The following is a 57671-nucleotide window of genomic DNA, read 5'->3' on the forward strand; positions in this document are numbered from 1 at the left end:
GCTACGACAAACGAGCCCGCCACTACAAAGCCCTGGTCACCCTCGCCTGCCTACGACTCTGGCTCCCCAACTGACATTGCGGACACGCCCTAGGGCGTGTCCGCGAAGTGGGGTCGCTGTCGCGGGCCGGGTCGGTGTCGCGGGCAGTGTCTTCCGGATCACGCCACCCCCGCTCCGTCGCTCCTCGATAGGATTCCGCCCAGGACCTGGCCGCCGGTTGGCCGGTCAACATGCCTTGTCCTGGGCGGAGTTACGTACGGTCACACCGGCGGGCGCCAGCGCGCGCGACGGTGACCGGGACACATCGAGTGACCGAGTGAGCGAGCGAGGAAAGGCGAGTCATGCGTGGAGGCAGCGTCGCCGTGGTCGGCGGCAGCATAGCGGGGTGTGCCGCGGCCTTGGCCGCGTCCCGCGGCGGGGCCGGGAGGGTCACCGTCTTCGAGCGGGCCGACGACCGGCTCCGTGACCGGGGCGTGGGCATCGGGCTGCACAACGACCGGTACGAGGAACTGCGGAACGCCGGTTATCTGACCCCCGAGATCCCCTGGGCGCCGCTGAGCACGCGGGTGTGGAGCACACGCGACGGCGAGGCGGACCACGGCCGGGTCGTCGGGGAGCAGCCGTTCCCCTTCCGCGCGTACAACTGGGGTTCCCTGTGGCGCGAGTTGCGCCGCCGGGTCCCCGACGACGTGTCGTACCGGACGGGTGTGACGGTCACCGGGGTCGAGCCGGACGCGGACGGGATGACGTTACGGCTCGCGGACGGCCACGAGGAGCACTTCGACGTGGTGATCGGCGCCGACGGGTACCGCTCGGTGATCCGCGAGGCCATGTTCCCCGGCGTTGGCGCCGCGTACGCCGGTTACATCGGCTGGCGCGGTACGTCTCCGGATGTCGCCGGCCTCCCCTCGGACGGGCACAGCGCGCACAACATCGTCTTCCCCGGCGGCCACTGCATGGCCTACCGGATCCCGGACGGCACCGGCGGCCACCGGCTCAACTGGATCCTCTACACCACGCCCCCGCCGGCCGACGGCGTCACCCCGGACCCGTCCACCGCGGACCGCGCCGCCCCCGGTTCCGTACCGCCGGGCGGGCTGAGCCCGGAACTGACCGCGCATCTGCGCGCCCTGGTGACCGAGCACTTCCCGCCGTACTGGGCGGACAAGCTGCTCCGTACCCCCGCGGAATCCACCTTCATCCAGCCCATCTACGACGTGGAGGTGCCCCGCTACACCTCCGGCCGGATGGCGCTCGTCGGGGACGCCGCCACCGTCACCCGGCCGCACATCGGCGCCGGCAGTGTGAAGGCGCTCCAGGACGCGAACGCGCTGGAGGCCGCCTGGGCGGCCGGGAGCAGCTGGACAGAGGTCCTGGAGAGGTACGACGCCGAGCGCGGCCCGGTCGGGTCGGCGATGGTGGCCCTCGCGCGCGGGATGGGCGCCGCGCAGGTCGAGAACACACCCGACTGGTCCGCGATGGGGCAGCCGGAGTTCGACGCGTGGTGGCAGGGCCAGAACAAGGGCTCCGACCGGCGCAGCGGCTTCGGCGGCCACAGCATCAAGCCCCGGTAGCGATACGCCCTGAGCGCGCCGGGGGCGGTGATCCCGCCCCCGGCGCGCTCCGTGCGTGTCGCGGAGTCTCCCGGAGTGTGTGCCGGGGTGTGCCGGAGGGTGTGCCGGAGTGTGTCAGCGCGCCGTCGGCGCGAGTTCGAGCGCCGCGTTCAGGGCCGTGGCGTCGGCCCGGGCGTCCGCCCCGTCCACGCGCAGCGTCGTCCGTCCCGAGGTGAGGACCGTGAGCGTACGGGCGCACTCGGCCGCCTGCGCCGGGCTGGGGGACACCAGCAGGACGGCGAGGCCCTCGTCCGCGAGCGTGGCGATCAACGCGTGCACCTGCCCGACGAGTTGGGGCGCGAGGCCCTCCGTCGGCTCGTCGAGCAGCAGCACACTGGGCGAGCCGAGGAGGGCGCGGGCCAGGGCGAGCATCTGCTGCTCGCCGCCGGACAGGTCCGCCCCCCGGTTGCCCCGGCGCTCGCCCAGCCGGGGCAGGAGTTCCAGGACGCGCGCGGGGGTCCACACGCTGGGGCGGGCGGTGTCGCCCCGGCGCGGCGGCCGGTAGGACAGCCGCAGGTGCTCGGCGACGGTGAGCCCGGCGAACACCCGGCGGCCCTGCGGTACGAGACCGATCCCTGCGCGGGCCATCCGGTGCGCCGGCTGCCCCGTCCTGTCCCGGCCGTCGAGCCGTACGGTTCCCGCGCTGGGCCGCATCAGCCCGGCGACGGTGTGGACGAGGGTGGTCTTGCCCGCGCCGTTGTGGCCGACGACGGCGTGGACCGTGCCGGCGGGCACGGACAGGTCGAGGCCGTGCAGGACGGTGCCGCCGTGGTAGCCGGCGGTCAGGCCGGTGAGTTCGAGCATCGGTGGTCCGTCATCCTTTCGCGCCGGTGCTGTGGTACGCCTCGCGGACCTCGGGGTGCGCGAGCGCCTCCTGGACCGGACCGGTGACGAGCACCCGCCCGGCCGCCAGGACCGTGACGGTCGTGGCGAGTTGGGCGACGACCTCCACATGGTGCTCGACCAGGATGATCGCGACGCTCTCCGGCAGTCCCCCGAGGACGCCGAGCAGCCGCCCGATGTCGCCGTCCGTCAGCCCGGCCGCCGGCTCGTCCAGGAGCAGCAGGCGCGGGTCGCCCGCCAGCGCGGCCGCGAGGTCGAGCAGGCGGCGCTGTCCGTGGGAGAGGACGGAGGCCGGTTGGTGGGCGAGGTCCGCGAGGCCCACGGCCTCCAGATGGCGGGCCGCCGACTCGGTGTGCCGCCGGAGGCGGGACGGGCTGCGCCAGGCGCCCCGGCGCGCGGGGTGGTGGGACCAGCCCGCCAGTACGACGTTGTCCAGGACGGTCACCTCGGCCATCACCGAGGGCTGTTGGAAGCTGCGGGCGACACCGAGACGGCTGCGTCTGGCGGTGGCGGTACGGGTGATGTCCGCGCCGTCCAGGACGATGGTGCCCCGGTCGGGCCGGTCCGTACCCGCGATGAGGTTGAGCAGGGTGGTCTTGCCCGCGCCGTTGGGGCCGATGACGGCGTGCCGGGCGCCGGCGGGCAGCCGCAGGGTGACGTCGTCGACGGCGGTGAGGCTGCCGTACCTGCGGGTGAGACCGGTGAGGTCCAGCAGCGCGGATGCCGGTGCGGAGGTCGGCGTGGGTGGCGTCATGGGGCGGCCTTCCCGGCGAGGGGCGGGGTGGGCGTGGCGGTGGCGGGCGACGGCTCGTCGGGGCCCGGCCGGCCGGGCCCGCGCCACGTTCCGCCGGATCCGCCGAACAGGCCGGCCAGACCGCGCGGCAGCAGGTACACGGCGGCGACGAACAGGACGCCGAGCAGCAGCGGCCCGTGCCCGGGCCACGAACTGGCCACCAGGTCACGGGTGAGGACGATGAGCCCGGCGCCCGCCAGAGCGCCGATCACCGACGTACCACCGCCGATGACGGCGGCCAGCAGGGCGAACGCGGCGATCTCGAACCCGGCGTCGGCGGGCGAGAGGTACTGCTGCACGGTGACCATCAGCGAGCCGCCGACGCCGGCCAGCGCGCCGGCGCAGATGTACGCGACCAGCAGGTAGCGCCCCACCGGGTGTCCGGAGGCGCGCATCCTGGCTTCGGCGCCCCGGGTGCCGGTCAGCAGCTTCCCGGCCGGGGAGCGCAGCACGAGCAGGGTGGCGGCGACGGCGACGGCGGCGACGACCAGCGCGTAGCGGTAGACGTCGCTCTCGCCGGTCATTCCCTCCCCGCCCCACAGCGCCTGGGTGGCGGGGAAGCCGACGAGGCCGTCGGCGCCGCCGGTGACGGACTTGAACTGGTTGACGACCGCGCCGGTCAGCTCGCCGATGGCGAGCGTGATCATCAGCACGGTGGTGCCGCGGGCCCGGACCACGGCGGGTCCCGTCACCGCGGAGAACACCGCCGCCGCGAGCGCGGAGACGACGATCTGCACCGGGCCCACGGTCCATCCGGCGAGCGCGAGGTTCGCGGTGGTGTAGGCGCCGACGGCGAAGGGCGCGGTCTGCCCGAGGGTGGGCAGACCGGCGAAGCCGGTGAGGACGGTGACACTGACGGCGAGCAGCCCCAGGGCCAGCGCGGAACCGGCGAGCGAGATGCTGTACGGGTCCAGGATCCCCGGCAGCGCGAACAGCACCCCGAGCAGGGCGAGCGGCGGGACGGCGCGCCGCCAGGCGGGGCCGCGTGTGAGCCGTCCGAGCGGTGTGACCGTGCCGCCACTCTTGCCGGGCGGGGCCGCCGGTCCGGCCGAACGGGCGGACGTCGTAACGGACATGGAGTCGTCCGGCCTGTCCAGCCCCTCCGGTCCGGGGCCGGGCTCCGGAACGGCCGGAACCGCCCCCGCCGGCGCCCCCCCGCGCGGCCGCAGCCGCGCCGCGAGGTGGCGGCGGAGCCGGGCCACCGGGTCCGCCGGCGGGCCCTGCGGGCCGTGTGCGGTGGCGGGCTCCGTGAAGCGGGAGCGGGAGCGGAGCACCAGGACCGCCGCCATCGCGGCGAAGAGCAGATACGGCGCCAGGTCCGGCGCCACCGAGACGCCCAGCGTCTGCACCTCCCCCACCGCGACGGCCGCGAAGAACGTCGCCCACAGCGACCGCAGCCCCCCGAGCACGACCACCACCAGGGACAGCATCAGCACGTTCTCGGACGTGCCGGGCCCCGGGCCGATGATCGGCGCCCCGAGGACGCCCGCCGCCCCGGCCAGCGCACCCGCCGCCGCGAGGACGCCGGTGTGCACCGCCCGGGGGTTGTGGCCGGTGGCCGCGAGCATCTGCGGGTCGTCGGCGGCGGCCCGTACCGCCGCGCCCACCCGGGTCCGGGTCAGGACCCACGTACCGAGCGCGGCGAGCAGGACGGCCATCGCGATGAAGCAGAGCCGGTACGCGGGGTACCGGTGGCCCAGCAGGGTCACCGAGGAGTCGAGCGCCTCGGGGACCCGTACCGGAAGCTCGTCCGCCCCGAAGAGCTGGATGAGCAGGTCGCCGCCGATCAGGGCGAGCCCGAACGTCAGCAGTGCTTGTGCGAGATGCCCACGCCGGGCGAGCGGAGCCGTCGCGGCGGACAGCCCGGCCCCGGCGGCGCACGCCGCGGCGGTGCCGGCCGCGAGACCGAGGGCGAGTCCGCCCCAGGTCCCGTCGCTCAACTCGGCCCCCGTGTAGGCGCCGATCGCGTACAGCGTGCCGTGGGACAGGTTCAGCACGCCCGCGGTACCGAAGGCGAGGCTCAGGCCGGCGGCGACCACGAACAGCAGCAGCCCGTAGGCCACGCCGTCCACCGCCGGGATGAGGTGGGCATCGAGCAGTTCCATGTCAGCCGCCGAGCGTGGCCAGGTCCTGGACCATGACGTTCGCCAGCTGGTTGCCGTCCGGCCGTACCTGGCGCAGGTACCAGGTCTGCACCGGCGCGTGCGCCTTGTCGCTGAACTCCCAGGCGCCGCGCGGGCTGTCGATCTGGCCCAGGGCCGCGATGGCCTTGTTGATGGTCCCCGGCGTCACGTCACCGGCCTTCGCGGCGTCGGCGATCGCCTTGTCCAGCACGGCCGCCGCGTCGTAGGACGCCATCGCGTACGTGGTGGGCTGCGTGTCGTGCTCGGCCGTCCAGTCGGCGGCGAACTTCCGGTTGGCCGCGTTGTCGAGGTCGGGCGCGTAGTTCAGGACGGAGTAGATGTCCTTCGCCGCGTCGCCCTGGGCCTGGAGCACACTGCCCTCGGTGACGAAGGCCGTGTAGAGGGGGAGGTCGGCGATGTCGGACTGCGCGTACTGCTTGGCGAAGTCGATCGCGGCCTTGCCCGCGTAGAAGCAGTAGACCGCCTTGGCGTCCGTCTTGGCGATCTCCGCGAAGTACGGCATGAAGTTGGTGGTCTTCGGGAACGGCGTCCAGGCCGTCTTGCCGTCGGGGTTGGCGAGTTCACCCTTGACGCGCTTGAACTCCTCGGTGAAGCCACGGAGTTCGTCGTAACCGCCCTGGTAGTCGGGGCCGATCGCGTAGACCGGGCCGTCGACCTTCTCCTTGACGTACGGGGCGATGGCCTTGCCCGGCTCGTCGGAGAGGAAGCTCGTCGTCCACACATACTCGAGGTTCTTGACGGGCGGCCGGCCGTTCGACCCGAGGAACGGGATCTTGGCCTGGTCGATCAGGGGCAGCACCGCGTTGACCGAGCCACCGCTGACGAGGCCCGTCAGCGCGTCGACCTTGTCCTTCTTGACCAGCTTGGTGGCCGCGGGGACGGCGGTCGGCGGGCCGTCGCCCTCGTCCGCCACGATGAGCTCGACCTTCCGTCCGCCCAGCTTGCCGTCGTGGGTGTTCAGGTACAGCTCGAAGCCGGCGCGCAGGTCGGTGCCGACCGCCTTGTACGTACCGGACAGCGAGGCCACCAGGCCGACCTTCACGGTGGTGTCACCGGCGCCGCTGTCGCTGCTGCACCCGGTGACGGCCGCCAGGCCGAGGGCGAGGGCGGCGGCACCCGCCGGCCGGAGTCTGCGGCGGCGCGAGGGGGACAGGTCGAAGAACATAAGGACTCTCACTCATTAGAACGGGCAGGACGGTCGGGAGGAATGGGGCGGCCGGGGGATCACGGCGGTCGGGAGGACCGGTGAGGACGCGACGGCCGGGCGGTCAGCGCGAAAGCTCCGGGTTCGCGTCGCGGACCTGGGGGGACAGCGAGTCGCCCACCTGGTTGATCAGCTCGGACATCATGTAGCTGACCTCGCCGATGTCCGCGTCCCTGGTCGTGGTGACGAGCAGCGAGGCGCCGCTGGAGACGGCCATCGAGAACATGTAGCCGCCCTCCATGGCCGTGAGGCTGTGCTCGACGGGATAGGTGTTCGTCAACTCGGCCGCCGCGGACAGCAGGTTGACCACTCCGGAGGCGATGGCGGCCAGCCGGTCGGCGTCGTCCCGGTCCACACCGGTGTACGCCAGTGCCAGTCCGTCCACGGACACGGCTATCACCTGGGTGACCTCCGGGATCCGTCCGGCGAAACTGCTGAGGATCCAGCTCAGGTCGGCCGGTGAGGTCATTTCTTGCTCCGTTCGGTGGTGTCGTCGGCGGTGGAACGCGCGCGCTGGTTGGTGCTCCTGTTGATCCCCTGGGCGTAGGCCGCGAGGACGTCGGAGACGTGCCGGGAGTCTCGGCGGCGGGGCGCGGGCCGGGGAGTCGTGCCACCGGGACGCTGGTCGGCGCCGTCCCGTTTGCCCAGGGTGGGCCACTGCTGGGGGGTGTTGCGCTGCCGCAGGGGCAGTCCGGAGGGGCTGACCCCGGCGATGCGCGACACCGGCTCGTCCCGTACGGAGGTCCGGGGCGGTGCGGTGACGGGCTCGCGGACGCCGGTGGAGGCGCCGCCGCGGCCCCCGTTGGCCGGGGCCGCGGGCCGGGCGGCCGGCGGCTCGTGCCGTACCCCGTTGGTACGGCCGCCGTTGGTACGGCCTGCGTTGGTACGGCCTGCGTCGGTACGGTCCGCGCCGGGCGTGCTCCCCGGCTGCGGGACGGTCTTCCGGGGGGCCGGGGCCAGTACGGTGACGGGGAGGGCGACCTCGGCGATGGTGCCGGGACCGGACGAGTCGCACAGCTCCACGACGATGCCGTGGCGCGCGGCGAGCCGTGCCACCACGTGCAGCCCCATGGACCGTACGTCCCCGATGCCCGTACGCGGCTCGCGCAGCGCGGCGTTGTAGCGCGCGCGGCGCTCGGCGGTGATGCCCACTCCCTCGTCCACGATCTGGACGACGGCCCGGTCCCACAGCCGCCACACGGCGACCCCGACCGGCTTGTCGGGCGGCGAGAACCGGGTGGCGTTGTCGAGGAGTTCGGCCAGGATGTGCGCCACGTCGTGCACGGCGCGGGCGGCGATGCCGATCTCCGCGTCCACCACTCCGAGCGACACCCGGTCGAAGCGCTCGATCTGCTGGGCGGCCGCCATGATGACACTGGAGCAGTCGATGTCCTGCGAGCGCACCCGGGCGTGCCCGTAACCACCCAGCACCAGAAGGCTGTTGGTGTTGCGCTCCATGCGGATGGCGAGGTGGTCGAGGGCGAAGAGGACCTTCATCCGCTCGGGATCGGCCTCGTCGCGCTGCACCGTGTCCAGCTCGGACACCATGACGGTGGTCAACTGCGCGCCCCTCCGGGCGACACCGACCAGCGTCTCGGCGAACTGCTCGTGGATGTGCGCCTGTTGGGCCGCCAGACGGACCGCTTCGTGGTGCACGGCGTTGAACGCCTCACCGACCTCGCCGATCTCGTCCGCGCCCGTGGTCCGCACCGGGTTGCCGCTCCGCAGGGCCACCTCCTCGGGGGTCGCGCCGCTCAGCGCGCCGGGCAGGGACAGTTCGGCCATGACGGCGGGCAGCCCGGTGTGGGCGACCTCGTGCGCGGCGTTCCGCAGATCGCTGAGCCGCCGGATCATGACGCGGCCCAGGCGGACGGCCAGGAAGACGGCGCCGACGAGGGTCAGCAGCACCAGGGCGATCTCGGCGGCGGCGGTCCTGACGAGCGTGGTGCGCGCGTCGGAGACCGTCGCGAGGACGGACCCGTCGATCCGCTTCTCCACCGAACGCAGCAGTGTCAGACGGTCGTTGGAGGCCTTCTGCCACTCGGCCGGCGTGACCGCGATGGCCTTGCTGGTTCCCGTACGGCCGATCTCGTCCTCGAGGCGGCGGGCCTCGAACGCCTTGGCGCCGGAGAGGGTGCGCTCCAGCCAGGTCCGCCACTGGCCGGGGCCGAGGTCGAAGAGCACACCGATCGACTCGGTGTAGCCGAGCCCGCCGGCTTCGAAGGTCCGCTGCGAGGCGGTGGTGAAACCGCCCGCCGCCTGTGCCCTCATCACCGTGACCTGCCGCTGGGCCGAGTACTCGGCCGCCTCGGACAGGGCGGCGGCGGCGCGGATCCGGTCCGCGATGTCGGCGTCGACCCCGTCCGCCTGCGCGATGCCGTCGCGGTAGTTGTTGAGGTCGGCGATCACGGTCCGGTAGCCGAAGGCGAGGGCGGAGATGGTGCTGCCGCCGGAGCGCACCTGGGCGCGCAGCGAGGGAAGGTCGTCGGTGAAGCGGGTGATCCGGTCCAGCGCGGCCTGGGCGCTGCCCGGCACCGCGGACAGGCGGTCGGTCTGCTCGCGGAACGCGGCGACACTCCTGTCGGTCGCCTCGGAACTCTTCTGGAACGCTTCCGCGTCTCCCTGTGCGGAGACCAGAGCGGTCGCTGCCGCCCGCTCACGCTGCAACTGGTGGGTCAAGTCCCCCGCGTCGGCGGCCACTTCGACCATCTCGGTCAACCGGTCGGCCTGGAGCGCCTGGTTGGCCGCAGGCGCGAGGGCCAGTCCCGAGAAGGCGACGGCCACGGTGAGGGGCGCGGTGACGAGCAGGGCGAGACGACGGTTGATTTTCACTGGACGGCTCCGTCGCCGGAACCGGTGCTGAGTATCAATAACATGCAGATACCTGTTTAACGGGTGGTGGCGGGGGGTCGGTGAGGACGCTGGTCCGTCGTTACGGATGAGGCGGAGGGGGCCAGCGGCGCGGCCTGATCCTAGGCCGTAGCCCGTGGCAACGAACGCGTGCGCGACCGAAAAACGCGCGTCCGACCCGTGGCGCGCACGGCGAAACCCGGTCGCGGAGACCCGGAGGACGGCGGTCCCGGAGGCTAATCGGAATGACCGGAGCCGCCCACCCGAGAGCACACTTGCCCAGCACAGCGGCGCTTTGGGACGTGGCTGCCGACACTTCCCGGAATGTCTACGGGCCGTCCCGCACGCTGTGTTGACGGAACGTCAGCCGCGCGTAGCTTCGTTGCGGAATGGTTAGATCAGTTTCGTCGGCGACGGCCGGATCGAGTGGGTCTCCGGTCACTCTTGAGCGCCGGAAGCCTCCGGGTGCGAGTCTCCGCCGTGCCCTCCGTCGCGCCCTCCGCCGCGCAGCCGGCCGCGCAGCGGGGCCTTGAGCACCTTGCCGATGGAGTTGCGCGGCAGGGCCGTGACGAGTTCCAGGCGGCTGGGCTGGTACCACTCGGTCATGCCCCGGTCCGTCAGGAACTCCCGCAGGTCCCCCAGGGTCGGCGCCGGCGACTTCGGGACCACGACCGCGCAGGCCAGCTCGCCGCCCTCGCCGTCCGGGTAGCCGATCAGGGCCACCTCGGCCACGTCCGGGTGGTCCAGCAGCTCGGTCTCGACGTCGTTCACCGGGATCATGAACGTACCGCCGATACGGTCCGCCTCACGGCTGATGACGCGCAGTCCGCCCCGGCCGTCGGGGATGGCCAGGTCCCCGGTGTCGTACCAGCCGTCGTCGTGCTCGGCCACGACCCGGAGCCGTCCGCTGTCACGGCCCAGTGTGGCGAGCGCGACCCCACCGCCCCGTACGAACAGCCGGGCGGGCTGCTCGGCGCTCCACACTCCGTCCGGCGCCCCCACGTCCGCCGCGTCCGCAGCCCCGGACCCGGGCCCCTCCTCGGGAGCATGCCGTCTGAAGTCCATTTCGAGCCCCGGCCCCGGGCTGCCGTCACTGTGCGCGCCCCAGAGCGGCGGGTCGTCCCCGCGTGTCCAGGTGTGACCCGGTACTTCCGTCATCCCCCACAGCGTCCGCAGCGGGACACCCCAGATCCGCGGCACCGCCGACACGAGCTGGCCCGGGACGCTCGTCGCCCCGCTGAACACGAGCCGGAGCGGGGCCTTCTCGCGCGCGTTCTCGGTCTCGGTGACCAGCGCGGCCAGATACGACGGCGCTCCGGCGAAGACCGTGGCCTCGCTGTCGATGAGCATCTCGGGGATGTCGTGCGGCCGCCACACGTCGGACACGACGGAGGTCCCGCCCGCCAGCAGCGGGATGAGCACCCCGTAGATCATCCCGAAGACGTGCGGCTGCGCCTGCGGGGTGAAGATCCGGTCGTGCGAGTCGAGCCCCTCCGCCTCGACCACGGGGAAGGCGCCCGCGTGGAGGGTGTTGAAGCTGTGCAGCACCCCTTTGGGCTCGCCGGAGTTGCCGGAGGTGAAGAGGACGACGGCGCCCCGGTCGGGGTCCTCGTTCGACTCGCTCACCACCATGGGGTGGCGGCGCTCCCACGGTGTCTCCTCGAAGTGGCGGACGAAGTCCACCTCGCTGCCCGGGGCGCTGTCGCCCAGCACCACGCGGTGCCGCAGGCCCGGCAGGCGGGAGGCCATCTTCGACAGCGCCTCCGCGTGCTCGGTCCCCGCCCAGCGGTCGGCGGTCACACAGACGCTCGCGCCGACCCGGGCGAGGGTCCGCTCCAGCTCGCGCGCGCCGATGGTCGGCATGACCGGCGCCACGACGGCGCCGACGCGGACGCAGGCCAGCATCAGCGCGCTCAGCTGCCACCAGTTGGGCAGCTGGATCGCAACCACGTGCCCCGGCCGCACGCCCAGTTCGTGCAGCGCGCCGGCGAAGCGCTCCACGTACCGCGCGTACTCGCTGTACGTGAGCCTGCGCATCCCCGCGCCCGAGCGGTAGGCGATCACGGCGGGCGCGTCGGGGATCAGCTCCCGCCAGCGGCGCAGGTCGTCCAGCGGGCCGACGTCACGCCAGACGCCGTCCGCCCGGTACTTCCGTACCAGCTCATCGGCGGGTCGCAGGCCGAAGATCGCCGGTCCGTGGATCGCGTCGCTCACGACTGGTTTGGCCATACAGAGATAAACGTGGAGAACACACCCGATAGATCACATTTCATACGTGATATAAGTCACATTCACCCCACAAGCGTATCAACCGGTGGTGAGACCGGAGGCCGCCCGGACCAGGGAATCCAGTACGGGACGGATCAGGGGATGGTCCTCGGCCCCCCGCCGGACCGCGGCGAAGACCCGGCGCGTCGCGGCGGGACCCGCGACCGGGCGGACGACCGTCCCCTTCAGGTCCATGCCGCGCAGCGCGGACCTCGGCACCAGCGCGACCCCGGCGCCGGCGCCGGCCAGCGCGACGACGGCGTGGAAGTCGTCCGAGGAGTGCACGAGGCGCGGCTGGAACCCGGCCAGCTCGCAGGCCAGCTGCATCACGTCGTGACACGGGTTGCCCGGGTACGGGCCGATCCAGTCGCTGTCGGCCAGCTCGGCGAGCACCACGCGCGCGCCGAGGGCGAGGGGATGCGCGGCGGGCAGGACGGCGTCGAACGGCTCCGCGTACAGCGGTACGCGGGACAGCCGCAGGTCGTCCTCGCGGGGGGCGCCCCGGTACTCGACGGCGACCGCGAGATCCGCCTGGCCGTCGAGCACCATCGGCAGGCTCTCGTCGCCCTCGGCGTCCCGTACCCGTACCCGTATGTCCGGGTGCAGTCCCGCCAGCTCCCGGAGCGCCGGCGCCAGCACCTCGGCGATCCCGGTCGCGAACGCGGCGACGGTCACCTCCCCGGCGGCCCCGCCCGCGTACGCCGCGAGCTCGGCCTCGGCGCGCTCCAGCTGGGCGAGGACGGCGTGCGCGTGCGTGAGCAGGATCTCGCCCGCGGCGGTCAGCCGCACGCCCCGGCCACTGCGGGTCAGGAGCGTGTGCCCGGTCTCCTGCTCCAGGGCGGCGAGCTGCTGCGAGACGGCGGAGGGGGTGAGGTACAGGGCGGCGCCCGCGGCGGTCACCGTGCGGTGGTCCGCCACGGCGCGCAGTATCCGTAGCCGGCGGGGGTCGATCACGGCACCCAGGTTACGGCGCCGGGGTCGCGCCCCCTACTTGTCCTCACGCCGGACGGGCGTCTGCGCCCCGGTGGTGGGCGCGGCGTCTTGTCTGTCCTTCAATCGCCGGACGGGCGTCTGCCTGTCGGCGGTGGGCGCGGGTTACTGATGTCCTCAATCGCCGGACGGGCTGGGTTTGTCGTGGTGACGGGGGGCGGGGCCTGCGGAGGTACGTATGTCCGGACTGCATGTTTTACGGCGCATGCAAGGTCTTGTCTTGATTAACGGTAGCCATGCGCCACAAAACACGCTTTACGTCCGGCCACACGCACCTCCTCCGACCCCACCCCCCTCACGCCGCCGGTGAACTGAACGACCCCGCCCACCCCGGGGCCCCTGCGGTCCATTGCGCGAGCGCGGCCTACTGATGTCCTCAAACGCCGGACGGGCTGGGGGTGCGTCCGGGCGGGCTGGGTCTTGGCGCCCGGTGCCGGGTGCGGGTCACCGATGTCCTCAAACGCCGGACGGGCTCAAAAGCCGGGGCGGGCCGGGGTTGTTTTGACGCGGGCCTGGAAGGGGGACGGGCAGGGGTCGTGTCCGGAACGTAAAGCGTGTTTTGTGTCGCATGGCTACCGTTACGCAAAACAAGACCCCGCACGCGACGTAAAACATGCAGTGCAGGACACGACCCCTGACCGGCCCCCGGCAACCGACCCGCGCCGGAAAACACGGCCCGCAGCGGGCACCATCAAGCCCGTCCGGCGATTGAGGACATCAGTAACCCGCGCCCGCGCAACGGGCAGACGCCACAAACCAGCCCGTCCGGCGCTTGAGGACAAGCAGGAAGCCGCGCCCCCCACCGCCGCGCAGACGCCCGTCCGGCGTGAGGACAAAGACGCGCGACCCCGTCGCAGGTTAAAGCGACGCCCTCGCCGAGACGAACGCCGCAACCGCCTCCAACACGTCAGAAGAAGAGTGCGCCGCAGACAACTGCACCCGAATCCGCGCCGCCCCCATCGGCACCACCGGATACGAGAACCCGATCACATACACCCCCCGCTCCAACAACAGCTCCGCCATCCGCCCCGCCTCCGCCGCGTCCCCGATCATGACCGGCGCGATCGCGTGCTCCCCGGGCAGCACGTCAAAGCCCTCCTCGGCCATCCGGGAACGGAACAACGCGGTGTTCGCGTTCAGCTGCTCCCGCAACTCCCCCGCGCTCTCCAGCAGGTCGAGGACCTTGATGGACGCCGCCGCGATCACCGGCGCGAGCGAGTTCGAGAAGAGGTACGGACGCGACCGCTGGCGCAGCAGCGCGACGATCTCCGCGCGCGCCGCCACGTACCCCCCGGAGGCACCGCCTAGCGCCTTGCCCAGCGTGCCGGTGAGGATGTCGACGCGGTCCATCACCCCGTGGAGTTCGGGGGTCCCGCGCCCGTTGGGGCCGACGAAGCCGACCGCGTGCGAGTCGTCCACCATGACCATCGCGTCGTAGCGGTCGGCCAGGTCGCAGATCTCGGCGAGCGGCGCGACGTACCCGTCCATCGAGAACACGCCGTCCGTGACGATCAGCCGCCGCCGCGCGTCCTGCGACTCCTTGAGCCGGGTCTCCAGCTCGGCGAGGTCGCGGTTGGCGTAGCGCAGGCGGCGCGCCTTGGAGAGCCGGATGCCGTCGATGATGCTGGCGTGGTTGAGCGCGTCGGAGATGACCGCGTCCTCCGCGCCGAGGAGGGTCTCGAAGACGCCGCCGTTCGCGTCGAAGCAGGAGGAGTAGAGGATCGTGTCCTCCTGGCCCAGGAAGGCGGAGAGGCGCTGTTCCAGCTCCTTGTGGATCTCCTGCGTGCCGCAGATGAACCGTACGGACGCCATCCCGTACCCCCACCGGTCGAGCGCGTCCTTGGCGGCGGCGACCACCTCGGGGTGGTCGGCGAGGCCGAGGTAGTTGTTGGCGCAGAAGTTGAGGACGTCCCCGCCGGCGGGCGCGCCACCGGCCGTGACGGCGACGGAGGCGTTCTGCGGGGTGGAGATCACCCGTTCGGGCTTGAAGAGACCGGCTTCGCGGATCTCGTCGAGGGTGGCGCGGAGGTCGTCCCGTACGGACGTGAACATGACTGACTCCAAGGAGGGCGGGGCGGGCGGCGGAACGGGGACCGCTCAGGCGGTCCAGTCGAGAATGATCTTGCCGCTGCGGGCGGTCGCGGCCTCGTCGAAGGCCGCGTCGAAGTCCTGGTAGCCGTAGCTGCCGGTGATGACGGGGCTCAGGTCCAGGCCGCCTTCGAGGAGGACGGTCATCGCGTACCACGTCTCGTACATCTCACGGCCGTAGATGCCCTTGATCGTGATCATGGACGTGACGATCTTCGACCAGTCGACGGCGAACTCGTCGGCGGGCAGGCCGAGCATCGCGATCCGGCCGCCGTGGGTCATGTTGTCGACCATGTCCCGCATGGCCTCGGGGCGTCCGGACATCTCCAGGCCGATGTCGAAGCCCTCCTTGAGGCCGAGTTGGCGCTGCGCCTCGGCGATGCCGTGGTGCGTGACGTCCAGGGCGAGGGTGGCGCCGACCTTGCGGGCGAGTTCGAGGCGGGCCGGGCTGACGTCGGTGATCACGACGTTGCGCGCGCCGGCGTGCCGGGCGACGGCGGCCGCCATGATCCCGATGGGGCCGGCGCCGGTGATCAGGACGTCCTCGCCGACGAGCGGGAAGGAGAGCGCGGTGTGCACGGCGTTGCCGAACGGGTCGAAGATCGCGGCGACGTCGAGGTCGACGGGGGCGCGGTGCACCCAGACGTTGGAGGCGGGGAGGGCGACGTACTCGGCGAACGCGCCGTCGCGGCCGACGCCGAGGCCGACGGTGCTGCGGCAGAGGTGGCGGCGGCCGGCGAGACAGTTGCGGCACCGGCCGCAGACGAGGTGGCCCTCGCCGCTGACGAGGTCGCCGACCGCGATGTCCTGGACGTCGGCGCCGAGGGCGGCGACCTCGCCGACGAACTCGTGGCCGAGGACGCGGGGGGTGGTGACGGCGTTCTGGGCCCAGCCGTCCCAGGAGCGGATGTGCAGGTCGGTACCGCAGATGCCGGTACGGAGCACCTTGATCAGTACGTCTCCGGGGCCGGTGACCGGCTCCGGTACGTCCATGAGCCACAGCCCCGGCTCGGCCTTTTGTTTCACAAGTGCCTTCATGGGGGTGGCTCCCGGGGTGAGGGTGGTGCTGAGCTGATCGCTGATCCGTGATCGCCGGCCGGTGATCACGCCCCCAATCTGCCGAGCGCGGCTTCTCCAGTCCATCGAGGATTTCTTAAGCGGCCCAACAGCGCACCTTCACGCCCCGGCGCGACACCGCTTCCGCCGCGGCGCGCCGTCGCCGGGGGCGGTGGGGTGCGGTGGGCCCGGCCATTCGACGGAGCCGAACTCACCGGGCATCAGGGGTACGGGCATGGGCACGGCCCACACGGCCAGCCCGGCCACGGCGAACCGAGCGACGCGCCGCCCCGCCCCCCGCCGGGCGGACATCTTCTCCCGCCGCCCGGCCCGACCCCTCACGTCCGCCCGAGCGCCTTGGGTACGGGCCGCCGCCCCCTCCTCCGGACCGCCGCCCGCGCCCGGCGCGACAACCGGACCGGTCTCCGCGCCACCGAGACGGGAATCCACCTCCGTGGGCCGGGCCGGCGGGCCGGATGCGTCGGGCGCTCCACCGACAGGGGCGGCGGACACCGCCGGCCCGCGGCCTCGCCCGGTGATTCCGGGGACGGAGGCGGTGGTATCGGCTCCTGCCGGTCGGGCGTCGGAGGCACGCGTCCGGTGCTCGCGTCCTGTGGGCTCGGAGCCGGCCGTGTCGGGCGACGTCGCGATTCCGGAGGCCGAGGCCGAGACCGTGTCGGCTTCCGCCCGTGGGGCCACCGGCGCACCGGCCGGCCGGCCCCCCGTGGGGGCCCCGGATTCCCCCGCGTCGGGGGCCGTGGTTGTCCCGGGGACCGGGGCAGGTTCGGCTCCTGCCGGTGAGGTGTCGGAGGTACCGGCCGGGTGGGCACATCCCGTGGCGGCGGATTTTGACGCGTCAGAGGGCACGTCGAACACCGGGTCGGCGGGAGCCGGCACGGCCTCGGTATCCGGGACGGAGACGCCACCCGAAGGCGCAGAAGTCGGCGCCACGGAGTGAGATCGCCGGGCCACGACGTCCAAAGGCTGGTCGGCGGGAGCCGGCACTGCCCGGACCGGGACGACACCCGACGCGACAGGATCCGACGAGGCAGGGCGAGGTCGCCCCGCCCGTGCATCCGGCATGCCGTCGCCGAGGCGGTCGACGGGCGCCGCCGCCTCTGCGGGGCGCACGCTCCGCAGAGGTACGAGCGGTACCGGCGCCGGAGCCTGTGCGTGGGGACCGTCCACAGCGACCACGTGGAGTCGTCGCAGCGGCACCACCGACATCCGCCCGGACCTGACGGGCGGGGCGGTGCCGGCCTCGCCCGGCGTGGTGGCTGTGGTGTCCGTGGACCGCACGGCGCTCGTACGGTCCGACGCGTCGGAGGCGTTCCGCGCCGGCGCGGCCGAGGTCCGCCCCGAAGGGACAGGCGCGGGGACGGGCGTCGGCGACGGCCCCGGCCGCTTGCCGGTGTTCGCGGGCCCCGACCGCCCGGCCGCCGCCGGTACGTCGCGGATTCCCGCGTGCAGGAGCCGCAGCGGCACCACGGTCATCCGCCGCGCGGACGAAGGACCGGGCGGCTCGGAAGCCGCCTCGGGCGGTACGGCCATCCGTGCGTCGGCCGTCGGGGCGGACGGCCGACGCACGGTGGTACGGACCGGGACCAGGGGCATCGGCGACGCCCCCGTCCCGGCGGTTCGGGCACCCGCAGGCGCGGGTACACCAGGCAGGACCAGATCCGGTACGTCGTTCTCCTGACCCACCGGCACGTCGACGGAGTCCGGCGTGCCCACGGGCTCCGGCGCCCGCCGAACGGCGCGGGTTCCCGAGCTGGCCCGCACATCGGGCACGGGGGACACCCCACGCACCAATGACACCCCGGCCCCGCCCGGCGCGTCCGCGGCGTCCGCGCCCGAAGGCGCATCCGAGCCCACCCGCGCATGCGGAACACGAACCCCGCGCCCCACCGGCACCCCTGCGGCCTCCGGAGCGCCGACAGGCCCAAACGCGCTCGCGCCCGAGGCCACTCGTGCGTCCGGCGCGCCGGAAATCGGCGGGACCGGTGCCCCCGGGGTCGTACGGGTCAGGAGGATCACGCCCCTCGCCGCCACCACCGCGCCCACCGCTGCCGCCACCACTCCCAGCGCACCGCCCTGGAGGCGTTCGCCCAGGAGGGTCAGGCCTATGGCGGCCGCCGCCACCGGGTTTGCCAGGGTGAGGACCGCGAGCGGGGCGCCGAGGCCGCCGCGGTATGCCTTCTGGGAGAGCAGCAGGCCGCCGGAGGCGAACGCGGCGACCAGCAGGGCCACCCCGGCCGCCTGCCACAACGGCAGCGCGTCCGAGCTGCGGGCCGCCGCGGCCACCGTCACCGTCTGGGTGAGGGCCGAGGCGACGCCCGACGTGATCCCCGACGCCGCCGCGTTCCGCAGACCGGGCTGCGCGCCCGCCGGCCTCGTCAGCAGGGCCACCAGCGCCATCGCGACGGCCGCGACGGCCAGCGCCTGCGGGAGAGTGAGCGTCTCGTCCGGCGTCGTCCCCGCCGCCGTCGTCAGGATGATCGCGAGGCCGACCAGCGTGAACGCCGTACCGCGCCATTCGCCCCTGCTGACCTGCCGACCCGCCCGCCGCGCGCCGAGCGGCACCGCCGCGACCAGGGTGAGCGCGCCCAAGGGCTGGACCACGGTGAGCGACCCGTACGTCAGGGCCGCGACGTGCAACAGCGCGCCGGTGGCGTTCAGTCCGACCGACGACCACCACGTGCTGCGCCGCAGCAGGGTGAGCAGTCCGGTGCCGGGGTCCGTACGCGCGGCGAGTCGCTCCTGGGCGACGGCCGCAGAGGCGTACGCGACGGCCGAGACGAGTGACAGCGCCACGGCGACGAGCGTTCCGCCGTTCATCGTGTGCCCCCTGATGAGACGAGTGGAACGGTGTCGGGTACGGCGGACGAGCGCGGTACGGCGGCAGACTCGGGTACGTCGGAAGGGTCGCGTACGTCGGAAGGGTCGGGTACGTCGGACGCTCGGCGTCCGTCCGCGGGCGAGGCCGACCGCCCCGCCGGCTCCGCGGCCCCGCCGGGGGACGACCGCACCACCAGTGACCCCCGCCCCGGCACCCGGATGAACGCCAGCGCCACCCCCAGCAGCGCCACCGCCACGATCGCGTCGAGCCAGTAGTGGTTGGCCGTCGACACCACCACGAACAGCGTCATCAGCGGATGCAGCAGCCACAGCCAGCGCCACCGCGAACGCGTCGCCGCGATGAGGCCGACCGCCACCATCAGCGCCCACCCGACGTGCAGCGACGGCATCGCGGCGAACTGGTTCGACAACTGGTCGCTCGCCGGGCTCGCCCCGTACACCGACGGGCCGAAGACCCGCCCGGTGTCGACCAGCCCCGTCGAGGCCAGCATCCGCGGCGGAGCCAGCGGCACCAGCAGGTGCAGGACGAGCGCGGCTCCGGTCAGCGCGGTGAGGACCCGGCGGGACCAGACGTAGTGGACGGGCCGGCGCCAGTACAGCCACGCGAGGAAGAGCACCGTGGCCGGGAAGTGCACCGTCGCGTAGTACGTGTTCACGACGTGGACGAGCGTGTCGCTGTGCAGCAGGGCCCCCTGCACCGCGCTCTCACTCGGCAGACGGACGGCGCGCTCGAAGTTCCAGACGTCGTGGGCGTTGCCGAACGCCTCCCCCGTACGGCCGTCGGCGAGCTGCCTGCCGAGCTTGTAGACGAGGAAGAGTCCGACGACGAGCAACAGCTCGCGGACGAGGGGCGGTCGGGCGGAAGGTACCTGCTTCCGTTCGGCGGGCCCTGTTCGGGCGTTCATTCACCCGACCCCTTTGCGTGGACGACACGGCGTGGTGCTCACGGCGCGTTGAAGCGGTGACGCGGTCGTGCCACGCCCTATCGATACGCCACTGTACCGATACGGATCCGTATCGGTACAGTGGCGTATCGGTACACTGCCGTATCGACCCCCGGATCGATATCTGATCCGGTATCCAGAAGGAGAGACGATGACGCCGCAGCAGCGCCGCTCCAAGATCACGCCGGAACGGGAGCTGGAGTTCTACGAGGCAGCTCTCGACCTGCTCAGAGAAGGCGGCTACGACGCGCTGACCATGGAGGGCGTCGCCGCGCGCACCCGCTGCGGCAAGTCCACGCTCTACCGCCAGTGGCGTACGAAACCGCAGCTCGTGGCGGCCGCGCTGCGCGGCACCCGCTGTCTCGCACTGGCGAGCGTCGACACCGGCACGCTGAAGGGCGACCTGCTCGCGGCGGCCTGTACGGCGGGGGCGGGTTCGGGGCGTGACACGACGCTGATGCACGCGCTCAGCCACGCCGCCCTCCAGAACCCGGAGCTGCTGCGGGCGTTGCGCGAGGCGCTGATCGAGCCGGAGATCGCGGCGATCGACGCGATGATCCGCCGCGCCGTGGCGCGCGGCGAGATCGCCGCCGACAATCCGGCGGCGGAGTTCGTGGCGGCCCAGCTGATCGGTGTCGTACGGGCCCGGCCGATGCTGGAGGGCCGGCACGCGGACGAGACGTACCTCACGCGCTTCCTGGAGGCCGCGATCTTCCCGGCGCTCGGGCTGAGGACGGGTGCGTGCGCCGCCCAGGCCTCCGGGGAGAGTGTCACCTCGCCCGTCCGCGAGAGCGTGGCGGCACACGCCCGCGACGGTGCCCTGGCGAACGTCCGGGACGGCGCGACGACGCGTGCCCGCGAGGGCGTTCTGGCCGGAGTCACCCGGCCCTCATGACCGGTGGACCGTCGTCCGAGAGCGGATGACAACGGTCCACCCGCGCCGCACCGTGGGGACGGGGGCGGCGCGCCCCGGGCCGGTGGCCCCTCTTCCGGGAGGGGCCACCGGCGCGCGGGGGCGTAACCCATGAAAAACACACGACGAACACACGTACCGCACGCACAGCGGCACACCATCACAGCGGCACACCCCCACACCAGGACCCCCGCCAAGGCCCCCGAACACCACCGCGCACGCCCCCGCGAAGGGCCGCGGTGTGGCATATGCCGGGCGGGTTGGCCTGCGGTTCTTCGTTGTTGACACGTACCGGGCCGCCCGTGCGGAGAGGTAGGCGGACCGCGTGCGTCCGTCTCTCCGCACGACCGGTCAAAGACGTATTCCGTAGTGATCCGGACGTTGTCCCGACCGATACAGGTCAGCCATGAACACTCCGGAAGCGGTCGCCCTCCCTCACACGCGTAGGGGCCGGCGGACGGAAGAAGCCGCCGGAGCCGGGCCGACACGCCATGCGCGGCGACCTCCGCGCACTGACGGACAGTCAATTTCAGCCAACCAGTGGCCAATTGATATGCAGTTGACGATCCGACCCGGGCCTATACGCTCCATCAGTCACCCCCACAGCACGGCAGCGCTCCGGCGCACCACCGGCACACCCTCGGCACACAACCGGCACATACCGCACCTCTCGTCGCATACAGGAGGCCGATCATGACCCGTGTCTCGGAACAGACCTCGGCCCAACAGCTGCCCGCTGTGCCGTTCTACTGTCCCTTCCCGCCCGTCAGACACCCCGCTGCCGACACCTTCAACCAGGTGACGGTGGAGTGGATGCTCCGGCAGCGGCTCGACACCGACGAGCACCAGATCGAACGGCTGGCCGTCTGCGACTTCGGTGGTCTCACCGCGTCGACGATGCCGTACGGGCAGGTGGAACCACTGACGCTCATGTCCAAGTTCCACGCGGTGCTGTTCTCGCTCGACGACAGTGTGTGTGACGAGTCCGGTGCCACCGCCGATCTGCTCGCCCAGGAGACCTCGCGCATCATGCGCGCCCTGGAGGCCCCCGCCGGCCACTCCCCCGGCGACTCGCCGCACACCTCCTCCCTGCGCGCGCTGCGCACGGATCTGGCGCGGCTCGCGTCGCCGAAGCAGGTGCGGCGCTGGACGGACGCGATGCGGGTGTACACGTCGGGCGTGGTGTGGGAGGCCTCCTGGCGCAGGAACCCCGAACTGCCCACGCTGGACGACTACATCACGCTGTGGATGCGTTCCATCGGCATGGCGCCGTCCACCGCGATGATCGAGATCGTCGGCGGCTTCTCCGTACCGGACCGGGACATGGAGGATCCACGCGTCCGCGCCCTGACGGAGATCACCTGGACGCTGGTGAGCTGGGACAACGACCTCTACTCCCGCAACAAGGAACTCCAGCGGGCCGACGACAACCTCAACCTGATCGACGTCCTGTGCCGGGAGCACGACTGCGATCCCGCGCGCGCACTGGTGCGGGCGGTGGCGATGCGGGACCGCGTCATGGTGCTCTTCGAGCGGCTGTCGGAACAGGTGGCCAAGGAGGCGCACACCGCGCTGCGCCGGTACGTGGAGGGCCTCGCCCAGTTCGTACGCGGCCACCTCGACTGGGCGTCGGCGTGCCCGCGCTACCGGGTGCCGTCGGGGCCGGGGGCGACCCCCGGCGGGTGGTGGAAGCAACACCCCGCCGACGACAGCGCGGAGCCGCTCCCCCTCCCCACCATCGCCTGGTGGTGGGACCAGTTGGAGCCGTCCCACTGACACACCGGCACGGCGCCCGGACCCGGCCCCACCGACACGGACACCGACACCGGCTCCCGCCCCGGGCCCGGGACACACCCAGCACCCAGCACCCAGGTCTCAGCGCTCAGCACCCAGTGCTCAGGGCTCAGGGCTCAGTACCCACGCCACCATCGGATCACAGCCCGCCACGCCCGCAGCGGCGCCGACCCCCCGCGCTGCGCGGGGATCATCCCCGGCGGCGCGATTCCGGCGCCCGGGTCCGGGACCGGCTCGTGCGCCGGGACCGCCGGCGCGGCCCCCGCCGGCGCCTCAGGACGCCCGGCCGGGACGGAGGGCGACACCTGGCGCGGTACGACGGCCGGCCTCGGCGACTCCACCTGCCACTGCGGGCGGGTCACCTGCGGCGACGCGCTCGGCGGTCCGGTGACGTCCTGCGGCGGCCGGGGCGCGAACGTCACCGGCAGCTCCTGCAACTGACGGGACATCAGAGCGGCCGTCCACCGCAACTCGTGCTCTTCCACGGCGAGTTGGATGTCCGGCAGCCGCAGCAGCAGCGCGTCGATGCCGGTGTCGGCGATGGCCCGGCCGATGTCCTGTCCCGGGCATTCGTGCGGGCCGCCACTGAACGCGAGGTGCGAACGATTGCCCTGCATGGAGGCGTTGAGGTCGGGCCGTACCACCGGATCGACGTTGGCCGCCGCGATCCCCACCACCAGCGCGTCCCCCGCCTTGATGCGCTGGCCGCCCAACTCGGTGTCACCGACGGCCCAGCGGCCGAAGATCGTGGTGAACGGCGGCTCGTCCCACAGCGTTTGCTCGACGGCCTCGGGCAGTGTCATGTGTCCGCCGCTCAACTGGGCCCGGAACCGGGGGTCGGTGAGCACCATGCGCAGGACGTTGGCGATGAGGTTCGCGGTGGTCTCGTACGCCGCGATCAGCACCAGCCGGAGGTGTTGGCCGACCTCGTCGTCGGTGAGACCTGCCGGGTGCTCGGTGAGCCAGGTCGCGAAGTCCTCCTCGGGCGCGATCCGGCGGCGCGCCACGAGCCGGTTCAGGGCGGCCATCACGTACGCGTTGGACTCGATGGCGGTCTCGGTGCCCTTGATCATGTCGCGGGCGGCCTCGACCAGCCGGTCGTTGTACTCCTCCGGCATGCCGATGATCTGCGCCATCACCATCATCGGCAGGTGCTCGGCGAACCGGCTGACCAGGTCGGCCCTGCCGTCCTGGCAGAAGTCGTTGACCAGGCGGTTGCTGTACCGGTTGATGTAGCGCCTGACCCCCCGGTGGTCGATCCGGGCGAGGGAGTCGGTGACCGCGCCGCGCAGCCGTTCGTGGTCGGCGCCGTCGGCGAAGACGCAGATCGGCTGCCAGGTGAAGACCGGGGCGAGCGGGTGGTCGGGGGCCACGGACCCGTCGTGCAGGGCGCGCCAGCGCCGGGCGTCACGCGAGAACTGCGAGGGGGTACGGGTCATGTGGAGGTTCTCGCTGTGCCCGAGGACCAGCCAGGCGGGCACGTCGCCCTGGAGCAACACCGGCGCCACGGTGCCGTGTTCGGCGCGCAGCTTCTCGTACAGGCCCATGGGGTCGTTCTCGGCCTCGGGGCCGTACAGCCGGCGCAGTCCGTTGGGGGTGAGGCTGTCCGGGGTGAAGGTCAGGCCGTGGGCGGGACAGCCGGGGGGCGGCGCCCCGTGGTCGTCCGTCCCGGGTCGGTCGGAAAAGGGGGTGGTCACGGTCACTCCAGGAATCGGGCCGGAAGGTCCGGAAGGTCACCGGACGGTCCGGATGGTCAGGGGGATGCGGGGCGAGGCAAGAACGGGAAAGGGGAAGGCGCCGGTCAGCCGGTCGGGAGCGCCAGCGCGTGCAGATAGCGCATCAGCGTCAGCAGTACGTCGCGGCTCGACGCCCGCAGCCGCGCGTCGCAGTCGACCATCGGCACCTCGTCCGGCAGGTCGAGTGCGGTGCGCAGCACCTCGACGGGGTGGTGCGGCGCGTCGGGGAAGGTGTTGACCGCGACGACGAACGGCACCCCGCGCTCCTCCAGCCGTCCGATCACGTCGAAGCTGACTTCGAGGCGCCGGGTGTCGACGAGGACGACCGCCCCGAGGGCCCCTTCGAAGAGGCCGTTCCACAGGAACCAGAAGCGCTCCTGCCCCGGCGTACCGAAGAGGTACAGCACCAGGTGTTCCGTGATGCTGATGCGGCCGAAGTCCATGGCGACGGTGGTGGCGGTCTTGCTCTCCACCCCCTTGTTGTCGTCGACGCCCACCCCGGCCTGGGTCATGGTCTCTTCGGTGGTGAGGGGTCTGATCTCGCTGACCGAACCCACCATCGTCGTCTTGCCGACGCCGAATCCGCCCACGATCACGACCTTCACCGCGGAGGTGGCCGTGGTGGGCAGGACGTCTTCGGTACGCGGACCGGCGACGCCGCCCGCGCGCGTGCCCGCGACCGCGTCAGAGCTTCTGGAGTCCATGCATCACCGCTTCGAGGAGGGACCGGTCGGGGAGGGCCGCGCGGACGACGGGCGCCCGCGACTCGACCAGTTCGGTCGCGAGGAGTTCGGTCAGCAGGGCGGTCACCACGCTGAACGGGAGAGTCAGGTACGCGGACAACTCCGCGACGGACAGGGGCGCCCGGCACAGCCGGAGGATGGCCGCCTGCTCCGGCTGAACCGTCGGTGACGGTTCGTCACGTGCCACGATCATGGTCACCAGGTCGAGTTCGGCGCGCTCGGCGCCGTCGGGACCGCCGGTGATCACGTACAGCCGTTCCGGATCCCCCACGTCCGCCTCGGGACGACGGCGTTCTCGTCGGGGAGGAGTCATCCGGCCAGCCCGTCGTGGCGCGGCGGGCTGGTCAGGTGGGCGCCGATACGGACGACCATGTCCCGCATCCTGGCGCCGACCAGGCCGGCGTCGACCGTCTCGTCGGCGAGGACGGCGAGGTACGCGCCGGTCCCGGCCTCCATCAGGTAGAAGAAGCCGCCCCCGACCTCGATGACGACGAGTCTCATCCGGCCGTCGCTGTGGGGGATCTCCGACGCGACGGCGGCGGCCAGGCTCTGGAGTCCGGCGCAGGCCGCCGCGAGGCGGTCGGCGACGTCGGGGTCGCCGCCGTGCCGGGCGATGCGGAGACCGTCCGCCGAGAGGACCACGATCTGCTGGATCTGCGGTACGCCGTCGGCCAGTTCCTTGAGCATCCAGTCCATGTTCGCCCTCTGCTGGATCACTTCAGGTCTCCCTTGCCCCACGCGTCGTCTGATTCGTCCCGGTCGCCGGGGAGGCCCGGCGCCTCCCCCGCGTCGGCGGGCGGCTCCTGCGCGGTGCCGTTGACCGCCTTGGTGAACGCTTCGAGCCAGATGCCGGGCCCCGGTTGCTGCGCGGGGGCGCCGCCGGGGCCGCTGTCGGGCGCGGAGGCGGAGCTTGAGCCTGAGCCGGCCGCGGCGCCGGTGCCATGCCCGCTGCCGTGACCGCTGCCCTTGCCGTTGCCGTTGCTCCGGACGCCGTTGCCCGGCGCCCCGACCGGGCCGCCCCGGTGCTCGGCGGCCTGCGCCCCCACCGCGGCGCGGCGGCCGAGGTTGTGCGAGCCGAGGGGGGCGCGGCCACGGCTGCGCCGCTGCGGCAGCCCGTTCTCCGTCCACTCCGTGACGACGGGCGCGTCGTCCTCCAGGGAGGCCGCGAGCGGGGCGGGCCGCTGCGGTCCCGTGACCCGCCGGGGCGCCTTCTCGCCGGGACGCGCCCGCTCTCCGGGACGCGCCCGCTCTCCGGGACGCGCCCGCTCTCCGGGACGGACCCGGTCGCCGGGCCGCAGCACGTCGGCCATGGGCAGCTCCGCGCCGCTGCCCCGGGGCAGCGCCGAGGCGCCGATGCCGTGCGCGACACCGGGCGCCGGGCCGGTGGTGATGACATCGCGCGGTACGACGAGGACGGCGCGGACCCCGCCGTACGCGGACTGCCGCAGCGACACCTGAAGGTTGTACATCTGACAGAGCCGGCCGACGACGGCCATGCCGAGGCGGGGGGTCTCGCCGAGGTCGTTGAGGTCGATACCGGCCTGGGCCTGTGCGAGCATGCGCTCGGCCCTGGTCCTGGCCTCCTCGCTGAGGCTGACCCCGCCGTCCTCGATCTCGATCGCGATGCCGGTCTGCACCTCGACCGCCGTGACGTGGACGCGGGTCTGCGGCGGCGAGTAGCGGGTGGCGTTGTCGAGGAGTTCGGCGCAGGCGTGGATGAGCGGTTCGACGGCGGTGCCGATGATCGCGACCTTGGCGATCGAGTGCAGGTCGACCCGCTGGTACTCCAGGATCCGGGACATCGCGCCGCGCAGCACGCTGAACAGCGGTACGGGCTTGGGCCATTGGCGGCCGGGGCGCGCCTTGCCGAGCACCGCGATGCTGTCGGCGAGACGGCCGATCAGCGCGGTGCCGTGGTCGATCCGCAGCAGGTCGTCGAAGACCTCCGGGTTGCGGCCGTGATGCTCCTCCATCTCCCGCAGTTCGCTGGCCTGTTGGTGCACGATGGCCTGCACGCGGCGGGCGATGTTCACGAACGAGCGCTGCGCGGACTCGCGCAGGGCCTCCTCGTTGTCGACGATGTCCAGCACCGAGCGCAGCAAGGCGCGCTGGGCCGGGGAAAGTTCGCGGTAGTTCTCGTCGCCGTCCACGACGACGCGGATCACCTCCAGCGGTGACTCGCCCTGGCGCAGCCGGTGGATCGCGGCGGGCATCAGCTCCTTGCCGAGCCGTACGGTCTCCTCGTCGTGCTCGGCGAGGTACCGCTCCAACAGCGCGACGCGGTGGGCGTACCGCTCGTGGAGCGTACGGACCGCCCTGCCGCGCCGGGCCAGTTCGGCCGCGTACCAGGTGACGACGACGGTCGCGACCGCGCCGTACAGCACGATCGGTATCCGGGCGGCGTCGGCGGCGACGGTCACGGTGGCCGTCGTCGCCGCGACCATCAGGGCGGCGGGGAGCGCCAGGGTGCGGACGACGGGGAGCGCTTGATCAGTCGGGGGTTGATCGGTCGGGGGTGCTTCAACACGAACCATGTAAGCCCTCTGGCGGTCGATTCAGTCGGATCAAGAGTCGGATCAACAGTCGGATCATTCGAATGATTCAGACAGGTAAGAACAAATGCCTGATTTCATCTCAACTCGGCACGCTCCGCGAGAGCCTAGCCCGGCCGGATCACCGCATCGGCATAATCGTTCAACCTCCTGCACGACCCGGTCCGGCAGGCATAGACTCACGCCTTTGCACGCTGCGCGTCCGCAGTGGCACGAAGAGTGACCACAACGATACGATTGTCGAACGGGCGATCGAATATCACTCCGCGTCCGTACGCGCCCCGGCGCGGCACACCTCCGGCGCCGGGCACGGTTGCCCATACCACCCGATACTGGACGCATGAGCCGACACGGAGAGCTGGGCACGGCCCTGCACCGCTGGCGTGACCGGATCACCCCGGCCGAGGCCGGGCTGCCCGCCGACGAGTCCCGCCGACCCCCCGGACTGCGCCGGGAGGAGCTGGCCGAGCTGACCGGACTGTCCGTGGAGTACATCGTCCGGCTGGAACAGGGCCGGGCGACCTCGCCGTCCGTCCAGGTCCTCACCACCCTGGCCCGCGGTCTGCGGCTGTCCGACGGTGAGCGCCGGCACCTGTTCCTCCTCGCCGGGCAGTCCCCACCCGCCACCGGACACGTCTCGGACCACGTCCCGCCGAGCGTGCGGCGCCTGCTGGACCAGCTGACCGGCACGCCGTGCGGGGTGTACGACGCCGCCTGGAACCTGATCACCTGGAACCCGCTGTGGGCCGCCCTCCTCGGGGACCCTGCGATGCAGCAGGGCCGCGGCCGCAACGCCGCCTGGCAGCACTTCACCGGGCTGCCCAGCCGGATCAGCCACACGCTGGAGCAGGAGGCGCGCTTCGAGGCCGCCGTCGTCGCCGACCTGCGGGCGGCGACCGTCCGCTACCCCACCGACGAGAAGCTGCGGTTCCTCATCGGCGACCTGCGCCGCGTCAGCAGCCGGTTCGGGCAGCTGTGGAACTCCCGTATCGCCGGGTTCCACGACAGCGACACCAAGACCGTCCATCACCCGGATGTCGGACCGGTGGACGTGGACTGCGACACGCTCGTCGCGCCGGGCACCGACCTGCGGATCGTCACCTGCTCGGCCGCGCCCGGTACGCCGGAGGCCGACCGGCTCAAGCTGCTGGACGTCATCGGGCCCGAGCGGATGGCGGAGGCCGACCCGTCCCTGGTCCCGGATCCGACCCTGTCGGCCCCGGTCGCCTCCCCCGCACCGGCCACCGCCCCGACCCCCGACCCCGCCGACCGTTGACTGCTGACTGCTGAGCGCTGACGGCCGACCGCTGACCGCTGGACCGCTGACCGCCGACGGCCGGCCGCCGGCCGACGGCCGCTGATCCTGACCACTGACCCGCGGCCGTCACCCGATCGGCCGCGCGGTCGCCTCCCTCACTCAGCGTGTACGGATGTACGGGTGGCGGACGCCTGTACGTCCGGACGGCGCAGGTGGCGGTGCGGAGAGCGCCCGCCGTTCCTACCGTGGCTGAATGATCATCAGATCCGCGACGCGCTCCGCGCTCTCCGGGACGGTGGCCCTCGCCACCGGCCTGCTGGTCCTCCTGCCCGCGCCCTCACCGGCCGCCGCCCACACCAGGACCGAACCCGTCCCCCCGGCCGCCGGCTCCTCCCGCACCGCCGATCGCGCGCTGCTGTACGAACCGGGGACGCAGGTACGCCCCGCGTCCGGCGCGCCCTCGCCCCCGAGCGAGGTCTCCGCCCTGTCCTGGCTGGTCGCCGACGCCGTGACGGGTGATGTCCTCGCCGCGCACAACGCCCACCGCCGGCTGCCGCCCGCGAGCACCCTCAAGACCCTCTTCGCCGTCACCGCCCTGCCGCATCTGTCGGAGCACGCCCGGCACACCGTCACCGAGGACGACCTGGCGGGGATCGGCGAGGGGAGCAGCCTGGTGGGGGTGGTCCCGGGGCTGTCCTACAAGGTGGCCGACCTGTGGCGCGGTGTTTTCCTCAGCTCCGGCAACGACGCGGTACGGGTCCTCGCCGCGATGAACGGCGGCTGGGACTCGACGGTGACTCAGATGCGCGAGAAGGCGCGGATGTTGGGCGCGCTCGACACCCATGTCGTGTCCCCGGACGGCTACGACGAGCCGGGCCAGGTGTCCTCGGCGTACGACCTGGCCGTGTTCGGCCGTACGGGCCTGGCCTCGCCGGAGTTCGTACGGTACAGCTCGACCGCCGAGGCGCAGTTCCCCGGCGACAAGGGCACGTACGGCATCCAGAACACCAACCGGCTGCTCAGCGGGGCGGGCGGGGTGGAGCGTTACCCCGGGCTGATCGGCGTCAAGAACGGCTACACCTCGCGGGCGGGCAACACACTCGTCGCCGCCGCCCGGCGCGGCGACCAAACGCTGCTGGTGACGGTGATGAACCCGCAGTCGGGCGCGTCGCAGGCGGTGTACGAGGAGGCCAGGGCGCTGCTCGACTGGGGCTTCGCCGCCGAGGGGCAGGTCACCCCGGTGGGCTCGCTGCGGCCCGCGCCGGCCGATCCGGTGGTCCTGCCGGGCCGCCGGGCCGGGAAGCCGGTACGGGACGGGGCGCGGAGCGGTGCGGCCGAGACCGACCGGATCCTGCGGAAGGAGCGGAAGGAGCGGTCGGAGGGCGCGGAGAGTACAGAGCGTACGGAGGGGACGGGCCGGACCGAAGAGGCGGGGGCGGGCGGGACCGTGTCCGGAGTCGTGGGCGAGCCGATGACCGGGGCGGTCGGCGGGGCGCACGGTCCCGAAGTGCGGTCCGGCGCGGGGGCGTCGGGCCCCGGGGGCCGGGAGGGCCGGGAGGCCGCCGCCGGGTCGGACGGGTCCGGCGGGTTCTCGTACCTCATGCCGATGGTCGTCATCGGCACGGCGGTTCTCGCGGCGCTCGCCCTCTTCGCCTTCCGCGCGGCCCGGCGCCGGCCGCGCCGGCGCTGAAGCGCGCCCCTGAAGGCCGCCGCCAGGGCGCTACCAGTGCGCGGGGCGCACCAGTGCCGGCGGGATCGCGGTGCCGGAGTCGCCCTTCGCGGCGTTCACCTGGCTCTGGGTGAGGAAGATGCTGCCCGTCAGATCGGCGCCGCGCAGATCGGTGTCCCGCAGGTCCGCGCCGATCAGATCGGCCAGCCGCAGGTCGGCGCCGCGCAGGTCGGCGGCGATCAGGTACGCGCCCCGCAGGTCCGCGCCGCGCAGATCGGCGCCCTGGAGCTTCGCCCCGAAGAGGTCGGCTCCCCTGCGGTTCTTCCTCTTGCCGCGGACCTGGGCCCGTACCAGCTCACTCGTCCGCAGCAGCAGGGGATTGACCCGCGCCCGGTGCGCCGCCACGTCGATCTCCAGCAGGGTGTCGGGGTCGCTCGCGGCCAGGCGCTCGGTCGCGGCGAGGACGGGGCGGATCTCGGCGTGCACGGTCCTGGCGGGTACGAGGGTGAGGGCTTCGGTCAGGTACCAGAGGAGTTCGTGGAGCTGGCGCATCACGGGCAGCGCGGCGAACATCTGCCCGGCGGTCCCGGGTGCCTCCCGCCAGTCCCGGCCCGCGAAGGTGACCTGGGAGACCCGCTGTCCGGCGCCGAAACAGTCGTACACCGTGCAGCCCTGGTAGCCCTCGGTCCGCAGACGGTCGTGGATGCCGCAGCGGGAGTCGTCGCGGAGGTGGTGGCAGGGGTCCCCGGCCTTCTTCTCGACCGGGAAGTCCGCGGAGACCGAGAAGGTCAGGGCGACGCAGCACAGCCCGAAGCAGTTGCCGCAGTCGGCCCGCAGGGGGGCGGGTCCGGTGGGGCCCGGCTTCTCGGACAACGTCGCTGATCTCCTGCTCTGTGCGTCCACGGTCTCCGCACCGAGCCTACCGGCCGGGGCGCGCCCGCCCCGGCGGGGATCGGCCCACAAAGGTCGGCGCGTGAGATCAGCCGCCGTACCGTCATGGCCCGAGGCCGGCCCGTGGGTTCAGCGGATGCCCGCCATGGCCTGTTCCGCCCGCGCCACCAGTCCGTCGGCGCCGCAGCGCTTCGCGAGTTCCAGACCGCGGGTGAGTTCGACGGGGAGGTCGGCGGCGATGCCGTACTCGACGCGGGCGACGGCCCGTTCGTACGCGCAGGGTGAGGCGTCGAGATGCTCCACGGCGTGGGCGAGGAGGCTCACCGCCGCCGGGCCCTCCTTCAACGAGGCCTCGCAGCTCAGGGCGACACCGATGGCGGTGTCCGTACCGAAGCGTTCGGCGCGGTCGCGGGCGTACCGGGCCAGCTCCGCCGCGCGGACCGGGTCCGTGGGCGCGAGCGCCCGCGCGAGGTCGCACGCCCAGGGCGCCATGACGATGTTGTGCCGGCCCCGGGCCGTCAACGCCCTTCCCGCCGCGTCGAGTTCGGCGACGGCTTCGTCGTGCCGCCCCTGGGCGAGGAGCAGCCGGCCCCGGACGGACTGGGCGTCGGGGATGACGATCGAGGACGAGTACGGCGGCGCGAACGCGTGGCGCTCGGCCGCGTCCTGGGCCGCCTCGACGTGGCCCCGCGCGAGCAGGGTGTCGATGAGCATGCAGGCCGCGTCCCAGTGCATGGGCAGGCCGTCGCCGACGCGGTCGGCCAGCCGCAGGCTCTCGCGCAGGTACGACTCGGCCTCGGCGAGCCGGCCGCGCCTGCGGTGCGCGTACCCGACGAGCGCGTGGGCGAAGGCGAGATGGCCGCCGCTCCAGCCGGAGATCTCGAAGGCCCGCAGTGCTTCGTTGAACAGGCTCTCCGCCTGGTCGAGCCGGTCGGCGAACGCGTACGACAGGCCGAGCAGCGCCGGGGCCTCGAAGCCCCACGCGGGGTCGGCCCAGCCGACGCCCGGCGCCAACCGCCCGTTCAGCAGGGCGCGTTCACCGATCTGGACGATCTCCTCGGCGCTCTCGCCCCGGGCCGTGCCGTCGAAGGCGCGCAGCATCAGCAGGACACGTTCGGTGTTGTCGCGGCCGGTGAGCGTACGGGCCACCTCGCGCAGCCGCCCGGAGCGGGCGGGGCCGTTGTCCTCCACGGCCCGTACGCCCTCCCAGAGGAAGTGCGCGGCCTGCAACCGCATCCGGTCCTGGCCCGGTTCGGCGCGGGCCACCTCCTCGGCGACGACCTGCGCGGCCTCACCGGTCTGGTTGTTGTGCGTGAGGGCCTGCGCCAGCCGGAACACCACGTCGACGCGCAGTGCGGGATCGAGGTCGGGGCTGTCGAGGGCGGCGCGCAGATGGCCGACGGTGGTGGCCGGTGAGGTGAGCAGGGTGGCGCAGCCCAGTTCGTACAGCACCCGCGCCCGGATGGCGGGCAACGGCGGTTCCAGCAGGGCGCGTTCGAGGCAGCGCCGCGCGGCGTCGGGGGCGCCGACGGCAAGGTTCTCGGCGGCGGCTTCGCGCAACTGGCCCACCAGTTCCGCGTCATTGTCCGGGTGGACTTCGAGGAGGTGCGGGGCCGCGGCGGCGGCTCCCCGGCCACTGCGGGAGACGGCCCATGCGGCGCGGCCGTGCAACGCGGTCCTCATGGCGGGCGGGATGGCGCGGTAGACGGCTCCCGCGATGAGCGGGTGGACGAACTCCAGCGGGTCGGTGCCCTCCAGGATCCGGGCCACGCGCAGCCGTTCGGCGCACTCGGCGGCCTCCTCCCACCCGAGACCCGACAGGGAGATGGCCAGGTCGAGGGAGATGTCCGTACCGAGGACGGCCGCCGCCCAGGCGAACTTGGTGGTGTTCGCGCCCAGTTCCTCCAGCCGGGCGACGAGGCCCTTGCCGCGCGCGGAGGCGCCGAGGGCGCGCAGAGCGCTCGCCGACTCCTCGGCGGGGGCCAGTCCGCTGTCCTGGACCTTGGCGAGCAGTTCGACGGTTTCGTACGCGTTGCCGCCGGTGACGGCCCACACCTCCCGGCAGAACGGGTCGTCCGCCTCCTCGCCCAGGGTGGCGCGGGTCAGCTCGGCGGTGGCCTCGGGGGTGAGCGCGCGCAGGGAGACGCGCAGCCGGGCGGCGGTCCCGAGCGTCTGGAGGTGCCGCGCGGTCTCGCCGACGGCCTCTTCGGTGCGGTACGCGACCACCACGAGGACGGGCGGTCCGCCGGGCGGCCGCCCGGCGAAGGAGGCCAGCCAGGCCAGGGTCTCCAGGTCGGCCCAGTGCGCGTCGTCGATGACGAGCAGGAGCGGTCCGTGCACCTCGGCGAGCCGGTCGACCAGGAGGTCGAGTCCGTCCCTGACACCCTGCGGGTCGGCGTGCTGGGTGCCGGGCGGGGCGATCCCGAGGGCGGGGCCGACGATCTCGTACCGGTCACCGAGCAGTTCCCGCGCGTCGAGGGCTTCTCCGGCCGTCGCGCCCCCGGACTCACCGGCCATGAGGGCGGGTTGCAGGAGTTGCCGTACGCCGTGGAAGGGAACGGACGTGACCGTCTCGCCGCCGCGCGCGGACCACACGGCACACCGCCCCGCCGCGAACCGCCGTACCTCGTTGAGCAACGCGGTCTTCCCGAGCCCGGCGGCGCCCCGGTAGACGAGCAGCCCGCCGGCGGGAGCGGTCCCGCACAACGCGTCCACGGCCCGCGTCGCCGAGGCCAGCTCCGATTCACGTTCGAGCAAAGGAAGAACGACCGGCCGCTCGGCCCCGGGCACCATCCACGCTCCCCTCTTCGAACAGTGCGCTGGTCAGGTTGTCGAGGGTAGCCGCGAACCTCCGCCGCCGGACGGGATTCCCCAGGATTCAACCGTCATTCAACCGTCTCATGACCCACCGGCCCGGCTCGTCGATCGCCTGTCGAACAGGAGTCTCGATCGGGTGATCGTGGCGGGTGCCGGGCCTGCGGGCGGGGCCTCCCGCCGGCGCTGCGGCATCCACCAACTCGGCCTGCACGAGGACCGGTTGTGGCAGCCGAATGCCACCGAAAACAGCCACCGGAGCGGATTTGCCGGTTACGACCGGTTTCCCTACTGTCGTGCCGAAGCCAAAAACCGCTGGTTGTCGTCGTGCGCTCGTCACCGAGCCCGGCGGCCGAAGGATCCGCTGACCGCGGACGGCCTGCGCAGGTCACGTTGGAGAGCTTCGGTACGACGGCAGCGCTTGCCGTACGGCCGTGCCGCGCCCCGTGCACCTGCGCCGGGGCGTTTCGTACGTTCAGCGCCTTCCGAGAGCGGTCCTCATCACCCGGAAGGAGGCCGACGCTCATGGCAAGGCCCGACAAGGCTGCCGCGGTGGCCGAGCTGACGGACAAGTTCCGCAGCTCGAACGCCGCCGTGCTGACCGAGTACCGGGGTCTCACCGTGGCGCAGCTCAAGGAGCTGCGCCGTTCCCTCGGTGCGAACGCCCAGTACGCCGTGGTGAAGAACACGCTGACCAAGATCGCGGCCAACGAGGCCGGGATCAACACGCTGGACGACCTGTTCGCGGGTCCGACGGCGGTTGCCTTCGTCACCGGTGACCCGGTGGAGTCGGCGAAGGGTCTTCGTGACTTCGCCAAGGACAACCCGAATCTCGTCATCAAGGGCGGTGTCCTTGACGGCAAGGCGCTGTCCGCCGACGAGTTCAAGAAGCTCGCGGACCTCGAGTCCCGCGAGGTTCTGCTCTCCAAGCTGGCGGGTGCCATGAAGGGCAAGCAGTCGCAGGCTGCCTCCCTCTTCCAGGCGCTTCCCTCGAAGTTCGTCCGCACCGCGGAAGCGCTTCGCGTCAAGAAGGAAGCGCAGGACGGCGCCGCGTAACCCGGCGTCACGGCCGTCACCGTCCGGTGAGGGCCGCCGGGGGCCGCGCGCCCGCCGATCAGTACACCCGGCATCGGCCGCATGAGTGGCATGAGCCGTATCAGTGGCATGAGCCGCATCAGTCGAATCAGTGGCACCAGTGGAAGGACCGCCATCATGGCGAAGCTGTCGCAGGACGACCTGCTCGCGCAGTTCGAGGACATGACCCTGCTCGAACTCTCCGGGTTCGTGAAGGCGTTCGAAGAGAAGTTCGACGTCACGGCCGCCGCCGCGGTCGCCGCCGCCGGCCCCGCGGGCCCGGGCGCCCCGGTCGAGACGGCGGACGAGCAGGACGAGTTCGACGTCGTCCTCACGGGCGCCGGCGACAAGAAGATCCAGGTCATCAAGGTCGTACGCGAACTGACCTCGCTCGGCCTGAAGGAAGCCAAGGACCTCGTGGACGGCGCCCCCAAGCCCGTCCTGGAGAAGGTCTCCAAGGAGGTCGCCGACAAGGCCTCCGAGTCCCTCAAGGCGGCCGGCGCGGGCGTCGAGGTCAAGTGACCCCGGGCGCCCGGGGGCGCCCAGGACCACCGTACGGGAGCGGGGCCTCCCGCCGCCGGGCCGGCTGACGGCCGTCCGGCCGGCGGGAGGCCCTGCTGGTTGCCGGTCCCTGGCGTTCTCGGTCCCCGGCGCTCTCGGTCCCCCGGCGTCGTCCTCTGCGCGTTCTCCGCTCTCGTGCTGTACTGGCCAGATGAAGCGCAAGCCCATGTCAGCGCTCGTGAAGCACGCCGGGCGGACCGGCGGGGCGGCTCCCGGCCCCGTCAGCGCCCGGCGGACCGAGACGGTGCGGGACCGGGTCCGTCTCATGATCGGGATCACCGCGCGGGCGGGTGAGTACCGCAGAGGACTGCTGCGGGCGGCCGAGCACCTCAGCCCGGAGGAGGCGGCGATCCTCTCCGACCTGGAGCGGCACGGCCTCCAGGTGCCGCAGCTGCGTGACGTACTCCGCGGCGGTCATGTGCTGGTGGACGATCCGGGGCTGTACGAGGCGTGGCGGGCCGGCAAGGGCAGTCATCCCCGGCTCTCCAGCCACCACCGTGACATCGACAAGAAGCTCTACCCCGACATCGGCATGCGCGGCCACGTGGTGCGGGAGAAGCTGCACGGACGTACGGCGCAGGGCACCTGGGTCCAGCTGGAGAAGACCCCGGCCGCGTTCGGCGGGAGCAAGCTGCCGAGCCTGAGCGACCTCCGGCACCTCATGGACTACGTGGTGTACCGGTTCACCGGCAGCAATGTCGGTCCCTGGGGGCTGTCCCGGATGACCGAGCGGCACCCGATGTACCTGTCACCGGTCCTGGCCGTGCCCACCTCCCTCACCCCGCCGGTCGCACGGTCCCTGACCGAGGCGCTGCGCAGGATCGAGGCGAACGACGACGTGACCGCCGCCGCCCAGGAGCTGGCGGCCCGGTTCCCGCCCCCGGACCGGCCCGACCTCGCCGGTGAGCTGGGCCAGGCGCTGTCCGGCACGGCGGGGCGGGGACTGTTCGGCAACTCCGAGGTGTGGGTGACCCAGACACCGTCACCGGTCGCCGCCGAGGTGCTGCGCGAAGGGCGTGAGCCACCTGCGGCGAGCAGCTGGAAGGCAGGAGGCACGTCATGAGTGACGACGACCGGCACGACATCGTCCCGCCGCCGCCACCGACGCCGCCCGTGCCGAGTCCGGGCGAGGCGTCCGTCCCCCCGGGGCTGGTCTCGGCCGTGGTGGACCTCGTGTACACCGGCCCCGTACTGCTCGGTGCGTACACCATCGCCGAACTCACCGCCGTGGACGCCATCGTGGACTTCCTCGAAGCCCGGCCGTCGGACGACGAACTCACCGAGGCCGTCCGCTCGTTGGCCGCGCGGCAACTGCTCCTGGCGGGCACGGACGGCGAACAGGTGCAGGTACGGGGAGACTTGGGCATCGCCGTCGCGTTCCAGCAGAGGGCCCGGAAGGTGCTCGACGCCCGTACGACGGGGACGACGCCCGGTGAACCGTGGCGGATCCTCCTGCTCCCCCAGCCCGAACCGATCTGCCTGATGGTCCGCATCGACGCGCTCGGCGTCCACCAGATCGGCCTGTACAAGCTCGACGAGGCGCTTCGTACCCTCACCGAATGGCTGCCCAGGGGCTCGGCGGCGGAACCCGATCCGGCGCTGGACACCGACGCCGTCCTCACCGATTCGGAGCGTTCCGCGCTGCTCACGGTCACCCACTACACCGCGCAGGGGTCGGCGGAGATCGCGGGCGACAGTACGAGCCTGGTCCTCGCGCGCCACAAGGGACGGCTGCACGCCCTCTCCCAGGACCCCTCGGACCAGGCGAAGTTGGTGCCGGGTCCTCCGACGGACGGCAAGGAGGGCGTCCACGAGAGGCTGGTGTCGCTGCTGGCGTGACGCGGTTCGTTGGCCCGGTCGACTGATTCGGTCAACTGCCTGGGTCAGCCGATTTCAGGCAACGGCGTCGTGCAGCAGATCCCGCAGCGTCAGTGCCGCCGGCAGAGGGGTCGTGGGCAGGGCCACCTGGACGGTCCGGCGCAGCTCCGGGTCGGTGAGGCGGCACAGCACCAGTTCGTCGGGGACCGCCCGGGCGGCCAGCGAGGGGACCAGCGCCACCCCCAGTCCGGCGGCGGCGTAGCCGAACTTCGCGGTCCACTCCGCGATCCGGATGATCTTCCTGGGGGTGAAGCCCGCCCGTGCGCAGGCGTCGGCGAGCATTGTGGGGCGGTCGCCGTACGCGCTGTGGAGCCAGGCCTCCTCGCTCAGTTCCCGCAGGTCGACCGTCCGGGCCCCGGCCAGGCGGTGCGAGCGCGGGAGGGCCACGAACAGTTCGTCCTCGCAGAGCACGGTCGTCGTGACCCCGTCGGCCGCCGGCAGACCGGACGGGTAGTCGCTGACGACGGCGAGGTCCAGCGCCCCGTCCGCGAGGCGTTCCATCAGCGTGTCGGTCCAGCCCTCGACCGCGATGACCTCGACCTCCGGCCTGGTGTGCTGGAGGGCCCGCAGGGCGCTGGGCACGAGGGAGATGTTGGCGGTGGCGAACGCTCCGATGTGGAGCAGGCCGCCGTGCCCCGCGTGCAGCACGGCCAGCTCCCGCGCCGCCCGCGACAGCCGGTCCAGCACCTCCAGGGCGTGCCGGTGCAGCGTACGGCCCGCGGGGTTGAGCCGTACTCCCCGGGGGAGCCGTTCGAACAGCGGTCCGCCCGCCTGCTGTTCGAGCGTGGCGATCCGCCGGGACACCGCGGACTGCGTGTAGTTGAGCCGGACCGCCGCCTTGGTGAACGATCCGGTCTCCGCCACGGCCACGAGCAGCCGAAGCGCGTCGACCTCGAACACGACTCTCCCCTTCCACGACCCATTCTCCGGACGCATGGATCCTATGCGATCCAGTCGCTGGTGGAATACCTCGGCCGGCCCTAACGTCATTGACGCGGCGGGGCTCCCCAGGGGGGAAGGGCGCTCCGCCGCACCATGGCTCACGAGAATCCGAGGGGGAGATGTGTCGTCACGACACGGATTACGACACGGAGTACGACGGGGCGTCGACCGGGGGCGGGACCGATGACCCGGGGGGCCGGTCCCGTACTGCCGGCGATGCTGGCCGATCTGGAGGAACTCGTGCGCTGCGAGTCCTTCTCGGCCGATCACGAAGCGGTGGCGCGAAGCGCCGGGGTGGTGGGCGCTCTCGGGACGAGACTGCTGGGAGCCGGGCCGGAGACGCTGGTGATCGACGGGGTGACCCATCTGCGGTGGACGTTCGGCACGCCGCGGGTCCTGCTGGTGGGACACCACGACACGGTGTGGCCCATGGGCTCGATCGAGAGCCACCCCTGGTCGGTGGCCGACGGGATCGCCCGCGGGCCGGGGGTCCTGGACATGAAGGCGGGCCTGGTGCAGCTGTTCCACGCCCTGGCCTCGCTGCCGTCGCCGGACGGGGTGTGCGTCCTGGTCAACGGGGACGAGGAGGTCGGCTCGGCGACCTCCCGGCAGCTGATCGAGGAATCCGCGCGAGGCTGCGCGGCAGCCTTCGTCCTGGAGGCGGCCGCGGACGACGGGGGTGCGCTCAAGATCGCCCGCAAGGGTACGGCGCGCTACGACGTCGTCGTGCACGGCAGGGCCGCGCACGCGGGTCAGGAACCGCACAAGGGGGTCAACGCCGCAGTCGAGGCCGCTCACCAGGTGCTGTCCATCGCCGGTCTCGGCGCCGCGATGGGCGCCGTCGGCACCGACTCCGTCCTGGGCCCGGCGACCGTCACGCCCACCCTGCTGTCGGCGGGCAGCGCGCGCAACACGGTGCCCGCGCTGGCGCGGGTGTCGGTGGACGTGCGCGTGCCGACCCCGGCGGCGCAGGACCGGATCGACGCGCTCCTGCGGGGGCTCACACCCTGGACGCCCGGCGCCCGGCTGGAGGTACTGGGCGGCGGCCGGCGGCCGCCCATGGAACCGGAGTCCTCCGCCGAACTGTTCGCTCTCGCCTCCCGGCTCGCCGCGGAACTGGGCCAGGAGCGCCTGCGGGGGATCGCCGTCGGCGGCGCCTCGGACGGCAACTACACGGCGGCGGTGGGCTGTCCGACGCTGGACGGCCTGGGCGGCGTGGGCGGGGGCGCCCACGCGGACACCGAGTACGTCGAGGTGGGGCGCATGGTCCCGCGCACCCGTCTGCTCGCTCAACTCCTCCTGCGGACGAGGGACCGGCCGCCCGTCAGCCGCACCTCGACGGCAGACGGCCGGCCCGGACCGACGGGGAGCTCATGACGATGTCCAAGGGGAGAGGAAACATCATGCGAGAGAGCGTGTACGGGTCCGGCCTCGGCCGGAAGCTGGGCAGTTATCCCGTCGCGGGGGTGGCGGGCGGCCTGGCGCAGGTGGCGCGGCGGGCCGGCGCGGCGTTGTACGTCGTGCTGATCGTCTGCCTGGTGGCCATCTCGCCCCCGGCGGCGTTCGCCAAGGGCGCGGTCCTGACGGCGGTGGTGCTCGTCCTGTACGGCCTTCTCCTGGCCTGGCGTCGTACGTCCGCCAGGTTCGACCTCAGGCGGTGCCACCTCTACACGTACGGCCTGGTCGTCACCGATCTGTTCGGCCGCGAGTGGGACGCGGTGGCGTGGAGCGAGGTGACCGGCGTGAACCGGCTCAGAGGCGCGTCGGCGTTCATGACCTTTCACCGGTTCGAGATCGAACGCCACGGCCGCGAACGCCTGGCGTTCCTGGCTCTGGGCCTGGAGCCCCCCTTGGTGGAGGCGCTGGTGCGCCAACTGACCAAGAACGGTGTCCAGTGAGAGCAGGACCGGAACCTCAACTTCCGCCGCTGTCGAGGCGGAAGGTGGCCCAGGACGGTGATCCGGTCGTCGCCGGCACGCGGCAGGAGACGGCAAACAGCCAGAACGGCCGGAGCGGACGGCCGCCGGGCCGGCGCCTGCCTGAACCCGGCCGGCGCGGACCCTGCCCAGGGGGCGGAGTCCGCGCCGGTGACCGGGGTCAGTAGGTGATGATCACAGCTCCGTCGCGGCCGGCCCGGCCGGGTGCTCCGGGGGCGCCGTCCTTGCCGTAGGCGCCCTCGCCTCCGGCGTAGGGCGCGCCGTGGCCGCCGTCACCGCCGTTGCCGCCGTCCCCGCCGTTTCCTCCGGCGCCGTAACCCTGGTCGCCGTACGGGCTGAACCCGCCCCGGCCGCCTTCGCCGCCCTTGCCGCCGGGACGGTGCTCGACCGCGCCGGACGCACCGGCGGAACCTGACTTCCCGTCACCGCCGTGACCGCCGCCCCCCACGCCCAGGTCGTTGGGGTTGCGGAAGGGGTTGTCCGCGGTGGGTCGCGCGTAGGGGCACCGCTGGAAGGGGTGGCCGGCCTCTCCGCCGGTCGCCCTGCCTTCGGCGCTGCCGCCGGCACCGTTGCCCCCGGAGATGCCCAGGGCCTTGCCGCCGCCGCCCCACTCACCACCGCGGGCGGTCCCGGTCGCACCGCCCTTGGTCATCGCGCCGCCGCCGGATGCCTGCGCCAGGATCGAACTCGGCACCCAGAGCGCGTCCCGCATCTCGGCGAACCAGCTCTCGTGCCCGCTCTCCCCCGCACCGGTCGTGGCGTTGACGACGTCCTTGCCGCTCTCGCCGCCGATGCCCACCGCGTCGCGGTATCGGCCCCCGCTGCCGCCGGCCGCTCCTGGGGTGCCGCCGCTGCCGTTGCCGCCCTTGCCGACGAGTGCCCAGTACGTACGCCCGGGATCGACCTCCACCCGGCACCTCTGGTAGAAGCCCCCGGCGCCACCTCCGCCGCCGGTACCACCCCCGCCCCCGCCCCCGTCGCCGCCCTTGCCGACGCCGGTGAAGTCCTGTCCTCCCGCGCCACCACCGCCTCCGCCGCCCGCGCCACCGGTCCCGCCCGCACCCCCGCTGCCCGATCCCCACAAGCTCACCGTGATCTCGGTGACCCCCTCCGGCACGGTCCAGGCGTGCTCCCCGGCGGTGACGAACGCCACCGTCCGCGCCTCCGGGGCCCCCGGTGCGTACGCGGTCGCCGCCGGTGTGGCGGTCGCGGTGAGTACCGCGATCACCGCCAGCCCCGTCAGAAGTCCTCGCCCAACCCTCATCGGCCCATCTCCCTTGATCATCGGCTGCACCGCCGACGACTCCAGCAGGTCCCACAAGCCACCAGAGGGCGAAACGCCGCCCGTACACCCAAAAGACTGTCCCCGCCCCCAGCGGTGACGGCTGAATGACGATCACTCATACGGGTGAATACGGCATCAATGAGGACTGAGTGGACAGATTGCCGTCGGTTGTCGGACGACAGCCCGAGGAAGCCAAGCACGGGAGCACGACATGGCCATGTTCCAGACCGGCAGGATCAGCCTCAGTTCCGACAACGCGATCGAGACTGCGGGGGGCAACACCTCGACCTTCACCCGGGTCACCTTCCCGACTCCCTTTCCGGCCGGGTCGGAGGTCATCGTGCTGCCGCTGACCCAGACGTTCAACGGACCGGACACGCCCGGCATCCGGGTCCACGACGTGACCGAGAAGGGATTCCTGATCCGCCTCAACGAGGTCAGGGTGAACGCCAGCGTCATGAGCGACGGCAAGCACACGACGGAGCAGGTCGGCTGGCTGGCGACCACCGTCTGACGAACGCCTCGCCGACGAGCCCTCACCCCGTCGGTCCCATGGCGGCGCGCCAGCGTGCGCCCGAGACCAGAAGCCGTAGGGCGGCAGCCCGGGCCGGGCTGCCGCCCTACGGGGACGTCTCCGTCACACCCGGTTCACGAGCCAGCCGAAGACGAATGCCTCGTTCTGCTCCCGATTTTCGGCCAACTCGATGTATCGCGCGCCCTGGAGGCTGGTGAGCGCCTTGAGCACGGCCATCTCGCCTTCCGCCGTGCGCTTGGTCATGAAGGTCGTGAACGCCGAGACCGTCTTCGGTCCGATCGCACCGTCCACGGTCATGTCCGGATAGTCGGCCTGCTGCCGGTTCAGGACGTTGAGCACACGCTGAAGGAACTGCGCCGCCGTCCCCCCGCCCATGTTGACGGCGATGTCGAACAGTTTCAGCGCGATCGGCTCCGAGGCCCCGGCGACGCCGTCCAGACGGAGCGGGCTCCAGTAGCGGCGCTGGTAGATCTCCTTGGCCTTCTCCAACGGCAGGTCCCCCATCGCCCCGGTGTACCCGTTCTCCCGGGCCACGGCCTCGGTGATGCCGTAGTTCGTCGCGCCCCCTCGGTCCGCGGCATGGTTCGAGGAGCCGCCGTACAGCGACACCGTTACCTCGAATGCTTTGTCGAACGCCGTCATGTCTCTGCCCTTCGTGATGGACCCGTCGTCCCAGACGGTCGGAGCGCTGCCGCCGCTGAGCGGCCCTCGGGCAGGCCCTTCCCTGCCCGACGCCTCAACCCGGTCAACGAGCCGGCCACTCACCGGTGACTGTCAGCGTCGTCACGACGTCCCCCTCGCCTCGGGCCAGCACCACGCGCCCGGCCACCAGCCCGCCCCGGACCGCCTCGCCCCGGCGGCCGGGGAACGCAGGGACGGCGTCTTGTTCACTGTCCACAAGGCCCTGGCCTCCATCCCGGACAGGCGTGAAGAGCGGAAATTCGCACGCCGGGCGTGGGAGCCCGGTGCCGGTGCGCGTGGGAGCTTCGGTGCGCCTCCCCGGATCCGGCGTGTGCCGGTGTGGTCGTGGGGAGATCCGAGGGAGCGCCGACAGGCGCGGGCTGATGAGAATTGCCGAACGAGGCACCTGGGTGGGCCGGTTGCCGCCAGTGGCGCACGTGATCGAGGGAGTCCGATGGGTATCGGTATCGGCGCTGTCCACTGCCTGCTGCCCGACAAGCGCGTACGGGTCGTCGACCTTCCCCAGTTCGCCGGGGTCGAACACGCGGCGCCCGGCGGAGCGGACGCCTCCGGGGTTCGTACGGTGGGCGTGCACGCGGACACCGACGCCGGTGCGCTCGCCGCGCGTGCCTGCCGCGAACTGCTGGCCGCGAACCCGCACGCGCCGGACGCGTTGATCCACATCGCCGCGCGGCCGGGAGAAGGAGACGTGGGCACGGACGCGGCCCGCGTCCAGCACACGGCGGGCGTGACAGCCTTCCCCTTCACCGTGGCGGGGTCGGGGTGCGCCGCGTCGGCGGTGACCTGGGCCCTGGCCCGCGACCTGCTCGCGGCCGACCCGGCGCGGCACAGTGTGCTCGTGACGTACGGCAGCAGGCCTCCCGACGCCGGCCGGGTACGCCACCCGGTGATGGTCGTCGGTGACGGGGCGTTCGCGATGACGCTGGTCCGCGCCGGCCGGCCCGTCCTGGTGGCCCACCGGATGCGGGCGGACGGGCGGTTTCACGAACTCGCGGGCACCCACGCCCGTACCCCCGGCCGCGAGCCGTCCCCCGAGAACGCCGGCGGGCAACGGGCCTTCGAACTGGCCGTTGCCGGCCGCGTCCATACAGCCGTGCTGGTCGACGAGGTCCTGGCCGAGGCCGGGCTGACCAAGGACGACGTGAGCGCGACCCTGATGCCGAACACCACCACCGGCGCGTACCGCTTCTACGAACAGGCCCTGGATCTGCCGATCCATCCGATCTGCGAGGAGAACCTCACGCGGTGGGGTCACCTCGGACCGATGGACGTCGTCCTCAACCTCGACCGCCTCCTGGCCACCGGCACCCTGACCACCGGAGACCACGTCATGGTCCTGGGCAACGCACGCGTCGCGGCGTGGACCGTAACCCTCTGGAAAATCTGACCCCGCACGGTCGAGCAGTTCCGCCGCCGACCCGGCGAACGGGCGGGCCGGTACGGGGAGTTTCTTGATCATGCTGTGTGGGTTGTTGACACAACCGGCTGACCTGCGGCGATCAGCTGTCTGGGACCGCCGCCGCACAGCCTTACTACGTTCGCCGACACAGCGATTTGTCCGACTCTCGTATGGGTGCAGATGACGCTGAAGGCACCGAATTGGAGGGGAATTCGCACGAGGGCGGCAGCGTGAGCCTCAAGCTGCCCAGCTTCATGACCACAGCCCGGCAGGCCGTGAAGCAGATGAACTCCACCGACAGAATGCTTGCACCCATCCGGCGAGAGATACGGCAGATCGAGGCCACACGCAGAGCCGTCGAAAGTGTTGTGGGTCCCGACAGCGGCTATCAAGCCGCCGTAGACATCCAGCACCAAGTGGAAGCGATCACCGAGCCCGTTCTGGCGCTCCGGCGCCAACTGAGCGACCCGTACGACTGGCACAGCCGCATCGACGACATCGTACGCAGCGTCTCGCTTCCCCGCTCACTGCTCGACCAACTCGCCGCAGCAGCGGTGCTGTTCCTCCCCAAGAACCTTGGCGATCTCACCACCGATGACCTCTATGCCGTCCTGGACCTGTGCAAGGCCGACGGCCTATCCGTCGCCTGGGCCCCCCAGGCGTCGATTGTCAGGGCGCTGCTGTCATCAAGTAGACCGCAGGAGCAGAACGCCCTCCTGGACGAGTACCGCCTCGATGTCCTTGATGACATGGAAGCCAGCCTGGAGATCATCGGCCACCCGGATTTGGCGGGAATGCGCGTCATCTTCACGGCCGCGCTACGCGCCGCGCGCGCCGGACTCAACGAGGGAGCCCAGGCGCTCGCGAGCAACGTGCTGGAGACCGCCATGAAGCAGAACGACAACGCCTGGATCAGGCGCAGCTTTCCCCAGGTCGCCTACCCGGCAGCAGGGCGTCACGGTACTACCGCCAGCGCCTTAACCCACGCGTACGAATGGAGCGATCTGACCCTGTCACAGTTCAAGCCCTCCTCGTACTGGTAGGCATGAGCAACGCCTTCGCGGGCGGGGGCACCCAGGACACGATCAACCGTCACCTCACAGCACACCGCGCCTCGCCCGACTCATACCGGCCGGAGTTTGCGCTGCCGGCCCTCCTCCTCGCCCACGCAGTGCTGCGAGTCCTGGACCAGGACCTGGAGCGCTTCGCCGACGAGCCCCCCCAGTAACAGCAATGGCACCCCGGCCCCTCCCCAGATCTGAACCAGCTGAAGAACTCCCGAGCGCGCCGCCACCGGAGAGATAGCCGCTGCTCCACAGTTCCCCGAGTACCCGTTCGTGACCATTCGGCCGGGAAAACGGCAAGAATGAACCGTGCAGATACAGGCAACGAATCTCGCCGGCCTCCCGGCCCCGCAGAACGATGACCAACGCAAGCTGCTCCAAGTCGTCTGGGAGGAAGCGTTCGGTGACACCGGCTGGCCGACCTTCGCCCTGGTCGACCGCCGACTCGACCAACAAGGGGTTGACGCGGTCCAAGTCCTGGCGCGGATTCCGGCGCATCTCTTGGTGGCCTGGCCCGATGCCAGCAGGATTGTCCCCCAACCGGAGACCCGGCTGGAACTCACGATCGCTGGCGCTGCCCACTGTTCCGATTCTGCGGACACGGTGCACACATTCGTGGCGCTCGTACAGGCGATGGCGGCAGTCGAAGCACACTGGCCGGTAGATGACACCACCCGGCCCACCCTCCTCAGCAGCGACGCCGTAAACAAACTGGGACTGCCGGCTACCCCTGCGTCCAAGGAGCTCCTGCGCCGCGCCTTCCTGCTTTCCCAACAAGAACACTGGGCGCAAGGGACAAACTCGGGCCCGGAAGCAGCCCATGGACAGCTGGGGTGGGAGCTGAGCGTCGACCGAAAGGTTCGCGCATACCGCGGCGTCGAAGACATCGGGGACTACTGGAAGCGGCGCAGTGCCGCGCTCGCCCCCACCGGCGGCTGGAGGCCGACGCCGGAACCGATACCTGAGAAGCAGCTGTTCACTCCGAATCACGTACGCGGGCCCGTCCTGGACGGACTCGTGGCAAGCCTTGTGCTGTGGCTCTACGAGCTGACCGAGGGCAACACGGAGGAGATGAGGAGCCCGGCCGACTTCGCCCAGGACCACCAACTCTCCCCGGGCCGAATCGGCACCCTGCTGCAGTACGCAGAGCAGGCCGGCGTGGTTCACCGGATTCGCACGCTCGGCAACGACCGCGGCACGCAGATCGCGCTTTCTGTTTCCGGCGTGGCGAAGGCGGAGAGACTGCTGCGACTCCGTGGCACACACTGGGTTCGGTTCGACTACCTCGCCAGTGCCCTGGTGGTTGCCACCATGGACACATACCCAAAGTGCCGGCTGGAGGTCCAGGACTTCCTCGTCTCCCCTGCTGCGATGCTGTACGGACAGGCACTCGAACTCGACGAGATCCTCCTCGCGGTCGAGTATCTGGGCGAGAAGGGGCTCGCTGTACTCAACTACGGCCGCGGCGGCCCGCCACAGGCTCTGACGCTGACCGCTCTCGGCAAAGAGTGCGGTACTGCGGATGACGTAAACGTGAGGGACTTCATGCGCAACCAACCTGGCTTCAACATCGGCACCGTCAACAACTACGGGGGCGGAAACCAGTTCGGATCCGGCAACGTTCAGACGAACGCGTTCGGTCCGAATTCCGGTGAACTGGCAGAGTTCGCCATGAAGGTACTGGAGGCAGCACGGTCGGCCGACCTGCCGGATGGCCAGCGGATTCACCTGGTCCAGGACGCCCAGGCACTCGTCGACGAGGCCAACGCGAGCGCCCCCGATCCGGGCCGGCTGCGTCAACTCTGGCAGCGGGTCTCCGAACCACTCGTCCAGAGCGCCGGTGATGCCACAGTTCAGGCGCTCATGGGCGCGGCCCAGAACTTCTTCTGAAATCAGGCAATCGCAGCCGTCCACCACCGGGTCCCCACCGTAGTCATACGGTCCGCCTCGCCGTCACCCGAGGTCGCGCGGAGGCAGCCGCAGCGAGGAGGGTCGATCAGGCAGTTGTACGAGGCGTTTCCGCACCACCCCAGGAGGATCTCGAAGATGTGGGCGACGTCCTAGTGTCAGCTGCTGCTCACCCTGAAGCGGCGGAACAGGTGCGGCAGGAACTGCTGGAGCAGGGCCCCGGCGTCGTCGAGCAGCTTGAGTTCGTCGTGGCCGAAGCGGAATACCTCGTACTCCCGGAGTTTGAGATTCCGGTCGGCGGCGACCATGGCGGCGTACTTGGCGGTGTCAAGGGTACGGCTGCGGTCGCGGGTGAAGTGCTGTGATCCGTCGACCTCCAGTACTACCCGCTGTCCATGGGGCAGGAGCAGGAAGAAGTCCATGCGGGAACGGAGCAATGCCTCGGGGCCGCGCTGCTGGACGGTTTTGTGGTCCCAGTGAAGCCATACCTCGGGCAGCAGGGCCGGCACCTCAATCGAGGGTGCGAGGATCTCGTGGTAGGCGATGAAGAGATTCTTCTGGCCTTCCGAATTTTCTGGGAGGCTCTTGAGGAGTCGTTTGTAGAGATCGGTCCTGGCTTCGACCTCGCTGCCGAAGCTGCCGGTGTCGTGCCACCAGGCGTGCAGGTCACGCCAGCGCAGGCCCTCGGAGGGGATCTCCTGGTCGTAGACGAGGATGTCGTCCCGGTTCCCTCCGACGATCTCGATGTCGTTGTCGTTGTCGTTGTCGACCGAGGATCGGAAACGGATGTCCGGCTTGGTACGGGTGCCGAAGATGATGTTCTTCGGGCGCCGGTTGCCGTGGAGCCGGGTCGCCACCAGGGTGAATCCGGGGTAGCCGCCGTCATCGCCGGTTTGTCGCAGCTCTCGAGCCCGGCAGCGAAGATGCTTATTGATCGTACTGACCGTCATTCTCTGGAGGTCCTCGTCGAAGAGGACGTCGGCCGAGACGAGGCCTTGTAGGAAGCGGGCGAATCTGGCGTCTCCGGCCTCGAATGCCCCGAGCTTGTCGAAGAGATCTTCCGCTGACCAGTCCCCTGGGTTGCGGAAGACGTGCCGCTCGATCTGGTCGCCCAGTGTTACCGCCCGCATGCCGTTCAGCAGATCATCCAGAGAGGGTCCCGACCCTGTGGTGATCCAGAAGTAGTCAAGGAGCTGCATGAAGCGGTCGTGGTGGCGGGTCAGCTCTAGCAGGTCAAGGGCGGAAGCCAGCTCGCGGCGGGCTTTCGTGGGTATTCTGCGGCGGTGCGTCTCTGGCCCACAGCACATCCTCGATTCGATGGCGGTTCGACGGACTCATGGACAGTTGTTCGTGGTCCAGCACCCGTCGCGCAAGCTGCGGCAGCTGAGCTTCGGGCACCTGTCCGAAGCTCTTTTCGATGCGAGTGCGCTTACTCCCCGCCTCCTCGGCAAGCGGCGGCATGCCCAGCTGGTCGAAGGCTGGGGCCAACTCGCGGTGAGTCAGGCCGCCAAGACCCGCAACGACCTTGCCGACCAGTGTGAGCAACGCCGAAGTATCCCTGCTGTCTGCCATGGGCAGATGGTCGCAGAATGCGGGAGAATCCGGCAGGAGAACTGATGATGGGGGCGCATGGAGGCTTCGGAGAGCCCCCCGGACTTCGTCCGCTTTTGACGGAACGTGACATGCGCGGGCAGCCCGAGTAAAGGCCCTGCGGGCACGGACGACGCCAGGCAGATCTCTGACGGCCGGCGCAGTCCGGTTAGCGAGGAGGGCGATGGTTAGGTGAGGGCGCCGACGCGGTGGGCGAAGGACCGTACGCCGGGCAGGGTGCGGTCGTGGCGGAGGAGACCGCCGGCCATGGTGCGTACCGCGCCGCGGCGTACTTCTTGCGGGGCGGCTTCTTCGGCGGCGAGGAGGGCGCGGTAGCAGTTGCCGGGTTTGTTCCACTGGTCGAAGGAGCGGGCGACGTCGATCCAGTAGCGGGCGCGGCGCTCGGCCGTCGGCAATTGTGCGGTGTTGACGTGGCGGGCGTGGTCGATGGCGGTTCCGGCGTCGCCGAGGAGGTGGCTGATGGAGATCTGGTGCAGCAGGACCTGGCTGGGGCCGAAGAACGCTGTCCCGGCGGGTGACTGGTCCTGGCCGAGCTGGCGGGCGGTGGCTTCTGCTTCTGTGATCAGGGTGTGGGCGGTGTGCCGGTCGCCCTGTTTGGCGGCGGTGTACGCGGCGGTCACGTACAGGTTGCCCTGGACCGAGAGGCGCTGGGGTTCGGGGGTGGTGCGGTCGGCGGCCAGGTGCTGGGCGGCGGTGACGGCGACGTCGGTGGCCCGCGCGTAGTGTCCCTGGCGGCGCCAGGAGCTGGAGACCATGCGGTGTGCTTCGGCGACGGTGAGGGCGTCGGCTCCTGAGAGGGCGGCGGTCAGGGCGCGGTCGGCGGTGACGGCGGCCAGTCCGTCCTCGCCGAGTTTGATGCACAGCCGGGTCGCGATGCTGTAGAGCTCGGCGACCGCCGTCGCTGACTGCGCCTGCGCGTCGGCGTGTTCGCGGCCGAGCGCCTGGGCGAGGGCGATTCGGGAGGGCAGGGCGCGGGCGAGGGTGTCGTAGCGGCAGGTCCCGAAGTCCCGGCGGGAGGCGTCCACCGCCGCGGTGACCGCCGCGCGGGTCGGTTCGCCGGCGGGTGTGCCGCCGCGGTGCAGGAGGAGGTCCTCCAGTCCGGTCAGTGCCGGACGGGCCGACGCCGCGCCTGCGGACGCGCCACCGAGGAGGGTGCCTGTGGTGGTGGCGGCCAGGCCGGCCAGGAGGTTGCGGCGTCGCACCGGGTCCTCACCCTCTCCCTCGTCACCGAACACGTCTCGTGCGTCCCGTCCGGCAACCCTAGTCCCACCCGGAGCCGGACGGGGCACGGTGCCGGTGGCTGGTGGCGTGGCGTGTCGCGCGGCGAGGCCGAGGAGTTGGGGCGGGATGTTCAGCACGTCGGCGATCCGCTGGAGGAGCTGCATGTCGCGCATGGGCTGCTTGCCGCGTTCCATGCGGGAGATGGACGCGGCGGTGTACCCGGTCGCCGTACCCAGCTGTGCCTGGGTGAGTTCGGCCGCGCGGCGGGCCAGGCGCACGACCGCCCCCGCCTCACCGCGGGTGATGGCCTCGCGCATTTCTGGGGTGTGCCAGATGGGGTGGGTGTCGTGTAGGGCCACGGCCCGCTGCCTTCCGCCGGTGCTGCGGCAATCATCCCGCCAACACGGGTCAGCGTACGTGTTTTTGTACGTCGCTTACACCCCGTGCACACCGCGTACGCGGTGCGTGGTCGCCCCTGACCCTGGCCGGTGAGGGGCGGTTGTCTGCCTGAACGGACGGTCCGAGACCCGGGCCGCCGTACATGGGAGGCAGGGACATCATGCGTGTGCTGTATCTGCTCAACATCTCCAACCCCGACCGGCTGGCCGCCGACTCGGGCTGGATCTTCGCCGATTTGTTGGCGCCGGCTCTGGCGGATGCCGGTGCCGAGGTGACGGTCGCGTCTCCGGCGCCGGCCGGGGACACGCGGGCCGTGTTCCACCGTACGAGGGTGCACGGCACGAAGTACCGGGCCCGGTTCGGCGCCGACATCGGTGAGCTGGCGTCGATGATCCGGGCCGCGAAGCCGGATGTGGTGGTGGCCAACCAGGTCGAGGAAGCCCCTGCTGTGCGCGCTGCCCTGCTGGAAGCCGGGTCAGGCGCCCTGCTGGCGGGGTACTGCCACTACCTGCCCTTCTCCCTCAGCGGCGGCGGACGGGTCGTGCTGGATCCGTCGCTGGACGACGGAGGGCTCGGGCGCAGTGTGCTGCTGGCGTTCGCCGCGGGCGTGTCTGCCTGCGACCGGGTGATGGTCCACTCCGCCACGGCCGCGTCCTGGGTATCGGCGGCCACCGTCCAGGTGGGCGTCGATGTCGCCGGCCGGATGCGGGTGGTTCCCCCGCCGCGCGACGGGCGCCTGGTCCGCGACCCCGCCGCCGTCACCGCGGCGGACCGTACCGGTGCGGGGGCGATCGGGGTGTACAACCACCGGCTCTACGCGCACTACGGCACCGGGCGGTTCGTGGACCTGGCCAGGGAGCTGACCGCGTCGGGGCTGGTGCGGGTGCGGGTGATGGACCTCTTCGGCACACGGCGGGCCGAGCGCTCAGGGCTGGACGACAGTCCCGAGCGGATGCGCGACCAACTGGCCGCGATGGCGCATGTCCAGGTGGTCTCCGACCGGGGCGACCGGATCCGCTACCGGCAGCTGCTGGCCGGCGCCCGCTTCGGCATCGCCCCCTTCCGCCCCGGCTGCCCCTGGTCGATGTCAGTGATCGATTGCCAGGGCATGGGCCTGCCGGTGATATCCCCGCGCATGGGCTGGCTCGCCGAACACATCGACCCTGCCCTGCACTTCACCACCCTGGCCGAAGCCGTCGCCCTGGCCGAACGCCTGGCCACCGACGACACCTTCCACGCCGAACACGCCCGGCGCGCGTTCGCCTCCACCACCGGCCTCAACCCGACCTCCGTGGCGGCGTCCTACCTGGAGGCGATCGCATGAACCAGTTCGACGCGGTGTTCCTTTCCTACGACGAGCCCTTCGCCCACCGCCTCCACACCCGCCTGGAGCGGGCGCTCGGCGTACCGGTGAAGCGCCTGCACGGCGTGCACGGAATGCGGCGCGCCTATCGGCTGTGCGCGGAGGTCGTGGACGCGGAGCAGTTCTTCCTTGCCGACGGCGACTTCGACATCCACTCCGCCTTCAACATCTCGGGTGTCGGACCCTTGGAAGAGGGGGTGTCGTTGCGGGTGTGGCGGGCCGTCAACCCGGTCACCGGCCACGCCTACGGGTACGGCGGGCTGAAGCTGGTGCGCCGTACCGCGCTGCGGCAGATGGGCGAGGCGGTCGATGTGCTGGCCGCTCTGCCCGGCAAGACCGAATTCGCCCGGGAGAGTGCCGGGGTCACGCGGTTCAACCAGAGCCCGTTCCACGCGTGGAAGGCCGGGTTCCGTGAGTGCGCGATGCTCACGCGCGGCAGCGAGTACGGCATGAGCGCCGGACGCGCCACAGCACGGATCCGTGCCTGGACCAGTGCCCGGGAAGGCGAGTACGCGCCCTACGTCGCCTCCGGCGCCCGCCACGGCATCGTCTTCGCCCGCCAGGCAACCGCCGACCGGAAGGCGTTCGAGCACCTCAACGACCCAGCCTGGCTTCGCGCACGGTTCACCGCCGTACACGGGACACCCGAGGGGATGAGGGTATGAACAGCACCCCGAACCCCCAAGGTTCCCGAGGGACCTTGGTGCTGATCGAGCCGTACGCGTACCGGCTGGGCGGGCACCATCAGCACGCACTGCTTGCCCTCGCCCAGGCATGTCCCGGCACCCTGGTGATCGCTCCCAACGGCATCGCTCAGCAGACAGCCGCCGGACTCCGCGACACCGAGGCACAGCTGATCACCGGCGCGAGCGGACCGTACGCGTATCTCCTGCTGCGGGTTTCGGGCCTGCTGGCCCGGCTCTCCTGGATCGCCGAACGGGTCTTCCGCTCCCGCCGCTGGCCGCGTGTGATGCGGCGGAGCCCGCACCAGATCGCCCTGATCGCACGGTGTCTGGTGGAGGCCGCCGCACTACAGACGGCCCGCAGCCAGGGATGGGGTGCGGGGGCGGTGGTGATCATGAGCGCCGGCGAGGCGCTGCACGGCGCCGCAGCGCTCCTGGGCGGCCTGTTTCACCTGCGATTCGTCCACGAGGTGGTCACCACCGACGACGCACCCCTGCGACTGCTCGAACGGCTCACCCGCCGCGGAGAGCGGCGGGTGATCGCCCTGTGCCCGACCACCGCGGTCCGCGACCAGATCGCCCGGCTCTTCCCCGGCCTGGCTTCGGTGGTGCGGGCGTTCGCCGTCGACGACGGTTACCGCCTCACCGAGAGCGAACGCGAAGGCGGCCGGGCCGCCTTCGCCATCCCCGAAGGAGAGGCAGTGGTGTGTCTGGTGGGGGGCTGGTGGCCGCACAAGGACATCGGGGTGATCGGCGCGGCGCTCAGCCGGCTGAAGGAACCGCTGCGCCTGATCGTCACCGGCCACCCGCTCGACGGCACCGTGCTCGCCCGCTGGCAGGCCCTGCCGAACATCCACCTCCACACCGAGCCCGGACCGCTCAGCGAACCCGTACTCAGGCTCGTGTACGCGGCGGCCGACGCCGCTCTGGTGGCCCGGCACCCCGGGGTGGGCAAGGAGTCCGGGCTCGTGATGGACACGGCCCGCTACGGTGTGCCACTGATCGTCTCCGACCATGACCCGGATCTCAGCCAGCGGTTGCGGGACCAGTCCTGGGCCCGGATCTTCCCCGCCGGTGATGCCGCTTCGCTCGCCAGGGTTCTGGAGGACCTGGTGCGCCGACCCTTCGACTCGCCCGGTCCCGAAGCGCCGAAAGTCCTGGACCTGCGGAGTGCCGCCGAGCAGGCCCGGTACCTGACGCAGTCCGCCCTCGGTCTGCGCGGGAAGGGGGCGGGATGCTGACGCCGACGCTGATCGCCGTGATCGGGCCCGTCGAAGCGGCCTTGCTCACCACCTGGATCAAGCACTACCGCAGGCTGGGTGTCGAACGCTTTCTGCTCACCTTCCACTTTCCCGAGCACGTCCCCGACGAGCGCCGCCACGAACTTCATGCCGTGTGCCGGCAGTCGGGCATCGTGCCTGCCGGGAGCAGTAGCGGACCGTGGCACGAGTACACCAACTCTCACATCCGTGACGCTCTGCGGCATCAAGCGGGGCGGGGGTGGCACCTGTTCGCCGACGCGGACGAGTTCCAGCAGTACCCCACGCATCTTCGCGAAGTCGTCGCCCAGGCCGAACGTAGTCGCAGGCAGGTGGTGGGCGGTCTGCTTCTCGACCGCGTCTCGGCCGACGGGCACCTGACCGACTGGAACCAGGGCGACGGCCTCGATCTCGCCTATCCGCTCGGAGGGCACCTCACCCACCGGCTCCTGCACGGCGACCCGCGCAAGATCGTCCTCGCCCGCCACGAGGTCTCCCTCTCCTCCGGCAACCACCGCGCGCCCGGCCACCAGCCCGACCCGGACCGGCTCTGCGCGGTCCACCACTTCAAATGGCGCACCGGGATCCTGGACGACCTGCGGCGCCGGGTGGATCACTTCTCCACCGGCCTGTGGCGGGAACAGAGCCCCGCCGTACGGGACGAGGCCGGCCGGCTCCTCGCTCATGTCGGCCGGTACCAGGGCAGGGTGAACGTCGCTGACCCACGCTTCGCTTTCCGCCGGGTCAGCCTGGGTCTCATGCCCCACAGCTGGCCGGCCGAAGCCCGGGGCGTTCACACCGCCTGGCAACCACCCGCCACAAGCCGGGAGGGGGGACAATGACCAGGCTGACCGACTGACCGACCGCCGGAGAAGGACTGAACGACGTTGCCACCCCTCGCGGTTCTCCTTGCCGGCCTCACCGGCTCCGGGAAAACGACGCTCGCAAAGGCTCTGGCCTCGCGCGGGTTCACCAGGCTGTCCGTGGACGAGGAAGTCCACCGCCTCCACGGCCGGTACGGTGTCGACTACCCCGAGGACACCTACTTCGCCCGCGAACGCCCCGTCCTCGCGGCCGTGCGGGGACAGTTCACGACGAACCTACGTGCGGGGCACGACGTGGTCCTCGATCACGGTCTGTGGCGGCGCGCGGACCGCGAGGCATGGAAGGAGGCCGCACGCGCAGCGGGCGGCCTCCCTGTCCTGGTCCACCTGCCCACCGACCGACCAGAGTTGCTCCGCCGGCTCACCGAGCGGAACCTGCGGGCCGACGCGAACGCCCTCGCCGTCACCCCCGAAGCCCTCGACGACTTCTTCGCCCGCTTCGAACCCCCCACCACCGACGAGAACCCAATCGCATATCCCGGCGATGCCCAGGCACTGGCCGTGCTGCTGGAACGGGCACGCGGCTCAGGCCAACCAAGCTCCTAGACAACGCCCATGCGCCGGGTGGCCCATGCTCCAGGCAGGGGACCTGTGCGGGGTCGGGCCACCACCCCGTTCGCCCGGTGGGCCGCAGGATGAGACGCATGCCGAACGGGCGGCAATTACAAAGTGAGCGTGCGGGAGGACCGTCACCCTGAGCCCGGACGTCATGGCCTGGACCCGCCAGCGCACCGTCTGGGGCACCAGCCCTTGGGCAGCCGACTACGGCCGCCGCGCCGCCGTCGAGTCCGGCAACGCCGAGATCAAGACCCACCGCCTCCACATGGACCGCGGCTTCACTCGCGTCTCCGGCACCACCAAGAACATGGTCCTCAATCGCCTTCGCGCTCGCCGGCCTCAACCACATCCTTCTGCGCGCCTGGCATACCAAGCGCCACCTCCCCGATCCCTGGGCCAAGCCCGCAGGTGAAACGACAACCCCACCCGGCTGACGAACTCTCGACCTCGCACCACCAGCACCCGCACCACGAGTCACACCGGCGTGCCGCCGCGCACCGGCGAACCGGCGCCAGCACCCCAGAACAGCCGACCATCCCATCAACATCAATGGGATGAACCAGCCACACAACACCGTCGGTCCCTATCGGCAGGCTCCCGCCGCACAAGATCCCGCACACACGAAGAACTCCCAGCCCGGACGCATCCGCACTGGGAGTTCTGTGAAATCGAGCAAGGTTTTGTGTGAAATACCCTATGTGTCCGAGGGGGGACTTGAACCCCCACGCCCGATAAAGGGCACTAGCACCTCAAGCTAGCGCGTCTGCCATTCCGCCACCCGGACGAGTGGTCGAACCGCGGGTCGTGCTCGCGGCGACAGGGTCAACGATACCAGGGGATCAGGGTGGTCCTCACCCGTATATCCGGTGGTCAGGGATCCGGCGCCGGTGGTCGGGGATCCGGCGCCCGGTCCTCGGCCCGTCCTCCGCCCCGGTCTCGGGATGCGGGCGCGCGGGCGCGCTGGAGCGGCGCCGGGTGCTCCTCGGGGTGGCCGTGGAGCACCCGGTGCCGGGGCCTGCCGGGCGGGCGTCGGTTTCCGGCCCGTACGGCAGGGGATCAGGGGCGGGGAGAGGTCAGGGCATCAGGTGGTAGTCGGGGAAGTTGCCCGGTGAGCGTTCGCCCTCGGGACCGTTCGTGACCGACTTGACCAGCAGTTCTCCGCCGACGAACGCGCCGCGCCACGAGTGGCCGAAGCCGCCGAACAGCTCGTCGCGGTCGCCGCGCGAGCGGGGCTTCCCGTGGCCGACCTTGAAGGCGCGGATCTGCGGGGAGAGCCGGGCGTACGTCGCCGGGTCGTCGGTGGAGAGCGTGGCGACGAGCGCGCCGTTCGAGGCGTTCATCGCGGCCAGCAGCTCCGCCTCCGTGTCGACCAGGACGATGGTGTCGACCGGGCCGAACGGTTCCGCGTGGTGCAGCGGGGACGACGGGGGCGGCCCCAGCAGGGTGACGGGCGCGAGGTACGCGCTCGTGTCCTGGCCGGGCAGGAAGCGCCCCTCGTCGAGGGAGCCCTGGTGCAGCGGGACGGCCCCGCGGTCGATCGCCACGGACACCAGGTCGCCCAGCTCCTTGGCCTTGGCCGCGTTGATGAGCGGGCCGAAGTCCAGCTCGGGCAGCGGGTCGTCCGGGTGCGCGACGGCCAGCGGGTGGCCCACCCTGATCGAGCGGACGGCGGGGAGGTACGCCCCGAGGAAGTCCGCGAACTGCGAGCGCTGGACGACGAACCGGGGGTAGGCCGTGCAGCGCTGCTTCCCGTAGTCGAACAGCTTCGGGATGACCGCGCCGAGCGCGTCCCAGTCGCTGTAGTTCCAGACGCCCCAGGTGTTGAGGCCCTCCTGTTCGAGGACGTGCCGCTTGCCCAGGTCGGCGACGTGCGTCGCGATGTCGGCGCCGGTGTCCCGGCCGCCGACGAAGGAGACACAGCCGATCTCCGGCGAGCGGACGAGCGCCTCGGAGAGGTCGCGGCCGCCGCCGCTGACCAGGGTGACGGGGATGCCCTCCCGTACGGCCAGCGCACTGGCCAGGGTCAGGCAGGCGACGCCGCCGTCGGTCGGTGCCTTGGCGATCACCGCGTTGCCGGCCAGCGCCTGCGTGAGCATGGCGTGCACGAGGACCGACATCGGGTAGTTCCAGCTCGCGATGTTGGAGACGGGGCCGGACAGCGGGGTCCTGCCCTCCAGCATCCGGTCGACGTTCTCGACGTACCAGCGCACGCCGTCGATCGCACGGTCGACGTCGGCCTGGGCGAGCCGCCAGGGCTTGCCTATCTCCCACACCAGGAGAAGGGCGAGCAGTTCACGGTGTTCGGTGAGCGCGTCGAGTGTGGCGGTGACGCGCGCCTTGCGCTCCGGCAGCGGCACGTGCCGCCAAGCGCGGTGTTCGTCCAGCG

The 57671-nt window shown here is 71.7% G+C and carries 46 protein-coding genes, 1 tRNA gene and 2 pseudogenes (1 of these 49 running past the window's edge); 21 read left to right on the top strand and 28 right to left on the bottom strand.

What is annotated here, in order from left to right:
• Positions 1-341: 341 nt before the first annotated feature.
• Positions 342-1574 (top strand): FAD-dependent monooxygenase, encoded by a 1233-nt coding sequence (locus ACIODU_RS09795; protein WP_401765916.1) that lies wholly within the window; start codon positions 342-344, stop codon positions 1572-1574.
• Between the two features lie 114 nt (positions 1575-1688).
• Here the strand turns inward: ACIODU_RS09795 and ACIODU_RS09800 are convergent, their stop codons facing one another.
• The 12 genes and pseudogenes from ACIODU_RS09800 to ACIODU_RS09855 all read right to left on the bottom strand — a co-directional run bounded on the left by ACIODU_RS09800 (position 1689) and on the right by ACIODU_RS09855 (position 19613).
• Complete coding sequence (locus ACIODU_RS09800) at positions 1689-2417, bottom strand: ABC transporter ATP-binding protein (protein ID WP_401765919.1); 729 nt, start codon at positions 2415-2417, stop codon at positions 1689-1691.
• A 10-nt stretch (positions 2418-2427) separates the two neighbouring features.
• Positions 2428-3210 carry an ABC transporter ATP-binding protein gene (locus tag ACIODU_RS09805; RefSeq protein WP_401765922.1) on the bottom strand — a complete coding sequence of 261 codons (783 nt, stop codon included), beginning with the start codon at positions 3208-3210 and terminating at the stop codon, positions 2428-2430.
• Positions 3207-5354, bottom strand: coding sequence for a branched-chain amino acid ABC transporter permease (locus tag ACIODU_RS09810; protein ID WP_401765925.1), 2148 nt, complete (start codon positions 5352-5354; stop codon positions 3207-3209). Before ACIODU_RS09810 ends, ACIODU_RS09805 begins: the two co-directional genes overlap by 4 nt.
• 1 nt (position 5355) lies before the next feature.
• Positions 5356-6558: an ABC transporter substrate-binding protein gene (locus tag ACIODU_RS09815; protein WP_356428634.1), complete on the bottom strand. Its 1203-nt coding sequence runs from the start codon at positions 6556-6558 to the stop codon at positions 5356-5358.
• A gap of 103 nt (positions 6559-6661) precedes the next feature.
• Positions 6662-7066 (bottom strand): roadblock/LC7 domain-containing protein, encoded by a 405-nt coding sequence (locus tag ACIODU_RS09820; RefSeq protein ID WP_161309228.1) that lies wholly within the window; start codon positions 7064-7066, stop codon positions 6662-6664.
• Positions 7063-9429 (bottom strand): nitrate- and nitrite sensing domain-containing protein, encoded by a 2367-nt coding sequence (locus tag ACIODU_RS09825; protein WP_401765929.1) that lies wholly within the window; start codon positions 9427-9429, stop codon positions 7063-7065. Before ACIODU_RS09825 ends, ACIODU_RS09820 begins: the two co-directional genes overlap by 4 nt.
• A 456-nt stretch (positions 9430-9885) precedes the next feature.
• Complete coding sequence (locus ACIODU_RS09830; protein WP_401765932.1) at positions 9886-11676, bottom strand: AMP-binding protein; 1791 nt, start codon at positions 11674-11676, stop codon at positions 9886-9888.
• Between the two features lie 78 nt (positions 11677-11754).
• Complete coding sequence (locus ACIODU_RS09835; protein WP_356428643.1) at positions 11755-12669, bottom strand: LysR family transcriptional regulator; 915 nt, start codon at positions 12667-12669, stop codon at positions 11755-11757.
• A gap of 894 nt (positions 12670-13563) precedes the next feature.
• Complete coding sequence (locus ACIODU_RS09840) at positions 13564-14757, bottom strand: glycine C-acetyltransferase (RefSeq protein ID WP_356432884.1); 1194 nt, start codon at positions 14755-14757, stop codon at positions 13564-13566.
• 45 nt (positions 14758-14802) lie between these two features.
• Positions 14803-15831, bottom strand: a complete 1029-nt coding sequence (gene tdh, locus ACIODU_RS09845) for an L-threonine 3-dehydrogenase (protein WP_356432882.1) — start codon at positions 15829-15831, stop codon at positions 14803-14805.
• 1920 nt (positions 15832-17751) lie between these two features.
• Positions 17752-18687: pseudogene (locus ACIODU_RS09850) on the bottom strand (DMT family transporter); the annotation flags it as partial.
• Positions 18684-19613 (bottom strand): phosphatase PAP2 family protein, encoded by a 930-nt coding sequence (locus ACIODU_RS09855; RefSeq protein ID WP_401765937.1) that lies wholly within the window; start codon positions 19611-19613, stop codon positions 18684-18686. The pseudogene ACIODU_RS09850 and the gene ACIODU_RS09855, both read right to left, overlap by 4 nt.
• A 190-nt stretch (positions 19614-19803) precedes the next feature.
• Here ACIODU_RS09855 and ACIODU_RS09860 point away from each other — a divergent pair.
• Both ACIODU_RS09860 and ACIODU_RS09865 read left to right on the top strand, forming a co-directional pair.
• Positions 19804-20394: pseudogene (locus ACIODU_RS09860) on the top strand (TetR/AcrR family transcriptional regulator); the annotation flags it as partial.
• Positions 20395-21258: 864 nt separating this feature from the next.
• Entirely contained in the window at positions 21259-22341 is a 1083-nt protein-coding gene (locus ACIODU_RS09865; protein ID WP_356432878.1) for a hypothetical protein, read from the top strand.
• 134 nt (positions 22342-22475) lie between these two features.
• Here the strand turns inward: ACIODU_RS09865 and ACIODU_RS09870 are convergent, their stop codons facing one another.
• The 5 genes from ACIODU_RS09870 to ACIODU_RS09890 form a co-directional block, all read right to left on the bottom strand.
• Entirely contained in the window at positions 22476-24056 is a 1581-nt protein-coding gene (locus tag ACIODU_RS09870; RefSeq protein WP_401765941.1) for a cytochrome P450, read from the bottom strand.
• A gap of 104 nt (positions 24057-24160) precedes the next feature.
• Positions 24161-24799 carry an ATP/GTP-binding protein gene (locus ACIODU_RS09875; RefSeq protein ID WP_356432874.1) on the bottom strand — a complete coding sequence of 213 codons (639 nt, stop codon included), beginning with the start codon at positions 24797-24799 and terminating at the stop codon, positions 24161-24163.
• Positions 24780-25151, bottom strand: coding sequence for a DUF742 domain-containing protein (locus ACIODU_RS09880; RefSeq protein WP_356432872.1), 372 nt, complete (start codon positions 25149-25151; stop codon positions 24780-24782). The genes ACIODU_RS09875 and ACIODU_RS09880 overlap by 20 nt, the downstream gene beginning before the upstream one ends.
• On the bottom strand, positions 25148-25555 hold the full coding sequence (locus ACIODU_RS09885) for a roadblock/LC7 domain-containing protein (RefSeq protein ID WP_356432870.1): 408 nt from the start codon (positions 25553-25555) through the stop codon (positions 25148-25150). The genes ACIODU_RS09880 and ACIODU_RS09885 overlap by 4 nt, the downstream gene beginning before the upstream one ends.
• Entirely contained in the window at positions 25552-27372 is a 1821-nt protein-coding gene (locus tag ACIODU_RS09890; RefSeq protein ID WP_401765946.1) for a sensor histidine kinase, read from the bottom strand. Before ACIODU_RS09890 ends, ACIODU_RS09885 begins: the two co-directional genes overlap by 4 nt.
• A 358-nt stretch (positions 27373-27730) precedes the next feature.
• Between ACIODU_RS09890 and ACIODU_RS09895 the strand changes: the two genes are divergently transcribed.
• A complete protein-coding gene (locus tag ACIODU_RS09895) occupies positions 27731-28666 on the top strand; it encodes a helix-turn-helix transcriptional regulator (RefSeq protein ID WP_401765948.1) in 936 nt (311 codons plus the stop codon).
• A 235-nt stretch (positions 28667-28901) separates the two neighbouring features.
• Positions 28902-30338, top strand: a complete 1437-nt coding sequence (locus ACIODU_RS09900) for a D-alanyl-D-alanine carboxypeptidase family protein (RefSeq protein WP_401765951.1) — start codon at positions 28902-28904, stop codon at positions 30336-30338.
• A gap of 30 nt (positions 30339-30368) precedes the next feature.
• On the opposite strand, the gene ACIODU_RS09905 is transcribed toward ACIODU_RS09900, so the two are convergent.
• Together ACIODU_RS09905 and ACIODU_RS09910 are read right to left on the bottom strand one after the other, a co-directional pair.
• Complete coding sequence (locus ACIODU_RS09905; protein WP_401765954.1) at positions 30369-31190, bottom strand: pentapeptide repeat-containing protein; 822 nt, start codon at positions 31188-31190, stop codon at positions 30369-30371.
• Between the two features lie 147 nt (positions 31191-31337).
• Positions 31338-34001, bottom strand: a complete 2664-nt coding sequence (locus tag ACIODU_RS09910) for an ATP-binding protein (protein WP_401765957.1) — start codon at positions 33999-34001, stop codon at positions 31338-31340.
• A gap of 546 nt (positions 34002-34547) precedes the next feature.
• On the opposite strand from ACIODU_RS09910, the gene rplJ reads away from it, so the two are divergent.
• The 4 genes from rplJ (at position 34548) to ACIODU_RS09930 (ending at position 37496) form a co-directional block, all read left to right on the top strand.
• Positions 34548-35078: a 50S ribosomal protein L10 gene (gene rplJ / locus ACIODU_RS09915; protein ID WP_401765960.1), complete on the top strand. Its 531-nt coding sequence runs from the start codon at positions 34548-34550 to the stop codon at positions 35076-35078.
• 156 nt (positions 35079-35234) lie between these two features.
• On the top strand, positions 35235-35618 hold the full coding sequence (rplL, locus tag ACIODU_RS09920) for a 50S ribosomal protein L7/L12 (protein ID WP_356432967.1): 384 nt from the start codon (positions 35235-35237) through the stop codon (positions 35616-35618).
• A 205-nt stretch (positions 35619-35823) separates the two neighbouring features.
• Positions 35824-36720 carry a hypothetical protein gene (locus tag ACIODU_RS09925; protein WP_356432966.1) on the top strand — a complete coding sequence of 299 codons (897 nt, stop codon included), beginning with the start codon at positions 35824-35826 and terminating at the stop codon, positions 36718-36720.
• Entirely contained in the window at positions 36717-37496 is a 780-nt protein-coding gene (locus ACIODU_RS09930; protein ID WP_401765964.1) for a hypothetical protein, read from the top strand. The genes ACIODU_RS09925 and ACIODU_RS09930 overlap by 4 nt, the downstream gene beginning before the upstream one ends.
• Positions 37497-37550: 54 nt before the next feature.
• Here ACIODU_RS09930 and ACIODU_RS09935 read toward each other — a convergent pair whose 3' ends face one another.
• Positions 37551-38435: a LysR substrate-binding domain-containing protein gene (locus tag ACIODU_RS09935; RefSeq protein WP_356432962.1), complete on the bottom strand. Its 885-nt coding sequence runs from the start codon at positions 38433-38435 to the stop codon at positions 37551-37553.
• Between the two features lie 258 nt (positions 38436-38693).
• On the opposite strand from ACIODU_RS09935, the gene ACIODU_RS09940 reads away from it, so the two are divergent.
• Positions 38694-39854, top strand: coding sequence for a M20/M25/M40 family metallo-hydrolase (locus ACIODU_RS09940; protein WP_401766726.1), 1161 nt, complete (start codon positions 38694-38696; stop codon positions 39852-39854).
• A gap of 26 nt (positions 39855-39880) precedes the next feature.
• Positions 39881-40375 (top strand): hypothetical protein, encoded by a 495-nt coding sequence (locus ACIODU_RS09945; protein WP_356432960.1) that lies wholly within the window; start codon positions 39881-39883, stop codon positions 40373-40375.
• 199 nt (positions 40376-40574) lie between these two features.
• On the opposite strand, the gene ACIODU_RS09950 is transcribed toward ACIODU_RS09945, so the two are convergent.
• Positions 40575-41678: a hypothetical protein gene (locus ACIODU_RS09950; RefSeq protein ID WP_356432959.1), complete on the bottom strand. Its 1104-nt coding sequence runs from the start codon at positions 41676-41678 to the stop codon at positions 40575-40577.
• 232 nt (positions 41679-41910) lie between these two features.
• Here ACIODU_RS09950 and ACIODU_RS09955 point away from each other — a divergent pair, with 232 nt between their 5' ends.
• A complete protein-coding gene (locus tag ACIODU_RS09955) occupies positions 41911-42213 on the top strand; it encodes a hypothetical protein (RefSeq protein WP_356432957.1) in 303 nt (100 codons plus the stop codon).
• A 123-nt stretch (positions 42214-42336) separates the two neighbouring features.
• Here ACIODU_RS09955 and ACIODU_RS09960 read toward each other — a convergent pair whose 3' ends face one another.
• On the bottom strand, positions 42337-42876 hold the full coding sequence (locus tag ACIODU_RS09960; protein WP_401765969.1) for a glycoside hydrolase family 108 protein: 540 nt from the start codon (positions 42874-42876) through the stop codon (positions 42337-42339).
• Between the two features lie 103 nt (positions 42877-42979).
• Positions 42980-43132, bottom strand: a complete 153-nt coding sequence (locus ACIODU_RS09965) for a hypothetical protein (protein WP_401765972.1) — start codon at positions 43130-43132, stop codon at positions 42980-42982.
• Positions 43133-43369: 237 nt separating this feature from the next.
• On the opposite strand from ACIODU_RS09965, the gene ACIODU_RS09970 reads away from it, so the two are divergent.
• The 4 genes from ACIODU_RS09970 (at position 43370) to ACIODU_RS09985 (ending at position 47289) form a co-directional block, all read left to right on the top strand.
• Positions 43370-44323: a 3-oxoacyl-[acyl-carrier-protein] synthase III C-terminal domain-containing protein gene (locus tag ACIODU_RS09970; protein WP_401765975.1), complete on the top strand. Its 954-nt coding sequence runs from the start codon at positions 43370-43372 to the stop codon at positions 44321-44323.
• A 242-nt stretch (positions 44324-44565) separates the two neighbouring features.
• Entirely contained in the window at positions 44566-45378 is an 813-nt protein-coding gene (locus ACIODU_RS09975) for a hypothetical protein (protein WP_401765978.1), read from the top strand.
• 2 nt (positions 45379-45380) lie between these two features.
• Positions 45381-45563: a hypothetical protein gene (locus ACIODU_RS09980; RefSeq protein ID WP_401765980.1), complete on the top strand. Its 183-nt coding sequence runs from the start codon at positions 45381-45383 to the stop codon at positions 45561-45563.
• 145 nt (positions 45564-45708) lie between these two features.
• Complete coding sequence (locus ACIODU_RS09985; RefSeq protein WP_401765983.1) at positions 45709-47289, top strand: hypothetical protein; 1581 nt, start codon at positions 45709-45711, stop codon at positions 47287-47289.
• 176 nt (positions 47290-47465) lie between these two features.
• Here the strand turns inward: ACIODU_RS09985 and ACIODU_RS09990 are convergent, their stop codons facing one another.
• The 3 genes from ACIODU_RS09990 to ACIODU_RS10000 all read right to left on the bottom strand — a co-directional run bounded on the left by ACIODU_RS09990 (position 47466) and on the right by ACIODU_RS10000 (position 50498).
• Positions 47466-48614, bottom strand: coding sequence for a hypothetical protein (locus ACIODU_RS09990; protein ID WP_401765986.1), 1149 nt, complete (start codon positions 48612-48614; stop codon positions 47466-47468).
• Positions 48541-48879 carry a hypothetical protein gene (locus ACIODU_RS09995; RefSeq protein ID WP_401765989.1) on the bottom strand — a complete coding sequence of 113 codons (339 nt, stop codon included), beginning with the start codon at positions 48877-48879 and terminating at the stop codon, positions 48541-48543. Before ACIODU_RS09995 ends, ACIODU_RS09990 begins: the two co-directional genes overlap by 74 nt.
• 206 nt (positions 48880-49085) lie before the next feature.
• Positions 49086-50498, bottom strand: a complete 1413-nt coding sequence (locus ACIODU_RS10000; protein WP_401765991.1) for a helix-turn-helix domain-containing protein — start codon at positions 50496-50498, stop codon at positions 49086-49088.
• 200 nt (positions 50499-50698) lie between these two features.
• On the opposite strand from ACIODU_RS10000, the gene ACIODU_RS10005 reads away from it, so the two are divergent.
• Genes ACIODU_RS10005 through ACIODU_RS10025 form a run of 5 tightly spaced genes read left to right on the top strand, consistent with a single transcriptional unit; the run spans position 50699 to position 55273 of the window.
• On the top strand, positions 50699-51862 hold the full coding sequence (locus ACIODU_RS10005) for a glycosyltransferase (protein ID WP_401765994.1): 1164 nt from the start codon (positions 50699-50701) through the stop codon (positions 51860-51862).
• Positions 51859-52566: a hypothetical protein gene (locus ACIODU_RS10010; protein WP_401765997.1), complete on the top strand. Its 708-nt coding sequence runs from the start codon at positions 51859-51861 to the stop codon at positions 52564-52566. Before ACIODU_RS10005 ends, ACIODU_RS10010 begins: the two co-directional genes overlap by 4 nt.
• Positions 52563-53825, top strand: a complete 1263-nt coding sequence (locus ACIODU_RS10015; RefSeq protein ID WP_401765999.1) for a hypothetical protein — start codon at positions 52563-52565, stop codon at positions 53823-53825. Before ACIODU_RS10010 ends, ACIODU_RS10015 begins: the two co-directional genes overlap by 4 nt.
• On the top strand, positions 53819-54685 hold the full coding sequence (locus tag ACIODU_RS10020) for a glycosyltransferase family 2 protein (protein WP_401766001.1): 867 nt from the start codon (positions 53819-53821) through the stop codon (positions 54683-54685). Before ACIODU_RS10015 ends, ACIODU_RS10020 begins: the two co-directional genes overlap by 7 nt.
• Positions 54686-54730: 45 nt before the next feature.
• On the top strand, positions 54731-55273 hold the full coding sequence (locus ACIODU_RS10025) for an AAA family ATPase (protein WP_401766004.1): 543 nt from the start codon (positions 54731-54733) through the stop codon (positions 55271-55273).
• Positions 55274-55984: 711 nt separating this feature from the next.
• On the opposite strand, the gene ACIODU_RS10030 is transcribed toward ACIODU_RS10025, so the two are convergent.
• A tRNA-Leu gene (locus ACIODU_RS10030) sits at positions 55985-56069 on the bottom strand.
• Between the two features lie 289 nt (positions 56070-56358).
• Positions 56359-57671 carry the 3' portion of an aldehyde dehydrogenase family protein gene (locus ACIODU_RS10035; protein ID WP_401766006.1) on the bottom strand. It continues 253 nt past the right edge of the window, so the window shows 1313 of its 1566 coding nt (coding positions 254-1566); its start codon lies beyond the right edge, outside the window; its stop codon occupies positions 56359-56361.

Origin of the sequence: Streptomyces sp. NPDC088261 (assembly GCF_044740805.1) — a bacterium.
In the GTDB taxonomy this organism is placed as follows: Bacteria; Actinomycetota; Actinomycetes; order Streptomycetales; family Streptomycetaceae; genus Streptomyces.

What these genes read in the sequence shown, in the direction of transcription:
- ACIODU_RS09795 (WP_401765916.1), top strand. Translation starts at nt 342, where the DNA reads ATGCGTGGAGGCAGCGTCGCCGTGGTCGGCGGCAGCATAGCGGGGTGT.
- ACIODU_RS09800 (WP_401765919.1), bottom strand. Translation starts at nt 2,417, where the DNA reads ATGCTCGAACTCACCGGCCTGACCGCCGGCTACCACGGCGGCACCGTC.
- ACIODU_RS09805 (WP_401765922.1), bottom strand. Translation starts at nt 3,210, where the DNA reads ATGACGCCACCCACGCCGACCTCCGCACCGGCATCCGCGCTGCTGGAC.
- ACIODU_RS09810 (WP_401765925.1), bottom strand. Translation starts at nt 5,354, where the DNA reads ATGGAACTGCTCGATGCCCACCTCATCCCGGCGGTGGACGGCGTGGCC.
- ACIODU_RS09815 (WP_356428634.1), bottom strand. Translation starts at nt 6,558, where the DNA reads ATGTTCTTCGACCTGTCCCCCTCGCGCCGCCGCAGACTCCGGCCGGCG.
- ACIODU_RS09820 (WP_161309228.1), bottom strand. Translation starts at nt 7,066, where the DNA reads ATGACCTCACCGGCCGACCTGAGCTGGATCCTCAGCAGTTTCGCCGGA.
- ACIODU_RS09830 (WP_401765932.1), bottom strand. Translation starts at nt 11,676, where the DNA reads ATGGCCAAACCAGTCGTGAGCGACGCGATCCACGGACCGGCGATCTTC.
- ACIODU_RS09840 (WP_356432884.1), bottom strand. Translation starts at nt 14,757, where the DNA reads ATGTTCACGTCCGTACGGGACGACCTCCGCGCCACCCTCGACGAGATC.
- tdh (WP_356432882.1), bottom strand. Translation starts at nt 15,831, where the DNA reads ATGAAGGCACTTGTGAAACAAAAGGCCGAGCCGGGGCTGTGGCTCATG.
- ACIODU_RS09855 (WP_401765937.1), bottom strand. Translation starts at nt 19,613, where the DNA reads ATGAACGCCCGAACAGGGCCCGCCGAACGGAAGCAGGTACCTTCCGCC.
- ACIODU_RS09865 (WP_356432878.1), top strand. Translation starts at nt 21,259, where the DNA reads ATGACCCGTGTCTCGGAACAGACCTCGGCCCAACAGCTGCCCGCTGTG.
- ACIODU_RS09875 (WP_356432874.1), bottom strand. Translation starts at nt 24,799, where the DNA reads ATGGACTCCAGAAGCTCTGACGCGGTCGCGGGCACGCGCGCGGGCGGC.
- ACIODU_RS09880 (WP_356432872.1), bottom strand. Translation starts at nt 25,151, where the DNA reads ATGACTCCTCCCCGACGAGAACGCCGTCGTCCCGAGGCGGACGTGGGG.
- ACIODU_RS09890 (WP_401765946.1), bottom strand. Translation starts at nt 27,372, where the DNA reads ATGGTTCGTGTTGAAGCACCCCCGACCGATCAACCCCCGACTGATCAA.
- ACIODU_RS09895 (WP_401765948.1), top strand. Translation starts at nt 27,731, where the DNA reads ATGAGCCGACACGGAGAGCTGGGCACGGCCCTGCACCGCTGGCGTGAC.
- ACIODU_RS09900 (WP_401765951.1), top strand. Translation starts at nt 28,902, where the DNA reads ATGATCATCAGATCCGCGACGCGCTCCGCGCTCTCCGGGACGGTGGCC.
- ACIODU_RS09910 (WP_401765957.1), bottom strand. Translation starts at nt 34,001, where the DNA reads ATGGTGCCCGGGGCCGAGCGGCCGGTCGTTCTTCCTTTGCTCGAACGT.
- rplJ (WP_401765960.1), top strand. Translation starts at nt 34,548, where the DNA reads ATGGCAAGGCCCGACAAGGCTGCCGCGGTGGCCGAGCTGACGGACAAG.
- rplL (WP_356432967.1), top strand. Translation starts at nt 35,235, where the DNA reads ATGGCGAAGCTGTCGCAGGACGACCTGCTCGCGCAGTTCGAGGACATG.
- ACIODU_RS09925 (WP_356432966.1), top strand. Translation starts at nt 35,824, where the DNA reads ATGTCAGCGCTCGTGAAGCACGCCGGGCGGACCGGCGGGGCGGCTCCC.
- ACIODU_RS09930 (WP_401765964.1), top strand. Translation starts at nt 36,717, where the DNA reads ATGAGTGACGACGACCGGCACGACATCGTCCCGCCGCCGCCACCGACG.
- ACIODU_RS09940 (WP_401766726.1), top strand. Translation starts at nt 38,694, where the DNA reads ATGCTGGCCGATCTGGAGGAACTCGTGCGCTGCGAGTCCTTCTCGGCC.
- ACIODU_RS09945 (WP_356432960.1), top strand. Translation starts at nt 39,881, where the DNA reads ATGCGAGAGAGCGTGTACGGGTCCGGCCTCGGCCGGAAGCTGGGCAGT.
- ACIODU_RS09950 (WP_356432959.1), bottom strand. Translation starts at nt 41,678, where the DNA reads ATGAGGGTTGGGCGAGGACTTCTGACGGGGCTGGCGGTGATCGCGGTA.
- ACIODU_RS09955 (WP_356432957.1), top strand. Translation starts at nt 41,911, where the DNA reads ATGGCCATGTTCCAGACCGGCAGGATCAGCCTCAGTTCCGACAACGCG.
- ACIODU_RS09960 (WP_401765969.1), bottom strand. Translation starts at nt 42,876, where the DNA reads ATGACGGCGTTCGACAAAGCATTCGAGGTAACGGTGTCGCTGTACGGC.
- ACIODU_RS09970 (WP_401765975.1), top strand. Translation starts at nt 43,370, where the DNA reads ATGGGTATCGGTATCGGCGCTGTCCACTGCCTGCTGCCCGACAAGCGC.
- ACIODU_RS09980 (WP_401765980.1), top strand. Translation starts at nt 45,381, where the DNA reads ATGAGCAACGCCTTCGCGGGCGGGGGCACCCAGGACACGATCAACCGT.
- ACIODU_RS09990 (WP_401765986.1), bottom strand. Translation starts at nt 48,614, where the DNA reads ATGTGCTGTGGGCCAGAGACGCACCGCCGCAGAATACCCACGAAAGCC.
- ACIODU_RS09995 (WP_401765989.1), bottom strand. Translation starts at nt 48,879, where the DNA reads ATGGCAGACAGCAGGGATACTTCGGCGTTGCTCACACTGGTCGGCAAG.
- ACIODU_RS10005 (WP_401765994.1), top strand. Translation starts at nt 50,699, where the DNA reads ATGCGTGTGCTGTATCTGCTCAACATCTCCAACCCCGACCGGCTGGCC.
- ACIODU_RS10010 (WP_401765997.1), top strand. Translation starts at nt 51,859, where the DNA reads ATGAACCAGTTCGACGCGGTGTTCCTTTCCTACGACGAGCCCTTCGCC.
- ACIODU_RS10015 (WP_401765999.1), top strand. Translation starts at nt 52,563, where the DNA reads ATGAACAGCACCCCGAACCCCCAAGGTTCCCGAGGGACCTTGGTGCTG.
- ACIODU_RS10020 (WP_401766001.1), top strand. Translation starts at nt 53,819, where the DNA reads ATGCTGACGCCGACGCTGATCGCCGTGATCGGGCCCGTCGAAGCGGCC.